We start from the raw sequence: 57,671 nt of genomic DNA, 5'->3' as shown, positions 1-57,671 counted from the left end.
GCGCGCGGGCCGCGAGCAGGAGAGCAAGGATGCCGACAGGCAGGTTCACCAGGAAGATCCACCGCCAGGAGAACTCGACGAGCGAACCCCCGAGCGTCGGCCCGATCACGGGGCCGACCAGGACCGGCAGGCCGAGCAGGCCCATCGCGCGGCCGCGGCGCTCGGGCGGGGTCGCCCGCAGGACGATCATCATCGCGACCGGCTGGACCAGCCCGCCGCCGATTCCCTGCAGGACCCGGAACGCAATGAGCGATCCGACGTCCCAGGCCAGACCGCACAGCGCCGAGCCCAGCACGAACGCGGCCAGCGCTGTGGTGTAGACCCGGCGGGCGCCGAACCGCCCGACCAGCCACGCGCTGGTCGGGACGGTGACGGCCAGGGCCAGCGTGTAAGCGGTCGAGACCCACTGGATCACCGGGAGCGTTGCGTCAAGGTCCTCCGCCAACGTCCGGATCGCGACGTTGATGATCGTGATGTCCAGAACGACGAGCAGCCCGCCGAGCACCAGCACCGTGAACACAAGGCCGGTCGGGACCGCGCCGGCACCGGACGTCATCGGTGGCGTCGGTGGCGTCACCGAGGCCCGCGGGGCCGACGGGACTGGCGCCGCTGGCGGGACTGATCGTCTGTCGTCGGTCTCCGGTTCCTCGCCTGATCGCAGGGCCACGTCTCTGTCCCCTCCCGCAGGGCCCTCGGCCGTGGGAGCCCGAGCCCGGTCGACATCCACCGCGGCTCAGGCTGCTCCCTCAACCGCGGTTCAGGTCAACCGCGACGTGGGTGGCGGTCGGCAGGCGGGTTCGGCCAGGGTGCGGGTGCGGGGACGGGGGCGGGGGCGGTGCCTCAGCCGGTCGGCAGCAGGCGACGGACGGCGGCGACGGTTCCGCCGTCGACGAGAAGGTCGGTGCCACTCACGTAGGTGGCATCCTGGCCGAGCAGGAACGCCGCGGCGGCGGCGATGTCGTCCGGCGTGCCGAGGCGCTTCGCCGCGGACATCGCCACCATCGCCCGCATCTGCGCCCCCGACTCTCCGGACAGCTCCCCCTGGCCCATCGGAGTGGAGATGACCCCCGGGCTGATCGAGTTGATCCGCGCACCGCGCTCGCCCCAGGCGGCCGCCGAGGCCTGCACCCGCACGATGTTGGCCCGCTTCGCCAGGGCGTAGGCGGCGCCCGGTGAGCCGAGGACGTCGGGGGCGAAGAACGGCAGGTCCAGCAACTCGTCCGTGGGTACTGTCGCGGCGGCGGATTCCTGATCCGGGGTCAGGCCGGCCAGGTACCCCGACATGCTGGCGATGATGACTCCCGCCCCGCCGGGTGCGATCACCCGGGCGAACTCGTCGAGCACCAGCGCGACGCCGAGCAGGTCCACCCGCAGGATCGCCTCGGTCGAGGCCTGCGTGGGTGAGAGCCCCGCGGTGTGTGCGACCTGGGTGACCCGGCCGAGGCCGGCTGCGGTGTCAGCGAGAGCGGCCACCGACTCGCGGCTGGAGACGTCGACCACCTGGGTGGCGACGTCCTGCCCCTCCCCGCGCAGGACGTCGGCGACATCGAGCGCCGCGTCGCTGACATCGGCCAGGAGGAGCTTGCGGCCACTGCCGATCCGCCGGGCGATCGCCCGGCCCATGCCGCCCACACCGATGATGACGACGACGTCCCTGACGTCCTTGTCCACCTGAAACCTCACCCTTCCACCGCTGCTCGCGGAGGTGTGTCGAGACGGCTGTTCGCCGCGCGATCGTTGCCGGATGTCAGCCGCATGACCCGCGGGCGAACCGCGTCCGCCGACAGTCGGTTCTCAGACCGCCCCGGGTTCATCACGTCCGCCGGTGTCACGCGCGCCGGTTTCGCCCGCGGCGGCGTCACCGGCAGCGGCGTCGGCCTGCTGCCCGCGACGCGAGTCGCGCATCAGCGGGAACAGGACGACCTCGCGCAGGGTCGGCGCGTCGGTGAGCAGCGCGATGAGGCGGTCAATACCGATACCGAGGCCGGACATCGGCGGCATGCCGTACTCCATCGCCTCGATGAAGTCCTCCTCGAGCATCATCGTCTCGTCGTCGCCGGCAGCCCGCAGCTCGGCCTGCTCCTCCAGCCGCCGACGCTGCTCGACCGGGTCGACCAGCTCGGAGTAGGCCTTCACCAGCTCCCAGCCGTTCACCACGACCTGGAACATGTCGAGGCGGGACGGGTCGGCGTCGCTGCGCCGCGCCAGCGGCACCAGCTCCGCCGGATGGTGCACCAGGAAGCACGGCTGGACGAGATGCGGGCGCACGGTCTTCTTGTAGAGCAGGTCCACGAGTCCCGCGTAGGAGGCGGCGTCGTCGACCTCCAGCCCGAGCTCGGCGATCCGGGCCCGCAGGGTCGGCAGGTCACGGACGACCGTCAGGTCGATGCCGCTGTGCCGGGCGACCTCGGCACGATAGTCGAGTTCCGGCCAGTCGGCGCCGAAGTCGAGCTTCACCCCGTCATAGGTGACGGTGCGGCTGCCGAACACGTCGTCGAGGACGGCCAGCACCATCTCCCGGACGAACCGCATGTTGTCGCGGTAGTCCCAGTAGGCCGCGTACCACTCGAGCATCGTGAACTCCTGCAGGTGCGAGGGGTCCATACCCTCGTTGCGGAAGTTCCGGCCGAGCTCGTAGACGCGGTCCAGCGAGCCCACGACCACGCGCTTGAGGAACGTCTCCGGCGAGATGCGCAGGTAGAAGTCCTCGCCGAGGGCGTTGTGGTGGGTGACGAACGGGCGGGCGGCCGCACCGGACGCGGCTTCCTGCAGCATCGGCGTCTCGACCTCGAGGAAGTCGTTGTCGTCGAGGAAGCGGCGGATGCGGGAGATGGTCCGGGCGCGGGTACGGAAGCGCTCCCGGGAGTCGTTGTTGACCAGCAGGTCGAGGTAGCGCCGGCGCAGCCGGGCCTCGATGTTGGACAGCCCCTGCCACTTGTCGGGCAGGGCCCGCACCGTGCGGTTGAGCACGACGAGCTCGGAGGCGCCGACGGTCTTCTCCCCGCGGCGGGTGGTGTAGACCCTGCCGGTGACGCCGACGAAGTCACCGATCTTGACCGCGCGGGCCCACTCCTGGAACGTCTCGACGCCCAGCTCGTCGCGGGACAGCGAGACCTGCACCCGCCCGGCGCGATCCTGGATGTGGCCGAAGACCAGCCCGCCCATCCGCCGCCACAGCACGACGCGGCCGGCGAGGCGGACGACCGTCCCGTCCTCGGCGGCGCCGGCGGCGGTGGTCACCGAGTCGGTGTCATACCCGGAGCGGGGACCCGCCGTGGACTCGTCCGTCGCCATGCACAACACCCTTTTGCGAGAGGTTCCCCGCCCGGCGACACCCGGGCGTCTTCACGGCCCGGCGCGCGGGAGCGCCGACGGCTCGCACGCCAAGCCTACTGGCCGCCCTGGTCCGCCCGATCTCCCGCGCCCGCCGGCCCGGCCGGTGTCAGCCGACCCCAGCCGGTGTCAGCCGGCGTCAGCCGGCTTCTGCCACGGCCTGTGCGAACTGGGCACGGTAGAGGCGGGCGTAGGCACCGTCCGCGGCAAGCAGGCTGACGTGGTCGCCCTGCTCGACGATGGCCCCGTCCTCCATGACGAGGATGGTGTCGGCGTCGCGGATGGTGGACAGCCGGTGCGCGATCACGAAGGCGGTCCGGCCGTGCCGCAGGCCGGACATCGCCCGCTGGATCAGCACCTCCGTCCGGGTGTCGACGGAACTCGTCGCCTCGTCGAGGACGAGGATGAGCGGCTCGGCGAGGAACGCGCGCGCAATGGTGATGAGCTGCTTCTCACCGCCACTGACGCCGACACCCTCGTCGTCGAGCACGGTGTCGTAGCCGTCGGGCAGGGTGCGCACGAACCGGTCGACGTGCGCGGCGCTGGCCGCCTCGACGATCTGCTCGCGGGTCGCCCCCTCCGCGCCGTAGGCGATGTTCTCCGCGATCGTCCCGCCGAACAGCCAGGTGTCCTGGAGCACCATGCCGATGGAGGAACGCAGCTGGGCCCGGGACATCTCGGCGATGTCGGCGCCGTCCAGCGTGATCCGCCCGCCGGTGACCTCGTAGAAGCGCATCAGCAGGTTGATCAGTGTGGTCTTGCCGGCGCCGGTCGGCCCGACGATCGCGACGGTGTGGCCCGGTTCGGCGACCAGCGACAGATCCTCGATGAGCGGCGTGTCCGGCTCGTAGCGGAAGGCCACGTGCTCGAAGGCGACCCGGCCGCGGGCCTGCTCGGGCCGGACGGGCTCCAGCGGGTCGGGATCCTGCTCGGCGGCGTCCAGCAGCTCGAAGACCCGCTCCGCCGAGGCGACCCCGGACTGCAGCATGTTCGCCATGCTGGCCAGTTGCGTCAGCGGCTGGCTGAACTGCCGTGAGTACTGGATGAAGGCCTGGACGTCGCCGATGGACAGCGACCCGGAGGCCACCCGCAGACCACCCACGACGGCCACCAGCACGTAGTTCAGGTTCCCGATGAACAGCATCGCCGGCTGCATGAGGCCCGAGATGGACTGCGCCCGCCAGCTCGCCTCGTAGAGCCGCTCGTTGTACTCCCGGAACGTCTCGGCGGCTTCCTCCTGCCGGCCGAAGGCACGCACCAGCGCGTGCCCGGTGTACATCTCCTCGATGTGGCCGTTGAGGGCCCCGGTCGTCTTCCACTGGCCGACGAACTGCGGCTGGGCGATCCGGCCGATGCGGGTGGTCACGACGAGCGACACCGGCACCGTCACAACGGCGATCAACGCCAGCAGCGGGGAGATCCAGACCATCATCGCCAGTACGCCGATGATGGTCAGGACGGAGACGACGACCTGTGCGAGGCTCTGCTGCAGGCACTGCCCCAGGTTGTCGATGTCGTTGGTGACCCGGCTGAGCACCTCCCCGCGCTGGCCGCGGTCGAAGTACCGCAGCGGCAGCCGAGTGATCTTCGCCTGGACGTCGTCCCGCAGGTCGTTGAGCATGCGCTGCAGCGCCCGGTTCGTCAGCCGGGCCTGCACCACCCCGAACACCCCAGCCACCAGGTAGACGATCAGTACGAGGAGCAGCACCCGACCGATCGCGTCGAAGTCCATCCCCGTGCCGGGGGTGACATCCGCGGAGGCCAGCAGATCGGCCTGGGTGTCGTGGCCCTCTGCCCGCAGCCGCGCGACCGCCTCCGCCCGGGATGTCCCCGCGGGCAGGCGCGAGCCGATCAGGCCGGCGACCACCAGGTCGGTGGCGTGCCCGAGCAGCCGCGGGCCCGTCACGGTGAGGGCGATGCTGACGACGGCGAGCCCGATGGCGGGCAGCAGCAGCACGCGCTGCCGGCTCAGCAGCCCGAGCAGGCGCCGGATCGAGACCTGGAAGTCGCCGGCCTTCTCGCCGCCGGCGCTGAAGAAGCGACCGGGGCCGGGCATCGGGCGTACGCCGCCCGCCGGTGGGCGCGTCATGCCGCTGCCTCCTCCTCGGTGAGCTGTGAGAAGACGATCTCACGGTAGGTCGCGTTCTCCGCCAGGAGCTCCTGGTGAGTACCGGCACCGACGATCCGGCCCTCGTCCAGGACGATGATCTGGTCGGCGTCGCGGATCGTCGCCACCCGCTGAGCGACGATGACCTTGGTCGCCGCCGCGGTGTCGCGGGCCAGCGCGGCCCGCAGCCGGGCGTCGGTGGCGTAGTCGAGCGCCGAGAAGGAGTCGTCGAACAGGTAGATCTCCGGGCGCCGGACCAGCGCCCGCGCGATCGCGAGGCGCTGGCGCTGGCCCCCGGAGACATTCGTGCCGCCCTGGGAGACCGGGGTGTCCAGGCCGTCCGGCATGGCCGTCACGAACTCCCGGGCCTGCGCGATGTCGAGCGCCCACCAGAGTTCGTCGTCGGTCGCCTCCGGGTTGCCGTAGCGCAGGTTCGACGCGATCGTCCCGGTGAACAGGTACGGCTTCTGCGGCACGAGAGCGACTGTCTCGGCGAGCAGCTTCGGGTCGAGGCCGCGGACGTCCACGCCGTCGATCAGCACCGAGCCCTCGGAGACGTCCGACAGCCGGGGGACGAGGCCGAGCAGGGTGGACTTGCCGCTGCCGGTGCTGCCGATGACCGCCACGGTCTGCCCCGGTGCGACCCGCAGGCTGATCTCGCGCAGCACCGGTTCCTCCGCGCCCGGGTAGCGGAAGCCGACGTCGCGCAGCTCCAGCTCACCGCGCCGGGCCAGCGTCCGCACCGGCTCGGCGGGCGGGCGCAGCGTGGACTCCGTCGACAGCACCTCCTGGATGCGCTCCGCGCACACCTCGGCCCGCGGGATCACCGCGAACATGAAGGTGGCCATCATCAGCGACATCAGGATCTGCATCAGGTAGCTGAGGAAGGCGGTCAGCGCCCCGATCTCCATGCCACCGCTGTCGATGCGGTAGGCACCGAACCAGATGACAGCGATGCTGGAGATGTTGACCACCGTCAGCACCAGCGGGAACAGCAGCGCCATCAGGCGCCCCATCCGCAGTGAGATGTCGGTGAGGTCGGCGTTCGCCGTGACGAACCGGCGCTTCTCGTGGCCGTCCCGCACAAAGGCCCGGATCACGCGCAGGCCACTGATCTGCTCGCGCAGGATGCGGTTGACCTCGTCGAGGCGCTCCTGCATACCGCGGCCCAGCGGCTGCATCCGCCGGATGATCAACACGATCATCCCGGCCAGGACCGGGACGATCCCGACAAGGAGCAGGGAGAGCGTCGCATCCTGGTGCACCGCCAGCGCGATGCCACCCAGGCACATGATCGGCGCCGAGATCATCATCGTGAACGACATCAGCAGCATCATCTGGACCTGCTGGACGTCGTTCGTCGCCCGGGTGACGAGCGACGGCGAGCCGAACCGGCCGATCTCCCGGGCGGAGAAGGACTGCACCCGCGCGAACACGGAGGCACGGATGTCTCGCCCGACCCCCATCGCGGTGCGCGCGCCGAAGAACACCGCGCCGGCCGAGCAGGCCGCCTGCAGGAGCGTGACCGCGAGCATCACCCCGCCGAGGCGGACGATGTAGCCCGTGTCGCCGGGCACGACCCCGTTGTCGATGATGTCGGCGTTCAGCGTCGGCAGGTAGAGCATGCCCAGCGTCGCGGTGAACTGCAGCGCCACCAGCAGCGAGACCGCCCTGGTATAGGGCGCGAGATGGCTCCTCAGCAGTCTGACAAGCATGTGATCTCCGTCGGCGGGCCGTCGGTCATCGGTCATCGGTCATCGGGTCGCCGGGTCGTCCCGGACTGCGGCAGGCCGATACGGAGAGTACGACTGAATCCGCCGCTCGGGTGCGCCTGGCGGATGGGCGGATGGGCGGATGGGCGGATACGAGCAGAACACGGATAGGAGCAGGACCAGACCGGCCCCGGTCCCCGCGCCCAGGCCTCCGAGGAGACACGGCACGGGAACACGGGGCCGGAATGCGTCAACGCGCCATGGTCGCCGGCGCAACCGCGCCGCGGCCACGGGGCTCAGCGGCGCTCGAGCACCCAGGAGACCGCCATGGCCACGGCCAGCACCACACCGACGATCAGCAGGCCGCCGATGATGTAGAAGCCCACCGTCTTCAGCAGCGCGACGAAGACCGGCAGCGCGGCGGCGAGCAGAAAGATCCCGCGGCTGCGCACCGGGGCGTTGAGCATCGTGCTGAACTTGCGCGGCCAGCTTTCCCGCCGCACGTTGAGATCGTCGAGCATCGCCGGGATCACCCGGATCGTGGACCACGTCAGCACGACGAACGCGATCGCCAGACCCCACCCGTACAGGAAGCCGAACCCGCGCCCGAACGCGTCGAACGAGGCACCGGCCCCGATCACGGTGATCACCAGCGGGATGTACCAACCGGTCGTGCGGTCCTGCCTCGCCTGGCCGGCGAACCGGCGGGCCTGGGCGAACCGCTCTCCCTGCCAACCACGGTCACCCGGGTTCATGTTGACCATCGACCTTCCTCCCTCGACGGCCCCCAGTCCGTCCTGCCCCGCCTGATCCCCCCACGGCCCGCGACCCCAGGTCATCGCGGACCGTGCGCCCCCGGTTGCAGGGACGCACCCTCGCATCGTCCTTCAGGACGGCCCACGACGGAGGCCGGTTCCGCCACCTTCGGACGAACCCGCGAGCACCTGGCCCGACTGTCCGGCTTCCGGCGACCTACCCGCATCTCAGTATCTCGGATACACACCAACAACCGGAGAACATCGGCAGACCATCACAATCCCGCGCGGGACAGCGACGCAGGACGCACGGAGACGAGAGGGCACACCGTGGCATCGCGCGCCCGCGCGCCTTCCGCATCCGGGAGACGGTAGGGAGGACCGGATCGGGGAGGGCCTGAAGGGACACCGCCATGAACCGTTCCACCCGCCCGGTCCGCCGTATCGCGGTGACGATCGTCGCCACCGCGGCGCTGGGCCTGCTCACCACCGCTGCCGGCTGCCAGCCCGGCGAACCGTGCCCCTACCCGCCCGGCAACACCCTCCGCAGGGACTGCTGATCCACAGAACGGCCCCACGCGTCCTGGCGCCGGTTCCGGCGGGCCCGTCACGGGCCGCCGAATCGCGGTACAAAACTACTGCGGTCCCACGTTCCGACATGGACGCCGGATCGCCGCGGATCTCCGGTACGCGCCGGGGTCCGCGGCGGTCGCCGCCGACGCACCGGAGGTCACGATGCCCGCCGAACGCCAGCTCCCGTCATCGGAGGCGAAGGAGCTGGTCGAGCTCGCCGCGACGATCTGCGACCGCGAGCTGGCGCCCATCGTGGTCGAGTACGAGGCCGAGAGCCGGTTCCCGCGCAAGGAGTTCGCGGTGCTCGGCCAGGCCGGTCTGCTGAGCCTGCCCTACCCGGAGCGCTTCGGCGGCGGTGAGCAGCCCTACGAGGTGTACCTCCAGGTCCTGGAGGAGATCTCGTACCGGTGGTCGGCCGTGGCGGTCGGCGTCAGCGTCCACGCGCTGTCCTGCTACCCGTTGGCGACCTTCGGCACCCCGGCGCAGCAGGAGGAACTGCTGCCCCGGCTGCTGTCCGGCGACCTGCTGGGTGCCTACTGCCTCTCCGAGGCGCACGCGGGCTCGGACCCGGCGGCGATGCGGGTGACGGCGACCCCCACCGACAGCGGCTACGTGCTCAACGGCACGAAGGCCTGGGTCACCCATGGCGGGGCCGCCGACTTCTACACCGTGTTCGCGCGGACGTCCCAGGACACCCGTGGTGGTATCTCCTGTTTCCTCGTCGACGCGGACAACCCCGCCATCCGGTTCCACCCGCCGGAGAAGAAGATGGGTCTGACCGCCTCTCCCACCACCCAGATCAGCTTTGACGACACGCCGGTGCCGGCGTCGCGGCTGGTCGGCGAGCGCGGGCAGGGGCTGTCGATCGCGCTCTCGGCGCTCGACTCCGGGCGGCTCGGCATCGCCGCCACCGCGGTCGGGCTCGCCCAGCGGGCTCTCGACGACGCGGTCGCCTACGCGAAGGAACGGCAGGCGTTCGGCAAGTCGATCATCGATCACCAGGGCCTCGGGTTCCTGCTCGCCGACATGGCCGCGGCCGTCGAGTCGGCGCGTGCCACCACCCTCGCCGCCGCCCGGCGCCGCGACGCCGGCCTGCCCTACGGGCGCGCCGCGTCGATCGCCAAGCTCGTCGCGACGGACGCGGCGATGAAGGTGACCGAGGATGCCGTCCAGGTCCTCGGTGGTGCCGGCTACACAAAGGATTTCCCGGTCGAGCGGTACATGCGTGAGGCGAAGGTCATGCAGATCTTCGAGGGCACCAACCAGATCCAGCGCCTCGTCATCAGCCGCCACCTCGCCAGGTCCTGACCAACCAGGGCACCCAGGGCCCGCCTTGCGGCTTTTGGTTTTCCGGGCCGGATGAGTACGGATACGGTCACACCTCGTTTCCGTAGCTCCGGCCCTAACGAGGTTCCCGATGCGACGACCATCCCGGCTCGCCCTCTGTCTTGCCTCGGCAGCAGGCGCCTTACTTCTGGCTGCAGGCTGTTCTGGCGGCGAGACCGCGCCCGACGAGCCCGCCGCCGCACCCTCGCCGACGGGCGCCCCGCCAGCCGGGGCCCTGTCACAGTCCGCCGTACCCGGTGACACCTGGGAGACGGTGGACCCACGGTCGGTCGGCTTCGACCCGGCCGAGCTGGAGAAGATCGCCACCACCGCCGAGCAGGGAAAGTCGACGTGCCTCCTGGTCTCCCGCGACGGGAAGATCGCCGGCGAGTGGTACTTCCGCGGGGCCACCGCCGAGACCCCCGCCGCGGTCTACTCGGTGACGAAGTCGCTGACGTCCACCCTGGTGGGTATCGCCCAGGACGATGGTGACCTGAGCCTGGACGACTCCGCGTCCACCTGGGTCGCCCCGTGGAAGGGCACCCCGGCCGAGGCTGTGACCGTTCGCGACCTGGTCAGCAATGACTCGGGGCGGCGGTGGAGCGTCGGGATCGATTACGACGAGCTGATCAGGGCCGAGGACAAGACCGCCTTCGCCGTCGGGCTCCCCCAGGACAGGCGGCCCGGAGAGGTCTGGGCCTACAACAACTCGGCCGTGCAGACGCTGGAAGAGGTCCTGCGCGGCTCCACCGGCCAGGAAGTCATCGACTTCGCACGCGAGCGGGTCTTCGCGCCGATCGGCATGAACGACAGCACCATGACGACCGACGCCGCCGGCAACACCCTCGCCTTCATGGGCCTGCAGTCGACCTGCCGGGACCTCGCCCGGTTCGGCTACCTGATGCTGCGTGACGGCGACTGGGCCGGCGACCAGATCGTCTCGAGCGACTGGGTCACCGCGGCGACCGGGCCGTCGTCCACGGAAATGAACGCGGCCTACGGATATCTGTGGTGGCTTAACCACGAGGGTGTCCTGGCGCAGCCGCTGGCCGCCTCCGACATTTCCGCGGCGGCGGATCCGGCGACCCGACAGGGCCGCCTGGTGCCCGGTGCGCCGGATGACATGTTCTGGGCGATCGGGCTCGGAAATCAGATCGTGCAGATCGATCCTGGCTCGGGAACCGTCGTCGTCCGCCTGGGTACCCCGGAGAGCCGGCCGCAGCCGCCGACATTCGGCGCGGCGGAGGCCAGCCGGGTCGTTATCGACGCGCTCGTCGACTGATACCCCACAGCCCGCCTCCCCCCTGCCTGGAGAAGGGTGCTCCCGGATTCAAGAGCGGTGTATCCAGAAACTAGAATTGGATTTCTGATCCAGCGAAACCAGATCATGTCGTCCGACGGAACGGCATGTCGATCAACTACCGATCCAGATCGGGAACCCGTCAGGAGGGGCCGGGAAGCCGTCCCGGGGACCAGCCGCGGACGTTCGGACGCCAGCCCGGGAACTCGTCCGCAACCGGCCCGCGACGAGTCCGCGTCTGGTCCCCGGGCGGCCGGGACAGGGACGGGTACATGCCCCGGCCGGCCTGGATCTGGTTGCGACAGGACGAGCTCCGTTCGGCCCCCGCTCCGGCCACCCGGCGACCCCCAGGTGGCCCTTGAGCCCCCTCAGAACAGCCTGAAGTCCCAGTTGGCGCATCAGCATGCGATTGAGACGAAATTGCGACGACCCCGCCTCCCCTGAGCGATGAAGATCGGCGCGAAGATGTCCGATTGATCCGGTTGTGCGTGCTTGCCGCGCATCCCGGCACCCAGTTTTCTGGGCCTGCGGCACCCACCCGGTACCCACTCGCCGCTCGCACCCAGGGAAAGGGGAATGCAGATGCGAGAACGCGTACGGCGCGACACGGCCAGGAGTCGTTCGTCAAGGCGCGCGAACGAGATCGACCCGGCCGCGGCTAACCAGTCCGATGGGAACCAGAAGGGACCACACTTCACCCGCCACGATCGTTCGCCCGACAACGAACCTGCCGGCCAGATTCGACGCGTCGACCCATCACAGGCACACGCCACGTATCATGCGCAACAATCAGAAGGGGCTGCCGGCGACCGCACTGGCGCCACCGTCCCGCCGTCCGGCGCCCCGAGGGCACGCGGACGATCGAAGCAGAGAGAGGATCCACGCCGTGCCGCGAACGCGTCCTTCGGCCAGGCTGGCAGTGCACGCCCGGACGGTGTGTGGGTGACCCTCGCGGGAGCCCGCCCCAAAGGGCCGCGCGCCGATCTCGGTGATGGTCCGCAGAAAGTCCTGCTCACTCGCTTAAACGAGCTGAACAACCCCTACCGGGTCAGTTACGAAATGGTGGCTCGAGAGCTGTGGAGCAAGAGTGAGCCCACAAAGGTCCAACGCTCGCGAACACGTGATCTGAGCCGGCAGTTCCGTGGCGAGAAGGCGATCGAATGGCGTGTCATCGAGGTCTACCTCCAGCTCCTTTTCGCCGCCGCCGACCCGGAGCTGCCCCAGCAGCTGGAACAGCTGCGCCTGATGCATGTCGAGGCCTTCGGCGTCACGGTTGACCCGGACGGGCAGCCGGCCCCCGAGACCGACGAACCCACGGTCGACGCGGCTTACGTCGCCGAGCTGTCACGGCAGTTGGACGAGGCTCGGACAAGGGCCGCCTTCGCGACCGCGCTGCTGGTCATCGTCCAGGCGGAGAACACAGCTCTCCGCGGCCGGAGCAGGTCCTTCGACTGGTTCGGTCCCGCGGGCGAGCCACCGGCTCCGAACCGGTCCCGCCGCCGCGGGACCGGCGGGACCACGGACGCCACCGGGGCTTCCGCTTCCGCGGCCGCGGAAGCGGCCGGAGCCCAGGAGGCTGCCAGAGCCGCCAGCCGCCGCCAGCCCGGCACCGGCGGTTCGGCCAGTCCTTCGGAGCCGTCGACGAACTCGCCGATCGACCCGATCACCGCTCCCATAGCGCGCCGTCAGGCCTACCGCGCGGCGCAGCGTCGACGGTCCGGCTTCCCCGCCGGCAGCGGCGAGCCGTTGCCGGCGGCGGCGCGGCTGCCGACGCACACGACGGCGCCGGCGGTCCCGCCAGTCCCGGCTCAGGTGCCGGGCCCGGCCGCGGGGTACTCGCTCGCGGCGCTCACCCGCTACCGCCCCGTCCCGGCGGCGCCACGCCGGGCCCCCGGCACCGAGGCGGCACCGCCTGACAACCTCGGGCTCGACATTCTGGTCGGGAGGGAGAAGCGCCGCCGTGGCCGGCCGCGCTGAGCCCACCCGCGGGGCCCCCGGCCGCGGGTGGCCCCGGCTCACAGCAGCGAGACGCCCGCTGCGCGTTGTTCGAGTGCCAGCAGCCGGCTCTTGCGGTGCAGACCGCCGGCGTAGCCGGTGAGGCTGCCGTTCGTGCCGATCACGCGGTGGCAGGGGACGACGATCCCGATCGGGTTCCGGCCGTTGGCCAGCCCGACGGCACGCGACGCACTCGGCTGCCCGATCCGCCGTGCCAGCTCCCCGTACGAGATCGTCACCGCGTAGGGAATCTCCCGCAGCGCCGCCCAGACCCGCCGCTGGAAGTCCGTGCCGGCCGGCCGCAGCGGCAGGTCGAAGGCCGTCCGCCCCCCGCCGAAGTACTCGTCGAGCTGGCGGGCCGCCTCGCCGAAGGCCGTGTCGTCGCGGTCGCCGAACCAGGCCGGGTCGGGCAGGTGACGTCCGCCGGCCATGAACAGGCCGACGATCTCGCCGTCCCTCGCCACCAGAGTCAGCGGGTCGATCGGACTGTCGATGACGGTGTGCGTGTGACGGGTCACTGCTCTTCCTCTCCTCGCGCGTTGTCCTGCAGTGCCCACAGGTGCTGGACGGCGTACGCCCGCCAGGGCCGCCAGGCCTCGGCACGGGCGACCAGCGCGGCGCGGCCGGCGGGCAGCCCGAGGCGTGCCGCACCCCGTCGGACACCCAGATCCCCGGCGGGAAAGGCGTCCGGGTCGCCGAGGGCCCGCATGGCGATGGTCTCGATCGTCCACGGGCCGATTCCGGGCAGGTCCGCCAGGGCTGCTCTGCCTCGCGCCCAGTCACCGCCTGCGCCGAGCTCGATCTCACCGGCGGTGAGGGTCGCGACCAGCGCGGTCAAGGTCCGTCGCCGCGCCGCCGGCATGGCGGGCACCTGGGCGTCCGCGGTGAGCCGGGCGAGATCGGCGGTCCTCGGCCACAGGTGGGTGAGTCCCCCGTCCGGGTCATGGATCGGCTGACCGGCAGCCTGGACCAGCCGGGCGGCGAGCCGGCGGGCCGCGGCGATCGACACCTGCTGCCCGAGCACCGCGCGCACCGCGAACTCGGCCGCGTCGACGGTGCGCGGAACCCGCCGGCCCGGGGCACGGGCGATCAGCGGAGCCAGCGCGGTATCGCGGGCGAGCTGGCTGTCGATCGCCTCGGGATCGGCGTCCAGGTCGAGGAGCCGTCGGCAGCGGGCGATGACCGGGCCGAGATCCCGCATGTCGGTCAGGGAGAGCCGACAGGCGATCTGGTCCGGCAGCGGCCGCAGCGCGACGATCGCGTACCCGTGGGGCGTCCGCAGCGAGCGGCGGTAGGCGCCCTCTCGCCACTCCTCCACACCCGGGACGGCCGTCGCGACAAGATGCCCGAACAGTTCGTCGGGATGCAGCGGCCCGCGGAACGGCAGGCGCACCGTCAGCGAGGACGTCGCCGGAGCGGACGACCTCGCCGTGGTGGTCGGCACCACCGCCGAGATGGGTCCCGAGGTGGCCGTGGTGGGCGAGGTGGGCGAGGTGGGCGAGATCGCCATGGCGGCCGACCGCAGGTCACCGGGGGCGGTCGCGAAGACCTCGCGCACTGTCCCGTTGAAGGCTCTGATGCTGCCGAAGCCGGCGGCTGTCGCGACGTCGCCCATGCTCATGGTCGTGGTTTCGAGCAGGAGCCGTGCGGTCTGCGCGCGTTGCGCACGGGCGAGCGCGAGCGGGCCGGCGCCGAGTTCGGCCAGCAGCTGGCGCTCGACCTGCCGGATGCTGTACCCGAGCTGGACGGCCAGCCCGGGGACGCCGTCGCGGTCGACGACGCCGTCCGCGATGAGCCGCACGGCCCGGGCGACGACGTCCGCCCGGTGGTTCCAGGCCGGCGACCCGGGGCTGGCATCGGGACGGCAGCGCTTGCAGGCCCGGAAACCGGCCCGCTGCGCCGACGCGGCGGTCGGATGGAAGCGCATGTTCTCGGTGCGTGGCGGTCTCGCCGGGCAGCTGGGCCGGCAGTAGATGCCGGTCGAGGTGACCGCGACGAAGAACCACCCGTCGAAGCGGGCATCGCGGGATCGCACGGCGCGCGCGCACAGCTCGGGGTCCGGCAGCGGTGCCACGGGACCCGTGGCACCGGCCGCCCGCGGCTGCTCGTCGGGGGTGGGCACCTGTCCAGGATTCGCGCGCGGAGCCGGTCAGGTCCAGCAGGAATCCGACATCGCGGCCGGCGGGCGAACCCGCGTCAGGTGGCGGCGAAGGCCTGGCGCAGCAACGTCGCGGTGAACTCGTCAACCCGGGCCGGTTCGCCGAACAGGTGGCCCTGCCCGAGATCGGCGCCGAACGCGCGCAGCGCCGCGGCCTGTCCAGGTGTCTCCACACCCTCGGCGGTGACCGACAACCGCAGTTTGCGGGCGAACTCCACGATCGCCTCGACCAGGTGGTCGTCCCGGCTCGGCTCGGTGCCCTGGCCGAGTTTGGCGACGAACAGGCCGGCGAGCTTCAGCCCGCGCACCGGCATGGTCGACAGGTAGGCGAAGTTCGACCAGCCGGTACCGAAGTCGTCGATGACGATGCGCACGCCGAGCGCGCTCAGCCCGTGCAGCGCGGTGAGCTGCTCACCGCCGGAGTCCATGAGCACGGTCTCGGTGAGCTCGAGCTGGAGCCGCTCCGGCGGCAGACCAGTGCGGGCCAGGATGCCCTCGACCACGTCGATCAGGCCCGGCTCACGCAGCTGGCGGGCGGAGAGGTTGACACTGATGAACATGTGCGCTGGCCAGTCCCTCGCCGTCTCGCACGCCCGCTCGAGCACCCACTCCCCCAGCTGGACGATGAAGCCGGTGTCCTCGGCCAGGTCGATGAACTCACCGGGACGGGTCGGCCCGAGCCGGGGATGGTCCCAGCGCAGCAGCGCTTCGGCACCGGCCATCGCACCGCCACCCAGGTCGACGATCGGTTGGTAGACGAGCGAGAACTCACCTCGGGCCAGACCGGGGCCCATCGAGCGGGACAGCAGGCCCCGGGTCGCCTCCCGGGTGCCCCGGTCAGCGTCGAACGCCGTCCATCGATCCTTCCCTCCGCTTTTCGCCCAGGTCAGTGAGGCGTCGGCGGCGGCGATGAGGTCGGCGGGCCGGGTCTCGGCGACAGCCATCTCGACCACACCGATGCTGCAGGTGACCGGCAGGTCCCGGCCGTCGACGCGGACGGGGTCGCGCAGGGCGGTGAGGGCCTGTCGGGCGATGCCGGTGACCGTGTCGATCCCGGCGCTGTCCGGTACCAGAATCATGAACTCGTCACCGCCCATCCGGGCCACGGTGCCCGCGGGCGGTGTCGCGGTGACGACCCGGTCGAGCCGGCGGGCCACCTCGATGAGCAGCTGGTCGCCCGCCTCGTACCCGAACCCCTCATTGATCATCTTGAACCGGTCGAGGTCGAGGAAACACAGGCCGATCCGCGTCGCGGGCCCGGCGGTCCGGAACGCCGCCTGCAGGCTGTCGAGGAACGCGGTCCGGTTCGCCAGCCCGGTCAGCGCGTCGCGCCGGGCGTGCAGCCGGATCTCCTCCTGCAGCCGGCGGCGCTCGGTGATGTCCTCGAGCATCGCGACGCCGAACCAGTCGCCGGCACCGCCCTGGGTGGTCGACAGGGTCATCGCCACCCACATCGGCGTCCCGTCGGGTCGCAGAATGCGGCACTCGGCGCGAGAACGCCCGCGGCGGGCCTCCCGCCACAGCCGTCCGACGACTTCCCGGTCCGCCGGGTGGACGATCTCACGCAGCGGCCAGGCCGTCGGCGGGCGGTGCGCGGCCAGGCCGAGCAGGTCCAGTGCGGAGTCGCTGGCCTCGACGATCCGCCCGGTGCGGTCAGCGACGAGCATGCCCAGCGAGGCACCGCTCAGGACGGCGTCCAGCCTGCGCTGCCAGATCCGCTGCGCCCGCTCGGCATGAGCGCGGGCACCGAGATCTGCCCGTCGGACGGCGGCGTGGCCGTCCCGGGTCCGCTCCCGGAGGGCTTCCGTGTGGCCTCGTACGAGCTCGCCCAGCAGGTCCGCGATCCGCCCGGCGAGAAGCACCGGGCCTGTCGCCGACGCCGGCCGGCCCGGGTCGGTCCGATGGGCCAGGGTGGCCAGCTGGCGGCCGAGCAGCCGCACGGTCCGCCCCAGCGCCTCACCGGAGATCACCTGCCCGTGCACGAGCCGGGCACCGGTCTCGTAGCCGATCTCGGGCCGGAACGGCTCGGCGCACACCGCTCGGAGGAGCTCCGCCGCCAGACGTGCCAGCCAGGCGCGGGCGTCCGCGGCGGTGAGCGGCAGGAGATCGACCGCGGTGATCTCGGCGAACCACTGGTCCACCAGCTCCGCCGTCTCGGTCTCGATCGTCACCGGATACCTCAGTCCCGCCCGTGGAGTACCGCTTTCGCGTTGCCACTCATTCACCGGCACCGCTTGCTCACGTCGTGTTGTCAAACGGACAAAACGGTCTATTTCATCAACTGCCGCAAACCGTACTCCAGTCTGCGCGTCGCGGGTGGTCCCCAGCCCATACGCGCCACCGGCACGATTGCCGTCCCGCCATCGTTTGGCGGCCCGAGAACGGGGCATGCAGGCACCGCGACCATGCCCGGAAAGCACCATGAGGCCGGCAGCGCTGCACACGAGCTGTGAGGAGCACCACGCTGCGTGGGCGCCTGTGATCGTGTCTGCCCACGGAAAAGACAACAGGGAGGCGGAAAGGGGCCGCGGCTCGGGCGCCTGCACACGGTCACCGCCACCCGGCGGGCCCACCCGTACCGCGGGTGACCGTGGTAAGGCAGGTCGAACAGCTCTCGACCCGTCCGGGGAGGTCCATCCGGGGCAGGAGTTCCGGGCCGGTCAACGCGGTGATCGCCGCGCCCCGGGACCGATCTGAACCCGGGCGCGGAGGGCGGCTCCCGCCCCGGAGAACGGCGCGGGCGGCACCCGCCCCGCCCGCACGGAGTTCCATGAGCACACCTGAGCGCACGACCCAGGGAGGCGGCGACAGCGATGCGCATCCTACTCAACGTGATCTGGCTGGTGCTGTGCGGAGTGTGGTTGGCGATCGGCTACGCCCTGGCCGCGCTGATCTGCTTCATCCTCATCATCACCATTCCGTTCGGCATCGCTTCGCTGCGTATGGCAAACTACGCTTTGTGGCCGTTCGGACGCAGAGTGGTGGACAAGCCGAACACCGGAAGCGCGTCACTGATCGGCAACATCCTGTGGATCCTGCTCGCCGGCTGGTGGCTTGCGCTCGGGCATCTGACCACCGGCATCGCGCTCTGCCTGACGATCATCGGAATACCGCTTGGCCTGGCCAACTTCAAACTCATTCCGGTTTCGCTGCTGCCCCTCGGAAAGGACATCGTCCCGGTCGAGGAGCCATAGCCGCATCCGCAACCCGTCAGCACCACCGTGACAGCGTGCTCCCGACGCACGAGGTGCCGGTAGCGACACCCGCCACGGTGCAGCCTCCGCGTTCCGCCCCGGCGCCACCGCCCACACAAATCCCATGTGGGTGCGGTATCGCACCCGCAATCCCTCTGGGTACCATCTTCGCGCTGTGATGGGACGTCAGGGGGGAAAGCATGGGGTATCAGCTCGGAATCGATCTGGGAGTATCCGAAACAACCGTCGCGGTCGCCGAGGCGGGATGGCCGAGCCTCGTTCCGATCGGAACATCGGCGGCGGTGCCCACGATTCTTCACCTGAGCCCTGACGGCACCGCACGCGGCGGCCCGGCCGCCGCCAGGCTGGCCCGGTCCGACCGGGGCCACATTGCGGAACGATTCGTCGAGCGGCTCGGCGATCCCACTCCCATTCTCGTCGGCAGCGTTGGCTACAGCGCCTCGGCCCTGGTGGCGCGCTACCTGTCATGGCTGGTGGAGGCGGTCACCGCAGCTCGCGGCACCGCACCGGACCTGGTGCTGGTGGTCGTCCCCGGCAGCTGGCCGCAGCGCCGACGCGAAGGCCTGGCGGACGCGCTCGCCCGGGTCGAGGCCGACGTCGCGCTCACCGTGCGCACCGCGGCCGAAGCGTCCGCGGCCCTGTTCAACCGAGCTGGCAGGGCCACCCCGGGCAGCTATGTAGGCACGTTCGACCTGGGCACCGGCTGGTTCGAGGCAGCCGTGCACGCGGCCATGCCAGCCGGGTTCGTGGTCGCGGGCGGCCCGGTCGGGCTCTCCGACGCGACCACCTCGATGCTGGACGAGCTGCTGCGGACCCACGTGCTTGCCGCCGCCGCCCGGCTGGCCGCGACAGCGCCCACTCCGGACGCGGCTGCCTCCTCTTCCCTCGCAGGCCCCGGCGCCAAGGACGGCACCACGGACGGCGCTGCACACGGCACTGCACACGGCACTGCGCACGGCACTGCGGCGGAAACCGCCACGCCACCGCCTCCGGTGTCGACACCGCCCCTGGCATCGACGACACCACCGGTGTCGGCATCGGCATCCGACCCCCTGCTGGCCGCGTGCGCGGCGGCGCGGGAGGAGCTGGTCATCCAGGAGAGCGCCCGGATCGAGGTGAGCGCCGCCGATTCCGGTACCGGCGACGCGATCAGCGTGACGGTCACCCGGGACGAGTACGAGACCCTCGTCAGGCCGATGATCGAGGACGCCGTGCGCGCCCTCGCCCGGGCCATCCGCTCGGTTCCGGCCACGCCGGAGGACCTGTCGCTCCTGGTCATGCGCGGCCCGGGAGCGCGCCTCCCCCTCGTCGGCAGGCTGCTCGACGAGTCGCTCGGCGGCATCGGCCGCCGCGGGATCGAGGCCGACTCCGACCTGGCGCTGGGCGCCGCGCTGCTCGCCGAGGCGGAGAGCCCGGCCGAGCCGGCCGGCTCCCAGACCGTGGTGCTCGGACCGGCGGCCTACGTGACCACCCCGCCGCCCAGCATTCCGCCGGTGAGCCGGCCGCCGGCGGTGAGCTCGCCGGTCGACGTCCCGCCCGGTGCCGTCGCGGGTGGCCTCGCTGGCCCGGGTGGCGAGCCCGTGGCGCCGGTCACCGCACTCACCGCGCTGACGGAGCGCGCGACAGCTGCCGGCCACCAGCCCCCGGCAGGCACCGCCGGGCCCACAGCCGGTGGGCCCACAGCCGGTGGGCCCGCGGCAGGAAGCCCGGGTAGCAGGCCACGACCAGGGACCCGGCCGGTCGGGCCGTTCGGGTCGACGCGCTGGCTCCTCGCCGCCGCCGCGGCTCTCGTCGTCTTCGTCGCCGGCAGCGTGACTCTCGGCCTCGTGCTCACGGACGACGGGAGCGACCCCGCCGCCATCACAGCCGCCGACACCGGACCGCTGCCGCCGTCGACCATCGACCAGCACCCCCAGTTCCCGGCGGACTCGATGCGCTCCGCCGAGCAGGCCGCCGGGATCAGCGCCGACGACGCCACCGCGACCCGGACCGCGGTGCCGGCCGGCCCCAACACGGTGATCGCGACCGGCTCCGCCGAGGTCGCACCGATCACGGGGACCGCGTACGCGATGTTCCGCGAGGCGCAGAAGGGCGTCACCGTCCAGGTGAGCGCGACCGACACCGACGACGGCCTCATCAAGCTCTGCGCCGGCCAGGCCGACATCGCCGGGGCATCGTTCGCGCTGACCGACCCGGCCTGCAAGGACAAGGTGGTCGGATTCGAGATCGCGCACCACCTGCTGCCCATCGTGGTGCCGAAGGAGAACACCTGGGCACAGTGCCTCACCACGGCGCAGATCGGCTCGCTGTGGAAGCGGGACTCCACCGTCACCAGCTGGGACCAGATCGATCCCTCCTTCCCGGCCGAGCCCGTGCGGCTCGTCGGCCCCGCGCCGAGCACCGTCCACGCCAAGGTCTTCCTCGCCAGCATGACCGGCGCCTCCGACAACACCCGTCAGTACCAGGAGGTCGAGCTGGACGAGGTGCCGGCGGAGATCGAGTACGCCCGCGGCGCCATCGGGTTCATGGACTACTCGAACTTCCAGGCGGCCGCGGACGAGGTGCGGGCCGTCCAGATCGACGCCGGCCGCGGCTGCGTGGAACCGAACGCGGTCACCGCGGGCACCGGGATGTACATGCCGCTGTGCAAGCCGCTGTACATCTACGCCAGCAAGGAGGCGCTGCGCCGACCGGCCGTCGCGGCGTTCATGAAGTACTACATGGAGAACCAGCGGGACGTGACGAGCCGGGCCCACTTCGTCGCCCGGGATGACGCAACGATCCGGGACAACACCACGATCGTGAACGCCATGACGGCCGGGGTGGGACCCGTCCAGACCTGAGTCGACCGGTCCCCGGCCTGGTCGGGCTGGTCTCCAGACCTGCTCCGACCAGGCCTCGGAAGGCTCGCTCGGTGTCTTCCCGTGTCCGGACCGCGGCCGAACGGCGAAGCGGGAGAACCGCCGGTAGCGTCTGTCCCGACGGCTGCGCCAGCAGTCGGCGCAGGGTCCTCGGCGAGGGGGCGGCGGGCTATGAACGTCTACGACCATGTCACCGATCTGGTCGGTGACACGCCACTGGTGCGGCTGACACCGACGATCGCCGACACCAGGACGCCGGTGCTCGGCAAGCTCGAGTACCTGAACCCGGGCGGTTCGGTGAAGGACCGGATCGCCCTGTCGATGATCGCCGCTGCCGAGGCGGACGGCCGGCTCGGCCCCGGCGGCACCATCGTCGAGCCGACCAGCGGCAACACCGGCGTCGGTCTCGCCATGATGGCCGCGCGGCGCGGCTACCGCTGTGTGTTCACCATGCCCGACAAGATCAGCGAGGAGAAGCGCGCGGTCCTGCGGGCCTATGGCGCGGAGGTGATCGTCTGCCCGACGGCCGTCGCGCCGGACGATCCCCGCTCGTACTACTCGGTCGCCCGGCGGGTCCAGCGCGAGACACCCGGCGCCTGGAGTCCCGACCAGTACTCCAACCCCGACAACCCGGCCGCGCACCGGGCCACCACCGGCCCCGAGATCTGGCACGCGACCGACGGCCGGGTCACCCATTTCGTGGCCGGCATCGGCACCGGCGGCACGATCAGCGGAACCGGCCGCTATCTCAAGGATGTCAGCGGCGGTGCCGTCCAGGTCGTCGGCGCCGACCCGGAGGGCTCGGTCTACTCCGGCGGCAGTGGCCGGCCCTACCTCGTCGAGGGAGTGGGCGAGGACATCTGGCCGTCGACCTACGACAAGTCCGTGGTCGACCGGGTGGAGGCCGTGAGCGACCGCGACTCCTTCCTGATGACCCGGGAGATCGCTCGCCGGGCCGGCATCCTCGTCGGCGGCTCCTGCGGGCTGGCGGTCGTCGCCGCGCTGCGGGTGGCCCGCGAGCTGGACGCCGCCGACACGGCCGACGGCTGCGTCGTGGTCCTGCTGCCCGACTCCGGCCGCGGCTACCTCTCCAAGATCTTCAACGACGAGTGGATGTACGACAACGGCTTCCTCGAGCCGCCGTCGGACGAGCCGACCGTCGCCTCGGTGCTCGCGCACAAGGTCAGCCAGACCGCCGGGCCGCCCAACCTCGTCCATGTGCATCCCGCCGAGACCGTCGGGGCGGCCATCTCCTACATGCGTGAGTTCGGCGTCTCGCAGATGCCGGTGGTGCGGCACGAACCACCGGTGCGGGCCGCCGAGGTGGCCGGCGCGGTGGTCGAGCGGGACCTGCTCGACGCCGTCTTCGCCGACCGCTCCACGGTGGAGGCACCGGTCGTCGACCACATGTCCGCGCCGTTGCCGACGATCGGTGCCGGCGAACCGCTGTCGGCCCTCGTGACCGCGCTGGGGGAGAACGCCGCCGCGCTCGTCCTCGACGAGGGCAACCCCACCGGCATCCTGACCAGGGCCGACCTCCTGACGTTCCTCGCCGTTCACTGACGTACCCCGGCTGGAGCCGGCCACCGGTGGTCGCCGCCCGGCACCGGCCCGCGGCCGCTCCCTCACACGCGAAGGCTGGCTTCATGGCTGATCGGAATGTGGGCTTCGAGACCGTGGCGGTGCACGCCGGGCAGGAGCCCGACGCGGCGACCGGTGCCGTGGTCGTGCCCATCCATCCCGCGTCCACCTTCGCGCAGGACGGAGTGGGCGGGCTCCGGGCCGGCTTCGAGTACGCCCGCTCCGGCAACCCGACCCGAGCGGCACTGGAAACAAGCCTCACCGCGCTCGAGGGCGGCGCCGCCGGCCTCGCCTTCGCCTCCGGCCTGGCCGCGTCGGACGCGCTGCTCCGCGCGGTGTGCCGACCCGGAAGCCATGTCGTCATCCCCGCCGACGCCTACGGCGGCACCTACCGCCTCTTCGCCCGGGTGCTGGCCGAATGGGGCGTCGAGCACACCGCCGCCGACCTCAGCGACCCGGCGGCGGCCAGCGCGGCGATCCGGCCCGGGGCCACGGCGCTCGTCTGGTGCGAAACACCGACCAACCCCCTGCTGGCCATCGCTGACATCGCGGCTCTCGCCAGTGCCGCCCACCAGGCAGGCGCCCTGCTCGTCGTCGACAACACCTTCGCGTCGCCGTACCTGTGTCAACCGCTGGCCCTCGGCGCGGACGCCGTCGTCCACTCGACCACGAAGTACCTCGGCGGGCACAGCGACGTGGTCGGTGGAGCGGTGGTGACGGCGTCGACCGAGCTCGCCGAGCAGGTGCGTTTCCTGCAGAACGCGGCCGGCGCGATTCCCGGGCCGTTCGACTCCTGGCTCGTGCTGAGGGGAATCAAGACGTTGCCGGTGCGCATGGACCGGCACTGTGCGAACGCCCGGGAGGTCGCCGCGCTACTCGCCGGCCACCCGGCCGTCTCCTCCGTCCACTATCCGGGCCTCGCCAGCCATCCGGGCCACGAGATTGCTGCCAAGCAGATGCGGGACTTCGGCGGCATGGTCTCCTTTCAGCTCGCGGCCGGCGCGGACGCGGCGCTCGCGGTGTGCGCGGCCACACGGCTGTTCACCCTCGCCGAGTCGCTGGGCGGAGTCGAGTCGTTGATCGAGCATCCAGCCCGGATGACCCACGCATCGGTCGTCGGCTCCCCGCTGGCGGTGCCTGACGATCTCGTCCGGCTCTCGGTCGGCATCGAGGCGGCCGATGACCTGCTCGCCGACCTCGACCAGGCCCTCGACACCGTCTGAGGCAGCGCATCACCGGGGTGGGCCGCCGACGCACCCGCCCGACTGTTCACGCCTCGACGCCTCGACACCCCGTCGCCCACGCGCGGGTGGTCGGGGCGCGACAGGCGGCAGCCCGCCGATGCGCGCAGCGCCCAACGAAAGATCTACCAAAACCCGCCAGCCGGAAAACAGCACACCCGGGCCGACTGGCGCACAGGAACACCCCGTCATATGACGAAAGTCCCGAGATCCCAGCGGGATGACGACAGAACGCGGCGGTCTCGCTACCGTCAGAGTAGATTCGCGATCATCTCTTTCCGGAGACTAATCATGAGATTACGTCCGGATCATCCGGGCTTCTGCCGCCGTGACCGGACAACGACGCCCAGGAGTACGGGATGGACGAAGTCGCGGACAGGCGGCTGGTCGTTGCCGCAGGTGCGACCGCAGCCGCGCTCGCACTCGGGGGATCACGTCTCATGACTGCCGCGGATGACCCGGGCCGGGACACTCTCGACCGAATCGAGACCGGTCTGGCGACCATGGCGCGCCGCTGGGAGACGATGGCCCCCTCGGACCTCGTCGAACGGCTCGACGTCATCGCCCGCCACACCGAGACGATGGCGGGCCGGCGCCAGCCCGCAGCCATCCGTCGGGACTGGCGCCGTACCCACAGCAGGGTTCTGGTCATGGCGGCCGTGGCGCAGGGCGACAGCGGCCTGTCCGGGCGGGCGGTCGTGTCGGCCCGCACGGCACTGGTCCTGGCCCGTCACGTCGGCGACGCGCCGACCGCCGCCCACGCGGGCGTCGTGCTGGCCGAGCTGGCCGCCTACACCTTCAGCAGCGTCGACGACGGGCTCTCCCTCGCGCTCGCGGCCCGTTCCACGGCGCCCCGCTCGCATACGGCGATCCTCGCGATGACCACCGAGGCCAACATCCGCGCCGGTCGGGGCGAGCCCGCCGACCGGGTGATGGAGGTGGTGCTGGAGGCCGAGAAGCTGGCCCGTGACGTACCCACCGCCGCGCAGGGCTACGCCCTTGACGGCCTGCATCCGGGCTACCTGCCGACCTTCGGGGGCGCCGCACTGGTGGGCGCGGGCGCGCTGACCGAGGGGCGTCGCCGGCTCACGGCCGCCTCGACGTCGTTCGATCGGTCGCGTGCCCCCGGGGCGCTGGCCGCGGTGCGGCTGTACCAGGCGTCCGCCGCGATGCACGCCGACGCGCTCGACGAGGCTCAGACGCTGGCCACCCGAGCGCTGGCGACCTCCGCCGTGCGTCCCACCGCCTGGCTGACCAACGGGATCATGTCGCTTGCGAACCGGGCCCGGAGCCGGGGAGCCGACTGGACGGGCCTCGTCACCCAGGCCCAGGAATGGGCCCCGGCCGCCGTGTAGCCCCGCCGGCCGGCTGATCTCGATCGCGCAGCCGCCGCACCGGCGGACACCCGCGAGGTGGACCCGACGGCGGCCGGACCAGGGCGGGCGGGCGTCAGACGGATCGGGCGCAGGGGCGCGGGGCGCAGGGCGGCGCGGGCGGCGCGGGCGGCTCCGGGTGTGTGAGCAGGATGCGGTGCGGCGGTGCCGCGGGGGCCGGGGCCCTGCTTCGCCTCGGCACGGCGGGCGCGCAGGGCGCCGCCGACGGCGACGGCCACCAGTGCGCTCACCAGCGCCGCCGCGAGCAGCACGGCAAGTACCGCGAATGCCGACGAGCCGGTCAGCAGGTCAGCCGGCCAGGATCCATCCGGTGCGGCCCCTCCGGGCACGGACTGTCCATTCATGCGAATAGGTGGGGGCGTCGGCAGCGCGGCGGGAGCCGCGGGCGGGCCGACGGACATCTGGGATAGCGAACTCAAAGACACGGCGGCACGGTAGCGGATGCCCGGACAGGGTAACCAAGTGACCTGATCACTTGCAGAGAAGTGCAGCGGAGATCACTCAGCTTCTTTTCCGCCAGCCGAGCCCCAACACCTTGATTATTGAGATATCTCCCCTTCGAGACCGCTCTCCGGCACGATTCAACGGCACTGATCCGCTGGCCGACAATGGGGCGCAAACGCCATGACGGCTGTTGGCGAATGCACACCATACGCTCAGGTGCTCAGGTTCCGCACGCCCCGCGGTCCGGATCCGTCCGGTCCACCGGCACGAAAGCCGACATCATGCGCCAGCACGATCGCGCCGGCCCGGTCACGCACCTCCAGCTTTCCGAAGATGCTGCCGACGTGGGCCTTCACCGTGCGCTCAGCCACCCGCAGCTCCGCCGCTATCTCACGATTCGTGGCACCGCGCGCCATCGCCTGCAGGACCTGCAGCTCGCGGTCGGAAAGGCGCTCGAACCTCCGCCGCACCCCGAGATCGGCGACGGCCTTGGTACGCAAGGCGGCGAGCAGGCGCCCGCTCGCCGACGGATCGATCCAGGACCCGCCCTGAGCAACGAGCCGGATGGCCCGGACGATGTCGTCGGCCGGGCGGTCCTTCAGGATGAACCCGGCCGCCCCGGCCGCCATCGCGCCCCACACGACGTCGTCGTCGCTGAAGGTCGTGAGCACCAGGACCGGCGGGTGGTCCCCCGCCCGCCCCAGGGCGCGAAGGGCGTCCACACCGTCCATGCGGGCCATCCGGATGTCCAACAGGATGACATCGGGCGACAGCGCACGGACCGCGGGAAGGACCTCGTCGCCGTCCGCCCGCTCACCGACGATGTCGATGCCGGGCTCCGCGCTCAGGACAAGCGCGATGCCCGCGCGCACCAGCTGCTGGTCGTCGACCAGCAGTACGCGCAACACAGGCTCCGGGTAGCTCACCGGGTACCTCCCGCCGCCGAACCTGCCGCCGAACCTGCCGCCGACCCCGCGGCGGCGGTCATCGTGGGGATCGAGGCGGCCACCTCCCAGCCGTCGTCCCGGGGGCCGGCCGTGATCGAACCACCGAGCGCGTGAACCCGTTCGATCATCCCGGAGAGCCCCATCCCCGGCGGACGCGGCCCGGCCAGGCCTGCGGCGGCCCTGCCGACGGAGCCGGGCCCCCCGCCGGCGAGCTGGCCGCCGCGCGGCGCGAGCCGCCGCTCGGGAGCGCCAGCACCGTTGCCGGACCACGGGCCACGGACGCCCCACGGGGGCGCATCGTTGCGGATCACCACGTGGACCGCGGCGGCGATCACCTCGATGCTGATCGCCGTCGCCGCGCCGCCGGCGTGGTGCAGAACGTTGGCCAGCGCCTCACGCACCGTCCGGAACAGGACCGAGCCGGCGGCCTGGTCGAGCCCGTCGAGACTGTCCTGGCCGCGGTCACCCACGACCGAGAAGGCGACCTCCATCCCGCTGCGCCGGTAGCCCTCGACCAGGGCGCCGATGTCGTGCGCCGCCGGCAGCGGCCCAGCGCCCATGCCGCCGCCGACACCGCCGACACCGCCGACAGCGACGCGCGCTGCACTGCCGCCGCCCCGGCTGTCGCCGCCGAGCAGGCCGACGACCCGGCGGATTCCCTGCAGGCTCTCCCGCCCGACATCCTCCGCCCGCGCCAGCGCCTCGTCGGCGCGGGCGGGCTCGCTGCGGATCAGCCGGCGGGCTCCGGTGATGTTGAGCAGTGCCACCGCCAGCGAGTGCGCGACCAGGTCGTGGACGTCCTGCGCGATCCGCCGGCGTTCGTCGGTCGCCGCGGCAGCGACCAGTTGGTCCTGTGCCCTGGCCAGCTCGGCCGCGAGGACGCCTGTCCGTCGCAGCACTCCGCCGGTGGCGGTCGCGTACAGCGCGGCGGCACCCCAGACGATCGAGCCCGAGGCCAGGTAGCCGTCGTGCTTCCCGACTGGCTGGCGGCTGAAGTCCACATACGACAGGACGACGACCGCCACGACCATCGACGCGTTGAGCAGCACCGACGGCGACCGCAGCGCGACCCAGGCCGCGACGGCCACCAGCACCAGCAGCGCGGACTTCGGCGCGTCCAGCAGGATCAGCCCCGTCACCGACGCGACGCTGACCGGTGCGGCCAGAGCCGGCGGGATCCGCCGGCCGCCGATCTCGGCGGCCGGCGCCGCCACCGCGAGCAGGATCAGCACCAGCGCCACCGGCTCCGGCCCGACAAGCAGCGCGCTGATGAGCGCGGCAAGGCAGGTGAGGCCGTACACGGCGCCGTCCGCGAGCCGCACCATGCCGGCCAGCGGGTCGGCGGTGCTGTCTCGTGCGGGCCGGCCGAGCGGCGCACCACCGGACCACCCGAGGTTCATGCCCACGCACTCACCGTACGAGGCGGTCCGGTGCGCCGCCTCGTACTCAGGACGGTCCGGGCACCTGGACCGCGGTACAGCCCCTGGCCGGCCCACGTCCCGGATGCTGATGGCCACGGGCCGGATGTGCCCGGCCGGCGCCGGTGGCCTACTCGGACCATGCTTCCAAGACCTTCGTCGACCTTCTCCGAGCGGCTCGTGGCTGCCCGGGGACGCGTGCTCCTCTGCGTCCTGCTGGGCCTGGCCGTGCTGACGGGACTGCGCGTCGTCGCGGGTGGCACACTCGCCGAAGGCGGTGTCTCGCCGCCGGACAGCGAGTCCGCCCGGGCGGCCGACCTGCTGGCGGAACATTTCGACCGCACTCCGACAGGTCTGATCGCCGTGATCGCCGCCACCGGTGCACCGGGCCCGGAGGTGATGCGGCCGGTGGATGCGCCGGCGCTCGTCGCGGAGGGCTCCCGGGTCCGCGACCTGCTCGCCGCCGAACCGGCGGTCGCGTCGGTCGTCTCCTGCTGGGATTCCGCGAACTCGGCGGGCGGGGCGCTGTGCTCCGCCGACGGCCGGCACGCGCTCGTGGTGGCAAGCCTGCGCGGCGACGACGGCGAACGGGCCTCCCTGGCAGGCGACCTCGCCGAGCGGCTGCGCCGATCCACCCCGGCGGCCACGGTCAGCGTGACCGGTCCCGACGTCGTCGCGGCCGAGGTGGGTGACCGGACCGCGACGGACCTGCTGCGCGCCGAGCTGATCGCCCTGCCGTTGATCATGGTGCTGCTGGTGCTGTTCCTGCGCGGCGTGCGGGTCGCGCTCGTCCCGGTCGCCGTCGGCATGCTGACCGTGCTCGGTGGCATCGCGCTGATGGGTCTGCTCGCCGGCGTCATCCAGGTGACGACGTTCAGCACCAACATCGTCGTCGGCCTCGGGCTCGGGTTGTCCATCGACTACGTGCTGCTGCTGATCGCACGGTACCGGGAGGAGCTGGCCAGGACGCCGGGCCGGGACGCCGCGACCGGCCGGGCCGCAGCAGCGGACCGGGACGCCGCGATGGCCACGGCAGTCCGGGTGTCCGGCCGGACGATCATGTTCTCGGCGGCGACGGTGGCTGTCTCACTGCTGGCTCTGGCGATGTTCCCGGTGCCGTTCCTGCGCACGATGGCCATTGCCGGCGTCATCGCCACGGTGCTGGCAGCCCTGTTCACCGTGCTGGTCGTCCCGGCCGCCGTGGCCCTGGTCGGCGATCGGATGATTCCGCGCGGGCGCCGCGCGGCCACCGACACCGGCCGGTTCTGGGCGGCTCTCGCCGGTGCGGTGATGCGACGTCCGGTGGTGGTCGCGACGCTCGTCGCCGGGGTCCTGGTGGTGCTCGCGCTGCCGGTCGGCCAGCTCGCGCTCGGTATCTATGACGACCGCAACCTGCCGGCCTCCAGCGCGTCCCGCCAGGCGGCCGAGGTCATCCGTCAGGAGTTCGACGGGCGGGAGAGCGGGGCTTTCGACGTCGTCGCGACCGGTCTGGGCGGCGCAGCGGCGGGCGGGACCGGCAGCGGCAGCGGTACCGCGGCGAGCCTGGACGCCTTCGCCGCGGAGCTGGCGGAGCTGCCGGACGTGGCGCGCGTGACCGCGCCCCGCGTCGCCGGGGACGCCGCGTATCTCTCGGTGGTCCCGACAGTTGACCCGAACTCGGCCCGGGCCGAGACGCTCCTGGACAACGTCCGAGATCTGCGCCCGCCCTTCATGACGCTGGTCGGCGGCCCGACGGCCGCGCAGGTCGACACCACCGACGCGCTGGTCTCCCGGCTCCCGCTCGTCGGTGGCTTCATCGCGACCGTCACGCTGCTGGCGCTGGTCGCAATGCTCGGCTCGGTGCTTGTGCCGTTGCAGGCGCTGCTGCTCAACGTGCTGGGGCTCGGCGCGACGTTCGGTGTCCTGGTGTGGGTGTTCCAGGACGGCAACCTGTCCGGCCTGCTGGGCTTCACCGCGGTCGGGTCGGTGCCGGCCGCCATGCCGGTGCTCGTCTTCTGTGTGGCCTTCGGTGTGTCGATGGATTACACGGTGTTCCTGCTGGCCCGCATACGCGAGGACTACGACCGCACCGGCGATCCGGCCGCGGCGATCGTCAGCGGGATGCGCCACACCGGTCGCATCGTCACCTTCGCCGCACTGCTGCTGGCCACGGTGTTCGCCGGGTTCATCACCTCGTCGGTCACCAGCATCAAGCTGCTCGGGACGGGTCTCGCCCTCGCGGTCCTGCTGGACGCCTGCGTGCTGCGGGCGTTGCTCGCACCGGCCCTGCTGCGGATCACCGGCCACGCGAGCTGGTGGGCACCGGCTCCGGTACGCCGGCTCGGTACCCGGTTCGGGCTGTCAGAGCAGGGAATGCCGCCTGTGCACGATGCCCGCCCGCAGGCGCCGGTCGCTGCCGCGACCGTGGCCGCGCAACCGCCGACTGTCCACCCACCGGCGCCGACCGTCCACCCGCGACGGCCGGCGGGCAGCCGGTGAGATACCGGCGGCCGGGCCCGCCACAGCCCGGCCATCGTGTGCCAGCAAGGGTCGCAACCGGTGTCGCAATCACGACCCTCCTGGTCGTGCCCCGCGGCGGTCACGGCAGATGGGCACTGGCCGCGGCCGCGGGACGCATGATCCGCGCTGGTGCGGCAAAGACGGTCGACCCGGCCGGGACGTCCACGGTGACGATCGAACCGGGCCCGATCCGGACGTCGTCGCCGATGGTGATCGGCCCGATCAGGTGGGCCCCCGGTGCGATGTCCACCCGGGAGCCGATCTTCGGGACGGCCTCGGGGGGCGCCTGCGTGTTCGCGTAGCCAATGGTCACTCCGTGACGGATGATCGTGTCGTCACCGATCACGCAATGGCGCGGGATCATGAGCGCCTGGTGGTGACCGATGAGCACCCGACGCCCGATCGCCGCGTCGACGGAGATCTCGGTGCCGTGCAGGTTGCGGATGACGATGTTGTTCACGGCCCGGAAGGCAAGCGTGCCGAGCCGCCCGACGACCCCGCCGCGCTCCCGGCACCACCGGCCGAACCGGTGGACGGCCAGCGCCTGGTAGCCGGGGTGCAGCCAGGAACCGTAGTGGACCGCTCTGTCCTCGCGTAGCTGCGCTCGCAGCGAAAGCCGCTCACCCGACACTGCTGAGTTCCTCGATGCAGGTCCGCAGCTCGCCGACGTTCGTGAACGAGCCCAGCCGCTCGTCGGGTATCTGGACGCCGAACTCGCTCTCCACCGCGTAGATCAGGTTGATGTGGGCCAGGGAATCCCAGCCGGGAACCTGGTCCGCCGTGGTGGTGTCGAAGACGACCAGTTCGTCGTCACTGAAGATCTCCCGGAAGACCTGGGTGAGGCGCTCATGCACCATCAGCCGGCCACCTCCTCCATCGTTCGTTCCATGATTGGCGCCGAAGCACTCGACTCCGCGGTCCCGACCGTGCGCGGCCGGGGTTCGGGCAGTCCACGCAGCCGCGGCGGCTGGGGACCGTGTTCCTGTGGGCTGGGCACGCACCGGCTGTCACCGGCCGGGCGGCCGTCGACAATCCGGATGAGGCCGGGGCTCCGCTGCGCGTCCGTCACGGGCAGCAGCCAGTCGGTGCGCTCCCCCGGAGCGCCGTCCCCGCCCTCGCCGCTGCCGCGGCTGCCGATCGGGCCGAAGCCCAGCCGGGGATAGAGATCCGCCACCAGGGCGTTCTTCGCCGTCGGCAGGTAGTGGCCCCGCACCGCGGCGCACCCGAGGCGCCGGGCCTCCGCGACGATCAGCCCGGCGATCTCGTCCTCGAGCGTGCGGCCGATGACCCGACAGCTCATCAGCCAGGTGTCCACGTCCAGCACCGTCAGATCAGCCTCGGCACTGTCGCCGGCCCCGGCCCCGGCGACAGCTCCGGCCGCGGCTCCGGTCTCCCGCTGCTGGCGGGCGATGACCACTGCCACCAGCCCGTGGTCGGCGAAGCGGTCGGCCAGCCGCAGACAGAGGACGACCGACGAGGGATCAGCCGCCAGCTCGGCGACCTCCGCCACACCCCGGCGCCGGGTCGTCAGGTTGAACTGGTTCGTCTTCCCGATGAGCTGCACGACCCGTGGCAGTGTCAGCTCGTCGAGCGGCACCACGGTCGCGGTCATCTCCAGCCCGCGGTGGAACTCCTCCAGGGAGGAGGCCGACGCCGCCAGCTCGGCTGCCTGGGCGCGGGCCCGGTACTGCTCGGTACGGGCGGTGTCCTCCGAGGTGAGGAGGCCTGGTTCGAAGAACGGGTAGTCGGCGAGTGCGCGCACGTACTCGTGGGGGTCCCGCGGCAGCGCGATCACATCGACCTCGGGCAGCAGCTGCCTGACCACCTCGCGCTCGGCCGGGTTGTCGTCGACGAACACCAGCGCGTCCAGCCCGATGCCGAGCGTGTGCGCGATGCGGCGGATCTGGGTCGGCTTGTCGTCCCAGGACGCGCTGAACATCGCGATGTCGCCGAGCCGCAGCCGCATGGCGGGGTGCCGCTCGAAGGCCTCGCGGGCGTCCGCGTCGTTGTTCTTCGAGCACACGGCGAGGATCACGCCGCGGTCGCGGAGCAGGGCGATGTACTCCTGGAACGCGCTGAAGGCCTCCCCGGCCGGGCCGTCGCCCAGCGCGATGCCGGCGAGGCCGTCCTCGCCGAGCACCCCACCCCACAGAGTGTTGTCAAGATCGAGGACGAGGCATTTGCGGCTGGCGCCGAGCTGGGCGCCGAGCACGGCGGCGGTGTGCCGGGCCAGTGCGGGAACGTGACCGAGAGCGACCGCCTGCTTGGCGCGGTGCCAGTAGCGGGGGTCGAACCAGTCCCGCTTGCCGACCGTCGCGGCGAGGCGCTCGCAGTCGACGAAGGACACACCGGTGAACCCCCGTTCCACCGGCCCGACCTCCGCCGACGTGTCCGGAGTCGACGTCCCTGAGGCCGACGTCCCTGAGGCCGACGGGCCGGCCGCGGCCTCGCCGAGCGCGGTGTTGAGCGCGGCGAGCAGCGAGGAGCGCGCCGCGGGCGTGCGCCGGGCCAGGTGGCCGAACGGGTCGGCCTCCGGCACGACAAAGGTGTGCTGGATGACGCGGGCACCCAGCCGGGAGACGATGATCTCCCACAGCGATGTCCAACGGGCCGCCTCGACGCGGACCGCGTGGCCGGGGTCCTCGGCGAAGGCCGGCAGGGCGGTGTCGCCGGCGTGCACCGCGAGGACGACGGCGTCCGGGCCGAATCCGTACAGGCCACTGGAGGGGTCGAGCACCTCCTGGCGGTACTGGCCGTAGCCGCACTCGTACACCTCGACGGCGACGCCCGCGCGGGCAGCGGCCAGCGGCAGCAGCGCGGCGAACTGCGCGGTGGTGTAGCTGCCGAGCACGGCGACCTTCGCCGGCCGCAGCCGCAGGTCGGCCGCCGGGAGTGCGCGGCGCAGCACACCGGCGGCTGCCGTCCAGGCGGCGAGGTCGCCTCCCGCGTCGGTCAGCGCCAGGGCCCAGCGCACGGCCGCGGCGTGATCACCTGCCCGCTCGTGGGCCAGGGCGAGGTCGCGACACAGCCCCGCTGTCGGGACCTCGACCGAGGCGGCGGCCGCCGCCAGTTCCGCGATGCTCCGCCCACTGCGGCGCTCGGGATCAGCCATAGATCGAATTCCTCCCCCGGGCGCCTGTTGCAAAGCGCCCTGCTACACGGAGACGCGAGTCAACTCTACCCTTACGTAAGGGTCTCCGGACAACGCCGGAGGATCTCCCTGGTCCACCTGAGAAGCCACTGGACGACCACACCCCAACGGGCAACCGCCGATCGGCGGGCGGGCCCTTCCCGGGCCGACAGCCGTTTACGAACCGCCCACGGACCGCCCCGCGCCGGAGCCGGCGCAGGCTCCCCGCCTACACCCGTCCGGCCTGGCCCGGCCTGGCTCGACCTGGCCTGATCCGGCCCGGCACGACCGCCGCGCCGGCGGACGTCCAGACCCACACCGCCCGCCGGACGTCATCGCCGGGCCAGCGGAATTCGGGAGATTCCCCCCGTCGCCACCGACAAACCAGGCAGCCTTGGCCGCAGCAGACAGCGCAACGGGCGCACCACGGCGACGTAACAGCCGTGACACCTCCGGGCGTGAGCGTACGAGTGTGGCCCGCGAGAACCCGGCCGGTACGGACGACGGACCGAACTCGCGGGATCTCGTGGCACTGTTCGCCGGCGCACGTCCGGTCTCCACCGATCGGCGCCGGCCCGGCCCAACCCGCGGAGGCACCGATGACCCAGGCAGCGCGTGGCGTGATCACGCAGCGCCAGCCCCCGGCGGAGGCGACCCCGCCGCCGAGGGTCTTCACCGCTACCGAGGCGGCCGACTTCCGCACCGTTCTCGGTCACTTCTGCTCGGGGATCGTGATTGTCACCGCCACCAATGGCACCGAACCCGTCGGAATGACCTGCCAGTCATTCAGCAGCGCCTCCCTGGACCCGCCACTGATCATGTTCCTGCCGGCTCGGACGTCCACGAGCTACCCGCGGATCCGGTCGAACGGCCGCTTCTGTGTGAATGTGCTCGACAACTCTCAGGAGTCGATATCCCAGCAGTTCGCAATGAGCGGCACCGACAAGTGGCGCGGGATAGGCTGGACGCCGGGCAAAAACGGGGCACCCATCCTCGACGGGGCCCTCGCATGGATGGAGTGCTCCCTGCACCGTGAGTACGATGCCGGCGATCATGTGATCACTCTTGGCATGGTCGAGCGCCTGGGCGCCGCGGACGCCGGGGAGCCACTGCTGTACTTCCGGGGCACCTACGGTCAGTTCTCAGCACGTCGCTGAAACCGAGTCGCGCGAACCACAGAAGGGTCGTCCCATGCCGCAGCGCCGCATTCTGAGTGTCGTTGGCAACCCCAAGCCGAAGTCGCGCACCCGGTCGGTGGCGGAGGCGGTGGCGGATCAGGTCGCGGCCGCGTTCCCCGCCGACGTCGAAGCAGTGAGCGAGGTAATCGAGGTCAGCGAGCTCGGCCCGGGTCTGCTCGGCTGGGGCGACCCCGCGGTGAAGGCCGCCGTCACATCCATGAAGACGGCGGACGTCCTGATCGTGGCGACTCCCACCTACAAGGCCACCTACACCGGCCTGCTCAAGCTGCTGCTCGACCAGGTCGGCCAGGGCGAGCTGGCCGGGGTGCCGACAGTTCCCGTGCTGGTCGCGGGCGCCCCCGAGCACGCGCTGGCGCTCGAGGTCCACCTGCGGCCGCTGCTGGTCGAGATCGGCGCGTCCTGCCCGACACGCGGGGTGTTCGTGCTGGACTCGGCGCTCGCCGAGCTACCGACCCAGCTCGACGCCTGGGCCACCGGCAACATCGCCTCGATCACCGCGCTCGTCGCGGCGCGGGCCGCCGTGCCGCAGCCCCTCGCCTGAGCCGCCCACCGCGAGGCGTGGCCCTCGGGCCCTCGGACGCTGCCGTCACGCGGCCGTCAGCCACAGCCGTCCGTCAGCCACACTGGGCGGCCAGCTCCGGAAAGACGTCCCCGACCCGGACATCCGGGAGTCCCATGTCGATCCCGCCGAACCCGTCGTCACACCAGGGCGCCGGGTGCGGAACTGGACCGGGGATGAGACCGGGGCTCGCCGGACCCGGCGGTTCCGTCCCCGCACCCACGCCCCGCTCACCGATACCACCGGTACCACCCGTCCCGCCGTTTCCCGGCGCGGAACCGCCGCCAGGCACCGCGTCACCCACCCCGGGCGATCCCGGTCCTCGTTCCGGGTCGGGTGTCGTTCCGCTGCCGCGGGTGCCCGGGTAGCCGGGCACCGCCTGCCCAGGCACGGCCGGCCGACCCGACCCGCCGTCGGACGGGGTGGGAGTGGGTGTCGGTCCGCCGATGCCGGGGGTCTGTCCGGGTGCGGAGGTCCCGGGTGCCGGTACACCGCCAGGGCCCGCCTGTCCGCGCTGGGTGCTCTGGCCGGTTGCAGTCCCACCCGGCGCAGTGGTCGCGTCCGGCGGCGGGGTCCGCACGGTCGCACTGCCGTCCGCAGCACCACCAGACCCGTCGGGAAGCTGCCGAGCGGCCGCCCGCGGCAACCCGGTCGCCAGATCGGCGCGGCTCCGCCCGAACAGCTCCGGAGCAGGCTGGACGGTGGCGGCGGTGCCCAGCGGAGGCGCGGCGACCGTCGCGTCGCTTCGTTCCTCGTCCGGCGCCAGCGCACCGAACGCCGCGACGGCGATCGTGAAGCTGACCGCGGTGACCAGGCCCGCGACCGGCCGGTCGTCGATGCGCAGGCTTGCCACCTGGCCGCGCACCAGACCGATGACGCCCACCACGAGTGCGACCATGGCGAAGGCCGCGGCCGTGCCGACGAGTACGGCGATCACAGCTGTCCCCGCAATGTCGCGGCTTCCCGCATTGGTCCCCCCGCACACCGATCCAATGTCGGCGGGACCTTATCTCACTGGTAGTAGCTACACGATCACCTAATGCGGTGTGTCGGGACAGTGTCTACCGGGCGGCCAGGAACCGAGATTCCATGGCCCTGGGCCCGGGAGCCCCGAAGCTCGAGACTCCCGGACGACGCTTACGGCTTACGGCTTACGGCTTACGGCTTACGGCTTACGGCTTACGGGAAGGCTTACGCGCGACCGGCTTGGCCGCCCCGGGCTTCCCGGCCGCGGGCTTCTGCGCCACCGGCTTCTGCGCCGACGCGCGACCGGCCACGGCCGGCTTCTGCGCGGCGGGCTTCTGCGCGGCAGGCTTGCCAGCCGTGGCCCGGCCGGCCGTGGCCGGCTTGCCGGTCGAGGGCTTCCCGACCGGCTTCGCGGCCGGGGGCTTCCCAGCCGGCCTGGCGGGCGCGGGTCTCGCGGACGGCTTCGCAGGCGCAGGCTTCACAGCCGGCCTCGCAGCCGCCGGCTTCGCGGACGGCTTCGCAGGCGCAGGCTTCACAGCCGGCCTCGCGGGCGCGGGCTTCGCAGCCGCCGGCTTCGACGAGCCACCCTCGGTCGACGACAACGCCGAGGCAAGGCCGGTGCGCGCAGCCTCCTCCAGCGACCTCCGCGCATCCACCGGCAGCGGGAACGCGCGTGCGACTGCGCTCCGACCAGACGTGACATGTCGCGACACCGACGCGGCTGTCGGCCACCAGAAGGTGGGAGGTGACGTCGGGGAGTACTGCGGCGCCGGCGTGGCAGACCGCGAGGTCGTCGGCCCGGACGTGGCCGGCCGAGGCGACGTCGGCCTGGCCGAGGACGGCACGGCCGAGGTGCGGGTGGGGCCGGACGGCCTGACGGTCCGGGTCGAGGTGGGCGCCGGTCGCGTGCTTGTCCGGCCGCTGGCGGTGGCCGCCGGGCGCGGCGTCGGCGAGGTTCCCGCCCGCGGACGGCTGCTCGCGGACGCCGTCGGGCGCGGACTGCTGCTCGCAGTCGGCGTCGGCCTGGATCCCGCCCCGCTCGGAGTCCGCGTCGCGGGCGTCGTGGGCCGGGGCGAGCGGGTCGCCGTCCCGCCGCTGCCTGCCGGTGGGTCGGCGCGGGTGGTGGTGGGCGCCGGCAGGTTCGGGACGTAGCTCTGGTCCGGGACGGACGCGGCCGGGGGACGCGGCTGCCACGGTGTCCGGGGCGCGCCGGCGGTCGACGGGCTCCCGCCACTGGATCCGCTCCCGGACGTCCCGCTCCCGGCGGACGGTGCTCCCCGCCCGGACGTGGCGACGCTCCCGGCGCCGCCGGACGATGCGACGTCCAGATCCTGACCACTGCCCGGATCCGGGCCGGTCGAGGAGGGCTGCGATCCGCTCGCGGGCGGCGCGGCCGGCCGGGGGGTTGCCGACGCTCCGGGATCAACCCCCTTGGGTCGCGGAACGTCCGGTTCGACCGGCCGCGCCGTGGCGACGGGCTCGCTCGAGCCGCCGAAGCGGATGGCGAGCGCGCTCAGTGCCAGGACCAGGGCGAGGCCGGCCCCGGTGACCATCCCGGCGGTCCGGCGGTCGCGGATCCACGCCCATTCGGCGACGCCTCGCACCAGACCGAACAGCCCGGCGAAGACCACCAGGCAGGCCACAGCGAGAAAGAAGACGATCATCACACCCCCGGAGGCAGGCGACGCGGGGCTCAGCCTAGGAGGCAGCCCATCACCTGGCGTTACGCGAAAACTACATTGCGTTTCCAGCAGTGCGAGACTTGGATCGCAACAAACTGTCCAGAGTGAGGATAGGACCGGACGTACCGACCAAAGTCACATCAAGCGACCGTCACACCCATGAGTGCAACTCTCCGTGCTCGGCCGATCGCCGGGTCGCCGGCGCCGACGGATCACCGAAGGCGGCAAAGGGGCCGCTCAGGCGACGGCAGCCGGGATCCGCCCGAGGACGCCGTCGAGGTCGAGTCCGGGTGGAAGGGTGCCGAAGGCGAGTCCGGCCTCACCACCCACCCGGGCTACGCAGAACGCGTCCGCGACCGCGGGCGGCGCGTACCGCACCAGAAGTGCGCCCTGCAGGACAAGCGCCATCCGCTCGACGAGACGGCGCGCGATCAGCTCGACGTCGATCTCGGCCCGCTCGCCGGCCGCACCGCCCAGGAGGGCGTCGAGCTCGGCGCGCAACTGGCGCCAGGCCTCGTCGAGGCGTCGGTCCGCGCCGGTCGCCGCGTCGACCTCGCGCGCGTAGGCGGCCAGGCTCGCCGGCTCGCGGACCAGTGCACGCAGCACATCCAGCGCGTTGACGTTGCCCGAGCCCTCCCAGATGCCGTTCAGCGGTGCCTCACGGTAGAGCCGGGGCATGCCGGAATCCTCCACGTAGCCGTTGCCGCCCAGACATTCGAGCGCTTCGGCGACCATCACCGGCTGCCGCTTGCACAACCAGTACTTGGCGAGCCCGGTTGCCAGGCGCCGGAAGGCCCGCTCCTCGTCATCGCCCCTCTCGCCCCGGTCCACCGCGCCGGCCACCCGCATCACCAACGTGATCGCCGCCTCGGACTCCAGCGTGAGATCCGCCAGGACGTTGCGCATCAGGGGCTTGTCGATAAGCAACGACCCGAAGGCCCGCCGGTGCCGCACGTGATGAGCAGCCGCCACCAGTGCCGCGCGCATCCCGGCGGCCGTACCGATCGCGGAGTCCAACCGGGTCAGCGCGACCATGTCGATGATCGCGCGGACACCTCGCCCCTCCTCTCCGACCAGGTGGGCGAGCGTGCCGTCGAATTCCGGTTCCGCGCTGGCGTTGCTGCGGTTGCCGAGCTTGTCCTTGAGCCGCTGGATCAGGAACGGGTTGCGACTGCCGTCCGGCAGCACCCGCGGGACCAGCAGGCACGACAGGCCCCCTGGCGCCTGCGCGAGTACCAGGAACAGGTCGCTCATCGGCGCGCTGGTGAACCACTTGTGCCCGCGCAGCAGGTAGGCCCCGTCGCCGACCGGAGTGGCCCTGGTCTCGTTCGTGCGGACGTCCGAACCGCCCTGCTTCTCGGTCATGCCCATGCCGGCGAGCAGGCCCTGCTTGGTCCGGGGCGTGCGCAGCCCGGGGTCGTAGACCGAGCTGGTCAGGCCCGGGAGGTAGCTCGCGGCTGATCCGGCGGCGGTGCGCAGGACCGGGACGGCGGCATAGGTCATCGAGACGGGGCAGAGGTGGCCGTGTTCGACCTGCCCCCATACCAGCAGCCCGGCCGCCCGCGCGACATGAGCGCCCGCCTGGTCCGCGGCCCACACGGACCCGGCCAGCCCGGCGCCCACGGCAACCCCGAGCAGCTCGTGCCAGGCCGGGTGGAAGTCCACCTCGTCGATGCGGCTGCCGTACCGGTCATGCGTCCGCAGCACCGGCTCGTGCCGGTTCGCCTCATCCCCCCACCGCTGCGCCTCGGCACCACCCGCGAGCCGGCCGAGCCGATGCAGCTCGGCGGCGTGGCCGCCGGCCCCCTCGCGCTCCAGCGCCTCCAGCAGCGGCAGGTCAGCGGCGACATCGTGGCCGACCAGCGGCGGAGGCTGGTTGGTCACCCGGTGGGTCGGACCTGCACCGAACGTCGTCATCCCGGCCTCCCGACCCGCTCCTGCGGCTGGCGCCGGGCGGCGCCGCCGGCCAGCCGCAGGGAAATCCTCGCGCACCTGCTCCATGCCCGCAGTGGTACCGAGCCCCCGCAGTGATCCAACCGTGGCGGCTGCATGGGCTGCATGGGCTGCCGCGGGGCCTACCCGTGCGCGGCCTCGGCACTCCCCCAGCCACGCACCATGGGGCCGGCACCGACACATCTCAGTGCCATCGCCACCACCGCCCGGACGATCCACTCGACGTCCCGTCCATCCCGCGGCAGCTCCTCAGCCATCGAGAGCGGGCCGACGACCACCTCGCCGATCGCTCCGGTCAGCGCGGTCGCCGACATCATCGGATCCTGCACCGGCAGGATGCCCGCCTCCACGCCCTCACCGACCAGAACGGCGAACACGTCCCGGTACCGGCGGCGGAAGATCAGCCGTTCCACCTCCGCCGCCGGATCGGACGGCCCCACCAGCAACGCATGCGTGAGGCCGCGCCGGGCCAGCGCACGGCGGGTGAACAGGGCCACCGCAAGCACCAGACGGTCCACCGGGTCGCCCACCGCTCTGGCTGTCTCCCGACCGTCACCTGCCACAGCTGCGAGCCGCTTCCCCGGCTCACCGCCATGCACGACGGACAGCGTCATCCCGGACCCATCCGCGTCGTCCTCGTCCGGCGAACCATCACCGCCGACGGCACCGGCCGCTTCCAGGACGTCCAGGAGGTCGGCCGGCACCGCCACGGCGGCGACCGCCGACAGCAGGACCACCTCCTGCGCCGCGGCCCGCCGGAAGACCTCGCACACGAGCGCGGACTTCGATGGGAAGTGCTGGTAGACCGAGCCGACCGACATCTCCGCCGCCGCGGCGACGGCCGTCACGGAGGCACCGCTCCAACCAGCCCGGGCGACGAGCTCGGTGGCCGCCACAAGAAGCCGCTCACGAGCTGCAGCCAACCGGTCATCCACAGTGGCAGTACGGCGGTAGGGCACACAAGGAGTGAAGCATTGTTCGCGCCTTCGGACAGCAACGCGCGCGCGATTCACCTCCAACGGACCAGCCCGATCAGGCGACCCTCAACCCGGCACATCCGGCCACCCCCGGTGGCGGCCGGTGCACCGCGCGGGCTCCGCACCGTGCGGGCAGCAGAAGTTGCTGGGCGACGCGCAGATAGCAGGCGCCCATCACGACGCGTTCCCTGCGACCCGTTGACACGAATGACAATCCAGCAATCCACCATGAGCCGGACGTTCACCGGCCGACATGACGAAGGGCGGGCCGCGAGAACTCCACGCACCCACCATCGCTGAATACGGCGCCCGCCTCTCCGCCGCCACAGCACGGAGAGAGTTCACCGATATACGACCGCGCCTCCGGCAACCATCGGCCTGTGTTGGACGCCGATGTGGGGCGCGCGAGCTATATGAGGCCGCGGGACTCGGCGGCTTTCGACTGGGTAGTTTCTACCACACGGGAGCTGACGAACATCGGACGCAATCCAGCGGGCCGACCGCTTCGCAGACGTTTCCCGCCCGACTCCCAGGCACCAGTCGCACAGCGTCACACCGACAGAACCGCTCCGCCCACCGTTCCGCGCCTACTCTCCGATGGCCGTGAACAGGTCTTTCTTCCTCCCTCGGCCCGCCTCGAGCCCACCGCGGCCGCGCCGCTTCCCACAACACACCCGATGATCAAGATTACAGAAAGCGTCCATCCGGGGCGCGAAAGGAGACACGAGGAGCGCCGGGCGCCGCTCCGACGTCGCCTGGTCGCGGGGAGCTTCACATCTCCAATCTCCGGCGGCGGCCGAGCGGTTCGACGCTCGCCCCGGCCATCGGGCCACGTACACCCGGATCGGACGTCCCAGGACCTCGCGGGGACAACCGCTGCCCGGCAACGAGCACCAGCCGCGCAGAACCGGTCACCCAGGGCACGGGTCGACCCGCCCGGTATCCGCACCGACCTCCGAGCTGGCCGGTCGACGCATGCCGACGACTCGGCCCATTTGTAGATGTGACCTCGATGTGACCGCCGGATCCCCGTAGTCCATTGTCCGCCAGCCCATCCGGCCACCGCGAATGGATCCCGCGGCGCCCCCGACCTGGTGGATTCCCGCCGCCACCGATATGGCCTGCCAGCGCCGGAGTCACCGACAAACCGCGCCGACCCGCCCGCGGGTGAAACTCTGGGCAAGGACGCTCGTATGCTCTTCCTCTACCGGGATTCGGCGGGCAAAACCAATACCGTCACAGGGATCACTCCCGGCAGGGGGCCGACGCTACAGCGGCGGAGATGTGAACGGATTCTGGCGGATGAGGATGGTCTACCGGCGGCGCCGAGCTGCGGCTGGCGTACACGCGCGGCCGCGGGCCCGACGTGCCCGGCACGCGAGCCGGCGGTCACCGGCATCGAGGTTCCTGGTCAGCTGGCCGCTCGCGAGCGGGCTCACGGCCGTTCTCGTCCTCAGCTGCGTGGCGCTGGTCGGCGGCAACCACTGGCTCGACGGAGCCGAGGAGAACCGCCTGGCGGCCCGCACGAGCCTGATAAGGAACATCGCCAGCTGGGAGTCCGACGTCAACGACCCGGCGCACCTGCGGACGGCCGTCGACCAGACCGACTTCGACCGCGACAACCCGGCACTCAACGACCAGCTCATGGCACGTTTCCAGCTCACCGCCGCCAGCGACGCCACCCAGGTGGTCGCCCTGATCGACCGGTCCGAGAAGCCTCTCGCGGTCCGCCCCACCCAGGAGAATCTCCGGATCGGGGATCTCGGGCCGGCCTGGGAGGCCGCCTGGAACGGCGACGACGCCGTCTCACCGGCGTTCCGGCTCGGCGACAGGGTCGTGCGCGCAACCGTCGTCCCGGTCGGCGGTCAGACACCCTGGGCAGTACTGGTGAGTGTCTCCACCGAACAGTCGAACCAGCAGCTCGGCACCGCGATCGGTGCGCTGGTGCGGCTGCGCGACGGCGGCTCGCTCTCGACCGTCGACCCGAACGGGGTCGTGGTGATCTCGACCGACGGCACAGCCGTCGGTAAGCAGATCATCGATCGTTCCGAGCTGCATCGGACGGTCCGGGCCGCCGGGCAGCCCCGGGTCTGGTCCACCGGTGGCGACGAGGGCCTGACCCACATCGCCGCGGCCCAGCCGACGACCGGGTACACCACCTATCTGGTGCAGCCGGCCGACCAGCTGTACGGGGCGCTTCGGGCACAGCGGTCCCACCGCAACCTCACCCTGCTCGCGGTGACGATGGTGGCGGTCCTCTCCATCGCCGTCGTCGGCCTGCGCGACGAGAACCGCACCCGCCGGCGACGTGACGATCTGCGCTCGATCCTGGCGGCGACCCGCGACATCGTGATGACCGTGTCGGTCGGGGGCCGTCTGGAGTACATCAGCCCGGCGGTGCAGTCCCTGCTTGGCCGCCAGCCCGCCACGCTGCGCGGGCGACCACTCGCCGGGCTGGTGCATCCCGCGGACATCCGGCGCGTCACAGCCCTGCTGACCGAGCAGTCTCCCGCACCTGTCATGAACGTCCGGCTGCTGTCCGGCGGCGGCGGCGAGCGGTGGTTCGACATCTCCGCGTGGCGGCTCAGCGGCCGCGCCGACCCGTGCCAGGTGATCCTGACGTGTCATCCGATCGAGCGGCGCAAGGAACTTCTGGACGAGCTCGGCTTCCAGGCCGGGCACGATCCGCTGACCGGTCTGGCGAACCGCGCGACGTTCGACGAACGCCTGGCGGCCGCGATCGAGGAAGGGTCACCCGCCGACACCGTCTCCCTGCTGTTCATCGATCTTGATCATTTCAAACCGATCAATGACACCTACGGGCATGCCGCCGGCGACCAGGTGCTCGCCGTCGTCGCGGAGCGACTGGTCGCGGTTCTGCCTGCCACCCAGTCGGTCACAGCGTTCGCCAGCAGGGCGACAGCCAGCCGCTTCGGCGGTGACGAGTTCGGCGTCCTCCTCCCGGGCGCCGACGGGGAGACCGCGGGCCGCGTCGCCGAGCGGCTCGGCCGGGCACTGAGGGAACCGATCAGCCTCGGTTCCGCGCAGGTCGCTGTCGGCGCCAGCATCGGTGTCGCGGTCGCCCGGACGCCATGCCGCCCCACCCACCTCCTGCGGGCCGCGGACGAGGCGATGTACCGGGCGAAGGCGGGCGGGCGGGGCGGCTACGCCATCAGCATCGTCGATACGGCGGACCCCGCACCGGACGATCCGAGCGCTCCGAGCGACCCGTCCGAGCCAGCCTCCGGGGCGGCGCCGGAGGCGATGCTCGGGCCGGCGGCGGACGACCCAGGTGCCGGCGTACCGCCGGGCCGCCCGCTCGCGCGCGGCGGACTGGCCGGGAACACGCCGCGCCCGCCGGGCGGGTGGCGACGGCTCACGGAGGTGATCCCGTCCGCCACCGCGGTCGTCGTGCTCGTCGGCATCCTGGTCAGCAGCCTGGTACTGGAGGCCGCGGCCCGTGACAGGACGCAGAAGGAGCGGCTGGAGGCAGGCGCGGACCTGGTGGGGCATCTGACGAAGTACGCCCACGACCTCAGCGACCCCAGCCGGCTGACCGGCGCCGTCTCGGACTTTCCCTGGGAGATCGACGATCGCGCTTCGCTGACCGCATCCCTGCGGGCCATGACGTCGGCGCCGATCGGCGGCCCCAGCTCACTCCTCGCGATCGTCAGCCCGATCGGCGAGCCGCTGGCGGTGGAACCACCCGGCGCGCGGGTGCCGATCTCGCCGCAGGACCCGTTCTGGAGCATCTCCAGCCATGGCGGGGCACTGACACCACTGGTGCACGTCGGCGATCACCAGCAGATCTGCGCGGTCGTCCCGATCCTGCGCAGCGGTGTGACCCGAGCCCAGCTGATGATGTGTCCCACCAGCGTGCTGCCCGCCGCCCAGATGCTGCGCACGACGGACGGTCTGTCCAGCGATGTCGGGGAGGGCGGCGTCTCCGTCCTCGACCAGAACGGGCAGGCGATCCTCTCCTGGAACGAGTCGCTGCTCGGGCAGGTTCTGGTCGACCCGGCCGAGCTGCGGCGTATCGCCCCCGGCGGCCCCATGCGGGTCCGCTCCCTCGGCGGGCCGGGCACGATCGCCGTCGCGGCCAGCATTCCGAACGGCGGGTACGTGCTGCTCGACCAGACCGCCGACCTGGTCGAGGTGAGCACGCTCGAGCACCGCCCGACGAGAGACGGTCTCCTCTTCGGCATCATCGGCGTCACCGTGCTCGGGCTGGCCGTCACCAACCGGCGCCGGGAACGCGCCCTCCGGCAGGACTTCGAACAGCTCGAGATCCTGTTGCACGGCGCCCACGACATCGTCATCCTCCTCAGCAGGGACAGGCGGCTGACCTTCGTCAGCTCCGCGGCCGACCGCCTGCTGGGCCGGGACAGGCGGGCGATGATCGGCCATGATCTCCTGCGGTACGTGCACCCCGAGGACCAGCGCGCCGTCGCTGTCTTCCTTATCGGGCCCGGCAGCGGCCTCCAGACGCAGGCGCTCACGGGCAGCGCCGCGAGCGGTGGCTCCGGGGCCATGGCGGTGTCGCCGGACGCATCGCTGATCCAGGACGTCCGGCTCAGGGCCCATGACGGCAGCTATCGATGGTTCGACATCGAGGCCGCGATCTGGGAGGCGACGGCCGCTGCCGGCCGCCCGCGTGTGCCCGTCCTGACCTGCCGGGAGATCGGGGAACGGCGCGGCCTCACCGAACAGGCCCGCCGCAGGGCGCGGCACGACCCTCTCACCGGCCTGCCCAACCGGGCCGCACTCGCCGAGTACCTCGAGACGATCACACGGGACCAGGACGCCTTCGCGATCCTCCTCGTCGACCTCGACGCGTTCAAACCCGTCAACGACCGGTTCGGGCACGCGGCGGGTGACCACGTACTGCGGGTGACGGCCGGCAGGATCCAGCAGGTCATCGCCGCCGACCAGGACAGTGCTTTCGCCGGTGCGGCCGGAGGCCTCTCCCTCGGGGCGGCTCCCGGTGGTGGACCGGGCGGTGCGCCCGGCGACGGACGGGCTGGCGTGGACGCCGTCACCGACGCGGACACCGCCGCCGACGTGGACACAGCCACCGACGGGTGGAGCGGGGAGGAGCGCCGACGGCTGCACCGGCCGTCGTCCTGGCTGCGTCGGAACGCGAGCGGGTCCTGGTACCGGCCCGAGCGCGGCGCGGTCTTCCGGATCGGCGGCGACGAGTTCGTCGCCGTGCTGACCGGGCCCAGCACCGCCCTCACCGGCGGGCTGGACGTGGAGACCGTCGCCTGGCACGCCGCGGACCGGATCGCCGCCGTGGTCCGCGAGCCGATCATCGCGGACGGGCATCTCGTCTCCATCGGCGCGACGGTCGGCGTGGCCCTGTCCCGCGGGCTGGCGGACCCGCAGGCCGTCATCGGGCTCGCCGACGCCGCCATGTACGAATCGAAGCGGGCCAGCGGCGGCGGACGACCGACGACCGGCCCACCTGCGCCGCCACCGCGAGCCCCGGACCAGGCCTGGCCCGCGGCCGGCCCAGCCCCGACGCCGGCCCCGCCGCCCGCCGCCGCGCGCCAGCAACCGGCGACGGATTCCGACACACGGTCGCCGCGCACCGGCGCCGAGCACGTATGGTGACCAATGCTGGCACATCGCGATACGCGGTTGCACAGCTGCGCCATCCAGTGGCGGGGCTGTGCCGTATCGTGTCGCCGTCCGGCCGGCAGGCGATGGTGATGACCTGGTTGAAGGCGACCGAGGTGGCGTGTGCGGAACCCATGCAGTGGTGAGGCACCTGCGCCTGCCCGTCCACGGGCTCTGGTGGTCGACGACCAGGAGATGATCAGGGTGCTGGCCGCCCGGGTGCTCTCCGACGGCGGGTGGTCGGTCGCCACGGCCGGCGACATCTCCGGGGCCCTCGCGCTGCGGCCGCTGGAGTTCGACGTCGTCATCATCGACACCCGTCTCGGTCCGGAACGCGGCACCGAGCTGTTCGAGCAGCTGCGTGCGCAGGACCCGCTGGTGTCCCGACGCTGCCTGGTTCTCACCGGCGCCGTCGCGGATCCCAGGCCTGACGACGTGGCCGTTCTCCTCAAGCCGTTCCGGGCGGACGATCTGCTCGATGCGGTGAACGGCCTGGCCGGGCGCCGTCCCACCGAGAACGGCCCGCGGGACGGTGTGCGCCCCGGGCGGGCCGGGTGAGCCGGCCCGGAACGGCCGGGCCGCAGCAGGCCGCCGCCGAGCGCCTGCTCTTCCTCATGATCGCACTACAGGAACGCGAGAACCGGGCGCTGACCGACGCGCTCCATGACGGGCCGATGCAGGACATCACCGGGATCCTGCTGTCCCTCGCGAGTCTGCGCCGCGGCCTGCCCGAGGACACGGCGGAGCGGATCGCGCAGATCGAGACCCGGCTGCGTGACACCACCGCCACCCTCCACCGGCCGCCACCACCGTTCCGGCCGGGCAACACCCCCCGGCAGATGCTGGAGCTGGGCCTGACCCAGCGGGTGGAAGGCGTGCTCGTGGAGCGGCTGTACATCAGCCTGGACATCGACTCCTCCCCACCCGTCCTCGGGGAGGTCGCCGTGCTGCTCGCCACCGTCCAGCTCCTGCTCCAGGAAAGCGACCCCATCCACCAGGCCGCGCGTGCCCTGGTGGCGATCCGGTCCAGCCCGGAAGGCATCGACCTGGCGCTGCGCGTTGCGTATGCGGCGGCCGCGACCCAGCCCTACGCCCCTGATCTCACGGCCAGGGCGAGCTCCACCAGCGCAACACCGGCACCCGGCGGGGCGGACGGCCCGGGCCCCGGCCCCGGCCCGGCCAGCGACGCCGCAGCGGACGAGGGCACGCCAGAGGACATCGTCCCGAGGGTCAGCGCGGCGAGCTGGCTGGAGCGGTTGCGGCCGGTGGCCGAGCTGCTCGGCGCGCAGCTTCGGGCCGACTCCGCGACAGGCGCGTGGTCGGCCATGGTGCGGCTGCCCCGCCGCAGTGCTCGGCCCCGATAGCCAGCGAGTCACGGGACGGGAGCGGGGGCCAGGCCCGGACCGCGGACCAGCTCAGCCGCTGTCCGTCGGCCCCACGTGCCCGCCTGCCGCCGGCTTGCCGTAGGCGGGCCTGACCGTCGTGGGCCTGACCGTCGGGGATGCGTCGAGGACCTCCCGCACCTTCGACAGCAGCACCCGCTCGGAGAAGGGCTTGGTGAGCAGGGCCAGCCCGGGCTCGAGCGTTCCGTTCTGCGCGAGGATGGGGTAGGCGTAGCCGGACATGTAGAGCACCCGCAGCTGCGGGCGCCGCCGGCTGATCCGCTCCGCGACCTCCCGACCGAGTACCTGGGGCATGACGACATCGGTCAGCAGCAGGTGGATCTCGTCTCTGGTGGTCGAGGCCAACGAGATCGCCTCGGGCCCGCTGCGGGCGATGACCACCTGATAACCGTTGCGCGCGAGGATGCGCCGGGTGAGCTCCCGCATCGCGGGCTCGTCCTCGACAACCATGATCGTTTCGCGGCCGAACAGTTCCCCGCTGGCCGGAAGCTCCTCGGCCAGCGGCACCTCGCCCTCGATGGCCGGCAGCAAGGCGCTCACCGTGGTGCCGACATTCACCGTCGAGATGATCTCCACGTGCCCACCGGCCTGCGTGATGATGCCGTAGACGGTCGCCAGCCCGAGCCCGGAGCCCTCGCCCTTCGCCTTCGTCGTGAAGAACGGCTCGAAAGCCCGCGCCATCACCTCCGGGTACATCCCGGTGCCGCTGTCGCTGACCCGCAGATGCACGTAGCGCCCCGGGCGCAGCCCTGGCTTCAGCGCGGCCGTGTCCTGGTCGACCCGCACGTTGGACGTGTCGATGGTCAGCGTGCCGCCGCCGGTCATCGCGTCCCGGGCGTTGACCGCGAGGTTGACCAGCACCTGCTCGATCTGCCCGACGTCGGCCAGCGCCGGCCACAGCTCGGGGTCGGCGTAGGTGTGCAGCTCGACATGCTCGCCGAGGGTGCGGCGCAGGAGCTGCTCCATGTCGTGCACGATCTCGTTGAGGTCGAGCGGGCGGGGCTGCACCACCTCCCGGCGCCCGAAGGCGAGCAGCTGGTGGGTCAGCTGCGCGGCCCGGTCGGCGGCCCGCTGGACCTGCTCGATGTCGCGGCGGGCGGACTCCCAACGGCCGCCCTGTAGCTTGGCGGCGTCACCGACGACCTCGCCGACGAACGCCGTGTAGTTGATGATGACGGCGAGCAGGTTGTTGAAGTCGTGGGCGACGCCGCCCGCGAGCTGGCCGAGGCTCTCCAGCCGCTGCGACTGGTGGAGCTGCACCTCCAGCCGCTCCCGCTCGGCCTGTGCTCGCAGCCGCTCCCGCTCGGCCTGGGCCTCCAGCCGGTCGGTGACGTCCCGGATGGCCGCGGAGACGAGCAGCCCGTCCTCGGTCTCCAGGGCGGACAGGGAGATCTCGGCCGGGAACTCCGAACCGTCGCGACGCCGGGCAGCCAGCTGCATGCCGGCGCCCATCGGCCGTGGCCGCGGATCCTCGAAGTAACGGTCACGGTGCCGCGGATGCAGGGAGCGGGTCCCCTCCGGGACGAGGATCTCCACCGAGTTGCCGATCAGCTCGTCGCGGTCGTACCCGAACAGGCGCTCGGCCTGCGCGTTCACCAGCGCGATCCGGCCGTCGGGACGGACCCCGACAATCGCGTCCGGCGCCGCCTCCAGCAGGCCCCGGAACATCGCCTCGGCACGTTTGCGGCTGGTGACGTCCCGGATCGCTGCCGTGACGAACGTCCCCTCGGCTGTGTCGACTGCCGACAGGGAGATCTCGGCGGGGAACTGGGTCCCGTCGCGGCGCAACGCGGCGAGCTCCATACCGGCGCCCATCGGCCGCGGCCGCGGGTCAGTCAGGTAAGCCGCCCGCCTGGCCGGGTGGGCGGCCCGGTACACCTCCGGGACGAGGATCTCGACGGACTGGCCGACGAGCTCGTCCCGCCGGTACCCGAACAGGCGCTCGGCCTGCACGTTCACCAGCGCGATCCGGCCGTCGGGACGGACCCCGACAATCGCGTCCGGCGCGGCGTCGAGCAGACTGCCAGGCGGGACGTCGGCATATCCCGCCAACGACAACCCCCAGACGGTGAACGATGTGTCACACAATGACACATGGTAGCCCGGGTACCCGCGGACCCTCGACCTCGTACGGCCTGGCGGGCAGGCCTTTGCCGCGAACGCGCTGATCCTCGCCGGCAGGCCGCCCGACTATGCCGGTGGCGCTCCCCCGGAGCACGGTTCCACCACGCCCCGGGGGTCGCGCGAACCGTCCGCGGGCGACGGAACGAGCCGGCCCGCAGACCGTTGCGCCGCGGGGGCACGGAAGCCGCGACTCACCACGGTGGGAGCCTCCGTACCCGGACCACCGCGCCGGCCGACCAGGATCACCGCGCCCGCGACGAGCAGAGCGCCCACGATGCCGTCCAGCCAGTAGTGGTTCGCCGTGACGACCACGACGGCCATGGTGGCCAGCGGCTGGATCAGCGCGAGCCAGCGTGCCCGGTGCCGCAGGATCGTCACCACCGCCCAGGCTTCGAGCACCGCCCAGCCGACGTGCAGGCTCGGCATCGCCGCGTACTGGTTGGCCACGCCGTCCGTCGCGTCGCTGTACGGGGACGGCCCCAGGATCGCACCGGTGTCGACCAGCCGCAGTGAGGGAACCATCTCGGGCAGGAAGCGCGGCGGCGCCAGCGGGAACAGCAGATGGATCAGCAGCCCGACCCCGGTAGCCAGGATGATCACGTTGCGGACCCGGCGCCAGTGCTCGCGGTGCCGCGCGAACACCCACACCAGGAGCAGGATCGCCGCGGGAAAGTGGATGCCCACGTAGTACCAGTTCGCCCCGCGCGGGATCCATTCGTGGGCGAGCACGGCTCCCTGCAGCACCGCCTCGTCCGGCAGGTGGAGGAACCGCTCGAGGTGCCAGACGTCCAGCGCGTTGCCGAGCGCCTCGGGCTCCCGCCCGGTGGCCAGGTGCCGGCTGAGCCCGTAGCCGACATACAGCATCGCCAACAGCGCGACCTGCCCCACCGTGTAGAGGATCAGGCCTATCCGGGGGTCGACGAGCACCAGGCGCAGCCGTGCCCGGCCGGCCCACTGCCCGAGCTCCACGCCAGCGGCGACCGGCCCGGCGACGGGCACCCCGGCGGCAGCCGGCCCGACCATGATCGGTTCCACCGGCTCGACCGAGGCCTGATCAGCGGGCGGGGCAGGGGACGGAACCACCGCGGCCGGAACGACGGGAGCGACCGGCGAGGGCCCCGACGAGACGGCCCGGCCCGGCGGCAGAGCGACCGGGACGAGCCCCGGCAGCGCCTGCGCCCCGAACAGGCACCACCGCCGCGGCGGCGCGACCGAAGAAGCACCGGCCATGTTTCCCTCCTCCGTCCACGGCTCACCCCGAACACGGCGTCACTCCGGGCACCGCCAAACGGAACAAACCACGCTGCCACAGAAGCGACAACCAGAGTGTTACCGAAGGGTCCGACAGTTCCGCGTCTCGCTGCCGTCCCGATCGGAAACCTCCGGACCGTCATAGTGGTCGCCTGAGCCGAGTCTCGCCCGAGCAACGATCAGATGCAGTAGTGCCAGCCCCCCGATCGACCCTGGAGCCACCGCCCCCGGCGCACGGCCGCGACACGGTCCGGCCCACCGCCGGGGGCCACCGCGCGCGGCCGACGCCCACGCCACGCCGCGGTACCACCAGCGCCACCAGCGCCACCAGCACAGTCGGCACCGCCGCCGCCGGTGGCCCGGGCCGCACCCCGGCCTCGGTGGCACGGCCGGTCCGAGTGCCGAGGCCGCATCGGCTGTCGCCTTCCAGACAGGACGGTGGCGGCCCGAGGGGCAACCGTCCGGGCACCGCCGATCGGGGTGTCCGTGCAGGCCGCGGGCGTCTGCGGGGAGGCAGTCCGCCCCGCGGAGGTGGTGCCAGCACCCCCTGCCGCGGTGGCCCTGGCCTGCTGGCACCGAGGGTGGTGAACCGGCTGAATGGTGCCATGGCGCGCAACGGCACGGCGGGCGACGGACCAACGGGCGGCACACTCACCGACGACGCATCGAGCGGGGCACGGACGGCACACATCACCGTGCTGCTCGCCGACGACAACCTCATCGTGCGGGAGGGCGTCCGGGCACTGCTGTCCCAGGTCGCCGGCATCTCGGTCGTCGGGGTGGCTGCCGACCACGACGATCTGGTCCGCTCCGCGGGCCGGCTGCGCCCGGACGTCGTCCTGACCGACATCCGCATGCCGCCCGACTTCACCGACGAAGGGGTCCGGGCAGCACAGCGCATCCGCGCGGCGAGCCCGGCGACGGGCATCGTGCTCCTCTCCCAGTACGACGAGCCCGACTACGCGATCGAACTCCTCCGTGACGGCGTGTCAGGTTACGCCTATCTCCTCAAGGAACGGGTCGCCGACCCGGACCTGCTCGCGCGGGCCATCCGTGAGGTCGCCGCCGGGGGTTCGCTGCTGGACCCCGCCATCGTCGCCGCCGTGATGACGCCCGTCCGGGAATCCGGAACGCTGACCCCGGACCAGGAGGAGCTGCTGCGCGACGTCGCCCACGGGAGGCCCGTCGCCGACATCGCGGCCCGACACGGCGACACGCCCGCCGCCGTGAACGCGGCGATCGACACGCTGCTGCTCCGACTCGCCCAGGATGCGAGCTCGGGCCAGGCCGGAGCGCTGCGCCGGCTGCGCATGCTGCACGAGGCCCTGATGAGGCGCGAGGAGCAGGACGCCGCGCTCGCCCGCCTGCTGCCGAGCGGCCTGGCGGAGAAGCTGCGCGACGACGCCACGGCGGCCGGCCGGGCCGAGCGGCTCGTCGTCACCGTGCTCATGTCGGACGTCCGCGGCTACTCGGGCATCGCGCAGCGGACCGATCCGATGGTGCTGGCCCACCAGCTGGACGAGCACCGGCGCGAGATGAACGCGGCGATCCTCGCCGAGGGCGGCACCGTCCTGCAGTACGCCGGCGACGCGGTCATCGCCGTCTTCGGCGCACCGAACCCGAGCACCGACCACCGCGAGCGCGCGGTGCGGGCCGCCGACGCCATCCACCGCCGGCAGAACAGCCTGAACGAGCAGTGGATCGCACGGGGGCTGGCGCCGTTCGGACTGGGTGTCGGGGTGTCCACCGGGGAGGTCGCCGCGGCCCTGCTGGGCTGTGACGCCCGTCAGGAGTACACCCTGGTCGGGGACACCATGAACCTCGCCGCGCGGCTGCAGACGATGGCCGAGGCGGGCGAGACGATCCTCAGCGCGGCGACCGCGACGGCGGTGCCGAGCGACGCGGTGGTCCCGCTGCGGCCGCAGCCGGTGAAGGGCCGCGTGGGCGAGGTGCAGGCCTTCCGTCTCGCCACGCTGCCCGCGCCCGCCGAGCTGCCCGCGCCCGCCTCGATGGCCGCGCCCAGCTCGATCCCCGTCTCCGTGCCCGTCCCGATGCCTGTACCGGCCTCGCTGTCCGTTCCTGCCCCGCGTGCCGTACCCGCGGAGGCGCAGCGGGACGGCTCGGGTCGAGGACGGAACCGGTCCGGCGGTGGAAAAGGCCCGCGGCGCCGCCGGCTGCACCTGCGCTCCGCCGCCTGATTCATCCGGCGCCCCGGCCGGTCCGGCGGGGTCCGGAGCAGCCGGTCGGGGAGGATGGTGCCCATCGGGCGACCGAGCCAGCCCGAACCGGAGGGGCCGAAGAGGCCGGAGTGGCCGGAAAGGCCGGAAAGGCCGCCGGTTCGGCCGCTGTGGGCGCAGCGGAACCTGATCGGAGGGCCGGAATGGCGCACGTACAACCAGCGGCGGCAGGAACGGGCCGAGGCGTCGCCGTGGTCACCGGTGGAAGCCGCGGCATCGGCGCGGCGTGCGCCCGGCTGCTCGCACGGGCCGGGTGGACGATCTGCCTCACCTACCGGGCCGAGCAGGAGGCCGCCGCGGCGGTCGCCCGGGACTGTGACACGGCGGCCCGCCAGTTCCGCGCCGAGCACGGCATCACGGGTGAACCGACCCCGGCCGTCGCCGTCGGTGCGGACCTTGCCGATCCAGCGTCCATCCCGGGGGTGTTCGCCACGGCGGACCGACTGGGACCACTCACCGTGCTGATCAACAACGCGGGTGTCACGGACCGGCAGGCCCGGGTGGACGAGATCACGGCCGACCGGCTCAGCCGCATGTTCACCGTCAACGCGATCGCGTCGATCCTGTGCGCCGGTGAGGCTGTGCGCCGGATGTCCACCCGGCACGGCGGGGCAGGCGGATCGATTGTCAACATCTCGTCCGCGGCGGCCAGGCTCGGCAGCCCGGGGCTGTACGTCGACTACGCGGCGAGCAAGGGGGCCGTCGACACCTTCACCCTGGGCCTGGCCCGTGAGATCGCGGGCGAGGCGGTGCGGGTGAACGCGGTGCGCCCGGGCATCATCGCCACGGACATCCACGCGACGACCGGCGACGCGGACCGCCCCGCGCGCATGGCGAGCAGCATCCCGGTGGGCCGCCCCGGCAGCGCCGAGGAGGTTGCCGAGGCGGTCGCGTGGCTGTGCTCGCCGGCCGCCTCGTACACGACGGGCGCCATCCTGGACGTCACCGGCGGTCGCTGAACCCTCCCGCCAGGGCCCGCAGGGCCGTCGGGCCCGGTGGGTCCTGGCGGGAGGGCGCCGGTGCTACCGGGCCGACGGCGGGCGGAACATGATCAGCGCGGTCGGGTTGCGGCGGGCGTAGCGCAGGGCGGCCCGCTCGCAGGATCCGCTGACCCATTCCAGGGTCCACTCGACGTCCACCAGGCTCACGACGTCCGCGACCCGCTGCTGGAACTCGTCGTCGACCTCCTGCTCGGCACTGCGGGACGCGTAGGCGACCCCCTCCATCCCGAACGCGCCGTACATCCCGGTGGACCATCTCGCCCACCGCGACCAACGGTCACGTACAGCCACGACGACCAGTCGCGAACCCATCCGCGCCGCGAGCTCCGCCGCCAGCAGGACGTCGGCGAGATCTCCGGCGTCTCCGGCGCGTAGGCCCACGATCACATGACTGCCCGACGTCGTCCGCGTGGCGAGTCGACGCCCCTCCGCCTGCTCCACGGCTCCTCCTCCGCCCGCGCCATCCCGGCCGAATCCGGCCAGGAAGGATGGCCCCGATTGTGATGTGTGTCGCCTCAAAGGGGAAGTGCCGTGGCGGACCGATTTTTGACGGGGTCATCTGCTACGTGCGCCGAGACCCCCGTCCTTCGCCCTCGTCTCCGCCCACCCCTCCGGCCGGCCCACTCGCACCATGCGGCCTGGTTTCCGTCTCCTGGTTCTGCCCAGATCCGCTGGCGCGTACGCGGATCTGTCGCGGCCAGGCCCATCAGGGCCGACAATCATGGGCTCCGGGAACATCGGGCCAACTACCGGCCCGCGGCGGAACGTAGCCACCCGCACACCGTCCGGTCACGTCGGGCGGGACCGCCGAGGACTGCCCGGAGACGAGGAGCTGACATGTCGGTGCTGGACAGATTCCGCCTGGACGGCAAGGTCGCCGTCCTCACCGGTGCGTCGTCCGGCCTCGGTGTCGGCTTCGCGCGGGGGCTGGCCGAGGCCGGCGCGGACCTCGCGCTGGGCGCGCGGCGCACGGATCGCCTGGCCGCCACGGCGGCACTGGTCGAGAAGGAGGGCCGCCGCGCCATCAGCGTCGGCACCGACGTCGCCGACCCGCAGGCCTGCCAACGACTGGTGGACGAGGCCATGACCGCCTTCGGGCGCGTCGACATCCTGGTCAACAACGCCGGGGTCGGCTGGGCGTACCCGGCGGTCAAGGAGTCCCCGGAGCAGTTCCGGTCCGTCATCGACGTCAACCTCAACGGCTGCTACTGGATGGCGCAGGCGGCCGCACGGGTCATGCAGCCGGGCAGCAGCATCATCAACATCTCGAGCGTGCTCGGCATCAAGACCGGCGGGCTGCCGCAGGCCGCCTATTCGGCGAGCAAGGCCGGGCTGCTCGGGCTGACCCGCGACCTCGCCCAGCAGTGGACGGGCCGGCGCGGCATCCGGGTGAACGCGCTGGCGCCGGGCTTCTTCGAGACCGAGATGACCGACCAGTACCAGCCCTCCTACCTCGCGTCCCGGAGGGAGAGGATCCTGGCGGGACGGTTCGGGAACGTCGAAGAGCTCACGGCGTCACTGATCTTCCTCGCCTCGGACGCGGGCGGCTACGTCACCGGCCAGACCCTCGTCGTCGACGGCGGCTCCACCATCACCTGACCCTGGCCGACACCTGACCCTGGCTGACCCTGGTTGACCCCACCCCGCGCTGCCTGCCCCGGGCTGCTCCTGACTGGTCCCGACCACCGCGCGCTCAGGTCTGCAGCGGCATCAGCTCGCGGACGAAGCCGTCCAGGAACTCCGGCCATTCCGCCTCTCCGATGGCCGGATACACGACGAACTTGCTGACACCGGCAGCCGTGTAGCGGGCGATGAGGTCGCGGGCCGCCGCCCAGCCGAGCGGGACGAGATCCGCCGGGTCGGTGTCCGGCTGCCGGGCCCGCAGTGCCGCGATCGTCGCCGGGGGCAGCTCACCGAAGGCGATCCGCAGGCTCAGCCCGAAGTGATCGGAGTCGATCTCCCGGCCGGCGGACGCGGCAGCCTCGTTGATCGCGGTGATGCCGGCGGCGGCCTGGACGGGGTCGACGAGGCTGGCCAGCCAGCCGTCGCCGAACCGGCCGATGCGGCGGAGGGCGGCCGGCGCGGCGCCGCCGAGCCAGACGTCGAGCGGGCGGGCCGGGCGGTTCCCGATCCCGATGTCGGTGAGGTCGAAGAACTCGCCGTGGAAGGTCACGGAGTCCTCGGCGAGCAGTCGGCGCAGCAGCAGGAGTGCCTCGTCGAACACCGCCCCCCGCTTCCCGGCGGGCACCGGGAAGGCTCCCCGGTCGCCGCTTCGCGCCGGCGCGAGGCCGAACACGGGGAGCACGCGCCGCGGAGCCACCGCGGCCAGGGTCGCGAGGTGCTTGGCGAGCAGGACGGGGTTGCGGCCGGGGAGCACCGCGACACTCGTGCCCACCTTGAGGGTGCTCGTGCGGCCGAGCGCGAAGGCCATTCCGGCGAGCGGGTCGACAGCCTCGGTCGAGAGCTGTTCGGACAGCCACAACGAGTCCACACCCAGCTTCTCGAGCGCGTCGACCCGTTCTGCGAACACCCTCCCGGGCACCGAGGCGAAACCGACTCCGATGCGAATCTTCACGGCTCAAGCCTAGTAGACCGTCGCCTCTAATATTCGACAGATATGCGGTGGATCGGTGAGGATGGTCTTCTTTCTCGCTGCCGTGAGGATGTGTCGTGTCGAGGTCGGGGTTACCGCCGGTGGTGCTGAGCGCCGG

40 protein-coding genes (1 of these 40 running past the window's edge) are annotated in these 57,671 nt (G+C 72.2%); 19 read left to right on the top strand and 21 right to left on the bottom strand.

The annotated features are described in order from the left end of the window. From AB1460_RS12735 to AB1460_RS12710, 6 genes are all read right to left on the bottom strand, one after another. Window positions 1-556: the start of a DHA2 family efflux MFS transporter permease subunit gene (locus AB1460_RS12735; protein WP_368961307.1), read on the bottom strand. It extends 1,142 nt beyond the left edge of the window; 556 of the gene's 1,698 nt are visible here — the first part of the coding sequence; the start codon lies at window positions 554-556; its stop codon lies off the left edge, out of view. Between the two features lie 284 nt (window positions 557-840). After that, a complete protein-coding gene (locus AB1460_RS12730; RefSeq protein ID WP_368961306.1) occupies window positions 841-1,671 on the bottom strand; it encodes an SDR family oxidoreductase in 831 nt (276 codons plus the stop codon). Window positions 1,672-1,794: 123 nt separating this feature from the next. Next, entirely contained in the window at window positions 1,795-3,294 is a 1,500-nt protein-coding gene (lysS, locus tag AB1460_RS12725) for a lysine--tRNA ligase (RefSeq protein WP_368961304.1), read from the bottom strand. Window positions 3,295-3,472: 178 nt separating this feature from the next. Next, window positions 3,473-5,422, bottom strand: a complete 1,950-nt coding sequence (locus AB1460_RS12720; protein WP_368961303.1) for an ABC transporter ATP-binding protein — start codon at window positions 5,420-5,422, stop codon at window positions 3,473-3,475. Then, complete coding sequence (locus AB1460_RS12715; protein ID WP_368961302.1) at window positions 5,419-7,155, bottom strand: ABC transporter ATP-binding protein; 1,737 nt, start codon at window positions 7,153-7,155, stop codon at window positions 5,419-5,421. The genes AB1460_RS12720 and AB1460_RS12715 overlap by 4 nt, the downstream gene beginning before the upstream one ends. A gap of 293 nt (window positions 7,156-7,448) precedes the next feature. Further along, entirely contained in the window at window positions 7,449-7,916 is a 468-nt protein-coding gene (locus AB1460_RS12710; protein ID WP_368961300.1) for a hypothetical protein, read from the bottom strand. 404 nt (window positions 7,917-8,320) lie between these two features. Here AB1460_RS12710 and AB1460_RS12705 point away from each other — a divergent pair, with 404 nt between their 5' ends. The 4 genes from AB1460_RS12705 (at window position 8,321) to AB1460_RS12690 (ending at window position 13,083) form a co-directional block, all read left to right on the top strand. Beyond that, window positions 8,321-8,467, top strand: coding sequence for a hypothetical protein (locus tag AB1460_RS12705; RefSeq protein WP_368961298.1), 147 nt, complete (start codon window positions 8,321-8,323; stop codon window positions 8,465-8,467). Between the two features lie 175 nt (window positions 8,468-8,642). After that, on the top strand, window positions 8,643-9,788 hold the full coding sequence (locus AB1460_RS12700) for an acyl-CoA dehydrogenase family protein (RefSeq protein WP_368961297.1): 1,146 nt from the start codon (window positions 8,643-8,645) through the stop codon (window positions 9,786-9,788). A gap of 109 nt (window positions 9,789-9,897) precedes the next feature. Continuing rightward, window positions 9,898-11,088 (top strand): serine hydrolase domain-containing protein, encoded by a 1,191-nt coding sequence (locus tag AB1460_RS12695; protein ID WP_368961295.1) that lies wholly within the window; start codon window positions 9,898-9,900, stop codon window positions 11,086-11,088. A gap of 960 nt (window positions 11,089-12,048) precedes the next feature. Then, window positions 12,049-13,083, top strand: a complete 1,035-nt coding sequence (locus AB1460_RS12690) for a hypothetical protein (RefSeq protein ID WP_368961293.1) — start codon at window positions 12,049-12,051, stop codon at window positions 13,081-13,083. A 38-nt stretch (window positions 13,084-13,121) separates the two neighbouring features. Here the strand turns inward: AB1460_RS12690 and AB1460_RS12685 are convergent, their stop codons facing one another. From AB1460_RS12685 to AB1460_RS12675, 3 genes are all read right to left on the bottom strand, one after another. Then, window positions 13,122-13,619, bottom strand: a complete 498-nt coding sequence (locus AB1460_RS12685; protein ID WP_368961292.1) for a methylated-DNA--[protein]-cysteine S-methyltransferase — start codon at window positions 13,617-13,619, stop codon at window positions 13,122-13,124. Beyond that, window positions 13,616-15,175 carry an AlkA N-terminal domain-containing protein gene (locus AB1460_RS12680; protein ID WP_368961324.1) on the bottom strand — a complete coding sequence of 520 codons (1,560 nt, stop codon included), beginning with the start codon at window positions 15,173-15,175 and terminating at the stop codon, window positions 13,616-13,618. Before AB1460_RS12680 ends, AB1460_RS12685 begins: the two co-directional genes overlap by 4 nt. A 122-nt stretch (window positions 15,176-15,297) precedes the next feature. Further along, complete coding sequence (locus AB1460_RS12675) at window positions 15,298-17,430, bottom strand: putative bifunctional diguanylate cyclase/phosphodiesterase (protein WP_368961291.1); 2,133 nt, start codon at window positions 17,428-17,430, stop codon at window positions 15,298-15,300. Between the two features lie 642 nt (window positions 17,431-18,072). On the opposite strand from AB1460_RS12675, the gene AB1460_RS12670 reads away from it, so the two are divergent. From AB1460_RS12670 to AB1460_RS12650, 5 genes are all read left to right on the top strand, one after another. Continuing rightward, entirely contained in the window at window positions 18,073-18,453 is a 381-nt protein-coding gene (locus tag AB1460_RS12670) for a YccF domain-containing protein (RefSeq protein WP_368961289.1), read from the top strand. 200 nt (window positions 18,454-18,653) lie between these two features. Then, window positions 18,654-21,317: a substrate-binding domain-containing protein gene (locus AB1460_RS12665; RefSeq protein WP_368961288.1), complete on the top strand. Its 2,664-nt coding sequence runs from the start codon at window positions 18,654-18,656 to the stop codon at window positions 21,315-21,317. Between the two features lie 189 nt (window positions 21,318-21,506). Further along, window positions 21,507-22,898, top strand: coding sequence for a cystathionine beta-synthase (locus AB1460_RS12660; RefSeq protein WP_368961287.1), 1,392 nt, complete (start codon window positions 21,507-21,509; stop codon window positions 22,896-22,898). Window positions 22,899-22,981: 83 nt separating this feature from the next. After that, window positions 22,982-24,139, top strand: a complete 1,158-nt coding sequence (locus tag AB1460_RS12655) for a cystathionine gamma-synthase (protein WP_368961285.1) — start codon at window positions 22,982-22,984, stop codon at window positions 24,137-24,139. 377 nt (window positions 24,140-24,516) lie between these two features. Further along, a complete protein-coding gene (locus AB1460_RS12650) occupies window positions 24,517-25,512 on the top strand; it encodes a hypothetical protein (protein ID WP_368961283.1) in 996 nt (331 codons plus the stop codon). Between the two features lie 695 nt (window positions 25,513-26,207). On the opposite strand, the gene AB1460_RS12645 is transcribed toward AB1460_RS12650, so the two are convergent. Both AB1460_RS12645 and AB1460_RS12640 read right to left on the bottom strand, forming a co-directional pair. Continuing rightward, window positions 26,208-26,921, bottom strand: a complete 714-nt coding sequence (locus AB1460_RS12645; protein WP_368961281.1) for a response regulator transcription factor — start codon at window positions 26,919-26,921, stop codon at window positions 26,208-26,210. Next, window positions 26,918-28,342 (bottom strand): sensor histidine kinase, encoded by a 1,425-nt coding sequence (locus AB1460_RS12640; RefSeq protein ID WP_368961323.1) that lies wholly within the window; start codon window positions 28,340-28,342, stop codon window positions 26,918-26,920. Before AB1460_RS12640 ends, AB1460_RS12645 begins: the two co-directional genes overlap by 4 nt. Before the next feature lie 159 nt (window positions 28,343-28,501). On the opposite strand from AB1460_RS12640, the gene AB1460_RS12635 reads away from it, so the two are divergent. Beyond that, the gene (locus tag AB1460_RS12635) at window positions 28,502-30,838 is read left to right on the top strand and encodes an MMPL family transporter (RefSeq protein WP_368961280.1); all 2,337 of its coding nucleotides are present in this window, start codon (window positions 28,502-28,504) and stop codon (window positions 30,836-30,838) included. A 100-nt stretch (window positions 30,839-30,938) separates the two neighbouring features. On the opposite strand, the gene AB1460_RS12630 is transcribed toward AB1460_RS12635, so the two are convergent. Genes AB1460_RS12630 through AB1460_RS12620 form a run of 3 tightly spaced genes read right to left on the bottom strand, consistent with a single transcriptional unit; the run spans window position 30,939 to window position 33,971 of the window. Next, entirely contained in the window at window positions 30,939-31,490 is a 552-nt protein-coding gene (locus tag AB1460_RS12630) for a serine O-acetyltransferase (protein WP_368961278.1), read from the bottom strand. Further along, window positions 31,480-31,716 (bottom strand): acyl carrier protein, encoded by a 237-nt coding sequence (locus AB1460_RS12625; protein ID WP_368961276.1) that lies wholly within the window; start codon window positions 31,714-31,716, stop codon window positions 31,480-31,482. The genes AB1460_RS12630 and AB1460_RS12625 overlap by 11 nt, the downstream gene beginning before the upstream one ends. After that, window positions 31,716-33,971 (bottom strand): HAD-IIIC family phosphatase, encoded by a 2,256-nt coding sequence (locus AB1460_RS12620; RefSeq protein WP_368961275.1) that lies wholly within the window; start codon window positions 33,969-33,971, stop codon window positions 31,716-31,718. The genes AB1460_RS12625 and AB1460_RS12620 overlap by 1 nt, the downstream gene beginning before the upstream one ends. A gap of 617 nt (window positions 33,972-34,588) precedes the next feature. On the opposite strand from AB1460_RS12620, the gene AB1460_RS12615 reads away from it, so the two are divergent. Next, a complete protein-coding gene (locus AB1460_RS12615; RefSeq protein WP_368961274.1) occupies window positions 34,589-35,146 on the top strand; it encodes a flavin reductase family protein in 558 nt (185 codons plus the stop codon). A 34-nt stretch (window positions 35,147-35,180) separates the two neighbouring features. Beyond that, a complete protein-coding gene (locus tag AB1460_RS12610) occupies window positions 35,181-35,729 on the top strand; it encodes an NADPH-dependent FMN reductase (RefSeq protein ID WP_368961273.1) in 549 nt (182 codons plus the stop codon). Between the two features lie 73 nt (window positions 35,730-35,802). On the opposite strand, the gene AB1460_RS12605 is transcribed toward AB1460_RS12610, so the two are convergent. Further along, a complete protein-coding gene (locus AB1460_RS12605) occupies window positions 35,803-36,684 on the bottom strand; it encodes a hypothetical protein (protein WP_368961272.1) in 882 nt (293 codons plus the stop codon). Between the two features lie 269 nt (window positions 36,685-36,953). On the opposite strand from AB1460_RS12605, the gene AB1460_RS12600 reads away from it, so the two are divergent. Beyond that, the gene (locus AB1460_RS12600; RefSeq protein WP_368961270.1) at window positions 36,954-37,865 is read left to right on the top strand and encodes a hypothetical protein; all 912 of its coding nucleotides are present in this window, start codon (window positions 36,954-36,956) and stop codon (window positions 37,863-37,865) included. Window positions 37,866-38,632: 767 nt separating this feature from the next. Here AB1460_RS12600 and AB1460_RS12595 read toward each other — a convergent pair. Next, window positions 38,633-40,312 carry an acyl-CoA dehydrogenase family protein gene (locus AB1460_RS12595; RefSeq protein WP_368961269.1) on the bottom strand — a complete coding sequence of 560 codons (1,680 nt, stop codon included), beginning with the start codon at window positions 40,310-40,312 and terminating at the stop codon, window positions 38,633-38,635. 158 nt (window positions 40,313-40,470) lie between these two features. Continuing rightward, a complete protein-coding gene (locus AB1460_RS12590) occupies window positions 40,471-41,271 on the bottom strand; it encodes a TetR family transcriptional regulator (RefSeq protein ID WP_368961267.1) in 801 nt (266 codons plus the stop codon). 1,356 nt (window positions 41,272-42,627) lie between these two features. Between AB1460_RS12590 and AB1460_RS12585 the strand changes: the two genes are divergently transcribed. The 3 genes from AB1460_RS12585 to AB1460_RS12575 all read left to right on the top strand — a co-directional run bounded on the left by AB1460_RS12585 (window position 42,628) and on the right by AB1460_RS12575 (window position 48,308). Further along, window positions 42,628-46,938 (top strand): diguanylate cyclase domain-containing protein, encoded by a 4,311-nt coding sequence (locus tag AB1460_RS12585; protein ID WP_368961266.1) that lies wholly within the window; start codon window positions 42,628-42,630, stop codon window positions 46,936-46,938. Window positions 46,939-47,121: 183 nt separating this feature from the next. After that, window positions 47,122-47,502, top strand: a complete 381-nt coding sequence (locus tag AB1460_RS12580) for a response regulator (protein WP_368961265.1) — start codon at window positions 47,122-47,124, stop codon at window positions 47,500-47,502. Further along, window positions 47,499-48,308, top strand: a complete 810-nt coding sequence (locus tag AB1460_RS12575; protein WP_368961263.1) for a hypothetical protein — start codon at window positions 47,499-47,501, stop codon at window positions 48,306-48,308. The genes AB1460_RS12580 and AB1460_RS12575 overlap by 4 nt, the downstream gene beginning before the upstream one ends. Before the next feature lie 51 nt (window positions 48,309-48,359). Here AB1460_RS12575 and AB1460_RS12570 read toward each other — a convergent pair whose 3' ends face one another. After that, window positions 48,360-50,399, bottom strand: coding sequence for a hybrid sensor histidine kinase/response regulator (locus AB1460_RS12570; RefSeq protein ID WP_368961262.1), 2,040 nt, complete (start codon window positions 50,397-50,399; stop codon window positions 48,360-48,362). A 138-nt stretch (window positions 50,400-50,537) separates the two neighbouring features. Beyond that, on the bottom strand, window positions 50,538-51,701 hold the full coding sequence (locus AB1460_RS12565; protein ID WP_368961261.1) for a phosphatase PAP2 family protein: 1,164 nt from the start codon (window positions 51,699-51,701) through the stop codon (window positions 50,538-50,540). Between the two features lie 626 nt (window positions 51,702-52,327). Here AB1460_RS12565 and AB1460_RS12560 point away from each other — a divergent pair. Beyond that, entirely contained in the window at window positions 52,328-53,920 is a 1,593-nt protein-coding gene (locus AB1460_RS12560) for a response regulator (protein WP_368961321.1), read from the top strand. 182 nt (window positions 53,921-54,102) lie between these two features. Next, window positions 54,103-54,918 (top strand): SDR family oxidoreductase, encoded by an 816-nt coding sequence (locus AB1460_RS12555; RefSeq protein WP_368961259.1) that lies wholly within the window; start codon window positions 54,103-54,105, stop codon window positions 54,916-54,918. Between the two features lie 63 nt (window positions 54,919-54,981). Here AB1460_RS12555 and AB1460_RS12550 read toward each other — a convergent pair whose 3' ends face one another. Beyond that, window positions 54,982-55,401, bottom strand: coding sequence for a hypothetical protein (locus tag AB1460_RS12550; protein ID WP_026311390.1), 420 nt, complete (start codon window positions 55,399-55,401; stop codon window positions 54,982-54,984). 396 nt (window positions 55,402-55,797) lie between these two features. Between AB1460_RS12550 and AB1460_RS12545 the strand changes: the two genes are divergently transcribed. Beyond that, window positions 55,798-56,559: an SDR family NAD(P)-dependent oxidoreductase gene (locus AB1460_RS12545; protein WP_368961257.1), complete on the top strand. Its 762-nt coding sequence runs from the start codon at window positions 55,798-55,800 to the stop codon at window positions 56,557-56,559. 94 nt (window positions 56,560-56,653) lie between these two features. Here the strand turns inward: AB1460_RS12545 and AB1460_RS12540 are convergent, their stop codons facing one another. Further along, the gene (locus tag AB1460_RS12540) at window positions 56,654-57,535 is read right to left on the bottom strand and encodes a TIGR03854 family LLM class F420-dependent oxidoreductase (protein WP_368961255.1); all 882 of its coding nucleotides are present in this window, start codon (window positions 57,533-57,535) and stop codon (window positions 56,654-56,656) included. Window positions 57,536-57,671 lie beyond the last annotated feature (136 nt).

This window comes from Parafrankia sp. FMc2 (genome assembly GCF_041008525.1).
Lineage (GTDB): Bacteria > Actinomycetota > Actinomycetes > Frankiales > Frankiaceae > Parafrankia.
The sequence above is the reverse complement of the archived record's forward strand: the minus strand, read 5'-3'. Positions and strand labels throughout refer to the sequence as shown.

Excerpts from the sequence above, each read along its gene's own strand:
- lysS (WP_368961304.1), bottom strand. The coding sequence starts at position 3,294 with ATGGCGACGGACGAGTCCACGGCGGGTCCCCGCTCCGGGTATGACACC.
- AB1460_RS12720 (WP_368961303.1), bottom strand. The coding sequence starts at position 5,422 with ATGACGCGCCCACCGGCGGGCGGCGTACGCCCGATGCCCGGCCCCGGT.
- AB1460_RS12715 (WP_368961302.1), bottom strand. The coding sequence starts at position 7,155 with ATGCTTGTCAGACTGCTGAGGAGCCATCTCGCGCCCTATACCAGGGCG.
- AB1460_RS12710 (WP_368961300.1), bottom strand. The coding sequence starts at position 7,916 with ATGGTCAACATGAACCCGGGTGACCGTGGTTGGCAGGGAGAGCGGTTC.
- AB1460_RS12705 (WP_368961298.1), top strand. The coding sequence starts at position 8,321 with ATGAACCGTTCCACCCGCCCGGTCCGCCGTATCGCGGTGACGATCGTC.
- AB1460_RS12700 (WP_368961297.1), top strand. The coding sequence starts at position 8,643 with ATGCCCGCCGAACGCCAGCTCCCGTCATCGGAGGCGAAGGAGCTGGTC.
- AB1460_RS12695 (WP_368961295.1), top strand. The coding sequence starts at position 9,898 with ATGCGACGACCATCCCGGCTCGCCCTCTGTCTTGCCTCGGCAGCAGGC.
- AB1460_RS12670 (WP_368961289.1), top strand. The coding sequence starts at position 18,073 with ATGCGCATCCTACTCAACGTGATCTGGCTGGTGCTGTGCGGAGTGTGG.
- AB1460_RS12665 (WP_368961288.1), top strand. The coding sequence starts at position 18,654 with ATGGGGTATCAGCTCGGAATCGATCTGGGAGTATCCGAAACAACCGTC.
- AB1460_RS12660 (WP_368961287.1), top strand. The coding sequence starts at position 21,507 with ATGAACGTCTACGACCATGTCACCGATCTGGTCGGTGACACGCCACTG.
- AB1460_RS12655 (WP_368961285.1), top strand. The coding sequence starts at position 22,982 with ATGGCTGATCGGAATGTGGGCTTCGAGACCGTGGCGGTGCACGCCGGG.
- AB1460_RS12650 (WP_368961283.1), top strand. The coding sequence starts at position 24,517 with ATGGACGAAGTCGCGGACAGGCGGCTGGTCGTTGCCGCAGGTGCGACC.
- AB1460_RS12640 (WP_368961323.1), bottom strand. The coding sequence starts at position 28,342 with ATGAACCTCGGGTGGTCCGGTGGTGCGCCGCTCGGCCGGCCCGCACGA.
- AB1460_RS12635 (WP_368961280.1), top strand. The coding sequence starts at position 28,502 with ATGCTTCCAAGACCTTCGTCGACCTTCTCCGAGCGGCTCGTGGCTGCC.
- AB1460_RS12625 (WP_368961276.1), bottom strand. The coding sequence starts at position 31,716 with ATGGTGCATGAGCGCCTCACCCAGGTCTTCCGGGAGATCTTCAGTGAC.
- AB1460_RS12620 (WP_368961275.1), bottom strand. The coding sequence starts at position 33,971 with ATGGCTGATCCCGAGCGCCGCAGTGGGCGGAGCATCGCGGAACTGGCG.
- AB1460_RS12615 (WP_368961274.1), top strand. The coding sequence starts at position 34,589 with ATGACCCAGGCAGCGCGTGGCGTGATCACGCAGCGCCAGCCCCCGGCG.
- AB1460_RS12610 (WP_368961273.1), top strand. The coding sequence starts at position 35,181 with ATGCCGCAGCGCCGCATTCTGAGTGTCGTTGGCAACCCCAAGCCGAAG.
- AB1460_RS12595 (WP_368961269.1), bottom strand. The coding sequence starts at position 40,312 with ATGACGACGTTCGGTGCAGGTCCGACCCACCGGGTGACCAACCAGCCT.
- AB1460_RS12585 (WP_368961266.1), top strand. The coding sequence starts at position 42,628 with ATGAGGATGGTCTACCGGCGGCGCCGAGCTGCGGCTGGCGTACACGCG.
- AB1460_RS12565 (WP_368961261.1), bottom strand. The coding sequence starts at position 51,701 with ATGGCCGGTGCTTCTTCGGTCGCGCCGCCGCGGCGGTGGTGCCTGTTC.
- AB1460_RS12560 (WP_368961321.1), top strand. The coding sequence starts at position 52,328 with ATGGCGCGCAACGGCACGGCGGGCGACGGACCAACGGGCGGCACACTC.
- AB1460_RS12555 (WP_368961259.1), top strand. The coding sequence starts at position 54,103 with ATGGCGCACGTACAACCAGCGGCGGCAGGAACGGGCCGAGGCGTCGCC.
- AB1460_RS12545 (WP_368961257.1), top strand. The coding sequence starts at position 55,798 with ATGTCGGTGCTGGACAGATTCCGCCTGGACGGCAAGGTCGCCGTCCTC.